We start from the raw sequence: 55,422 nt of genomic DNA, 5'->3' as shown, positions 1-55,422 counted from the left end.
GCTGCGACTTCAGGTAGCCGGACTCCACGGCGGCCATCGCGCCGCCCATGTCCTGGATGTGCTCGATCTCCGCGAGGGCGTCCGCGACCAGCTGGTCCACCTTCGCCTCGATCACCTTCGAGCCCTCGAAGATGTCGTCGTACTCCAGCAGGTCGCTCTCGTAGGCGAGCACCTGCTGGATGCGCAGGCTCCACTGCTGGTCCCACGGGCGGGGCAGGCCGAGGGCCTCGTTCCAGGCCGGCAGCTGCACGGCACGCGCGCGTGCGTCCTTGGACAGCGTCACGGCCAGCATCTCCAGCACGATCCGCTGGACGTTGTTCTCCGGCTGCGCCTCGGTCAGACCGAGCGAGTTGACCTGGACGCCGTAGCGGAAGCGGCGCTGCTTGGGGTTCTCGATGCCGTACCGCTCCCGGGTGATCCGGTCCCAGATGCGGCCGCAGGCCCGCATCTTGCACATCTCCTCGACGAAGCGGACGCCCGCGTTCACGAAGAAGGAGATGCGGGCGACCACGTCGCCCATGCGCTCCTGCGGCACCTGGCCGCTGTCGCGCACGGCGTCGAGGACGGCGATCGCGGTGGACATCGCGTACGCGATCTCCTGCACCGGCGTGGCCCCGGCCTCCTGCAGGTGGTAGCTGCAGATGTTGATCGGGTTCCACTTCGGGATGTGGGAGACCGTGTACGCGATCATGTCCGTCGTCAGGCGGAGCGACGGCCCCGGCGGGAAGACGTGCGTCCCGCGGGACAGGTACTCCTTGACGATGTCGTTCTGGGTCGTGCCCTGGAGCTTGGTGATGTCCGCGCCCTGCTCCTCGGCGACGACCTGGTAGAGCGCCAGCAGCCACATGGCGGTGGCGTTGATCGTCATCGAGGTGTTCATCTGCTCCAGGGGGATGTCCTGGAACAGCCGGCGCATGTCGCCCAGATGGGCCACGGGCACGCCCACCCGGCCGACCTCGCCGCGGGCGAGGATGTGGTCGGGGTCGTACCCGGTCTGCGTCGGCAGGTCGAACGCCACCGACAGACCGGTCTGCCCCTTGGCCAGGTTGCGCCGGTACAGCTCGTTGGACGCCTCCGCCGTCGAGTGACCGGCGTACGTCCGCATGAGCCACGGGCGGTCCTTTTCCCTCCGGCTGCCCGAAGGCTGACGCTCTGTCATCTACGGCTCTCAGACGTTGCGGAAGCGGTTGATGGCGTCGATGTGCTTGGCGCGCATCTCGTGGTCGCGCACGCCCAGGCCCTCCTCGGGGGCGAGGCACAGCACGCCGACCTTGCCCTGGTGCAGGTTGCGGTGGACGTCGTACGCCGCCTGGCCGGTGTCCTCCAGGGAGTACGTCTTCGACAGGGTCGGGTGGATCTTGCCCTTGGCGATCAGGCGGTTGGCCTCGTACGCCTCGCGGTAGTTGGCGAAGTGGGAGCCGATGATCCGCTTCAGCGACATCCACAGGTAGCGGTTGTCGTACTCGTGCATGTAGCCCGAGGTGGAGGCGCAGGTGGTGATGGTGCCGCCCTTGCGGGTGACGTAGACGGAGGCGCCGAAGGTCTCGCGGCCGGGGTGCTCGAAGACGATGTCGATGTCCTCGCCGCCGGTGAGCTCGCGGATGCGCTTGCCGAAGCGCTTCCACTCCTTGGGGTCCTGGGTGTGCTCGTCCTTCCAGAACCTGTAGCCCTCGGCGTTGCGGTCGATGATCGCCTCGGCGCCCATCGAGCGGCAGATCTCGGCCTTCTGGGGCGAGGAGACGACACAGATCGGGTTGGCGCCGCCCGCGAGCGCGAACTGCGTGGCGTAGCTGCCCAGGCCACCGCTCGCGCCCCAGATCAGGACGTTGTCGCCCTGCTTCATGGCGGCGCCGTTGCGGGAGACCAGCTGGCGGTAGGCGGTGGAGTTCACCAGGCCCGGGGCCGCCGCCTCCTCCCAGCTGAGGTGGTTGGGCTTCGGCATCAGCTGGTTCGTCTTGACCAGCGCGATCTCCGCCAGGCCGCCGAAGTTGGTCTCGAAGCCCCAGATGCGCTGCTCGGGGTCGAGCATCGTGTCGTCGTGGCCGTCGGGGGACTCGAGTTCGACGCTCAGGCAGTGCGCGACGACCTCGTCGCCGGGCTTCCAGGCGTTGACGCCCGGGCCGGTGCGCAGGACGACGCCGGCCAGGTCGGAGCCGATGATGTGGTACGGCAGGTCGTGCCGCTTGGTGAGCGGCGAGAGCCTGCCGTAGCGCTCCAGGAAGGCGAAGGTCGACACCGGCTCGAAGATCGAGGTCCACACCGAGTTGTAGTTCACCGAGGAGGCCATGACGGCCACCAGGGCCTCGCCGGGGCCCAGCTCGGGCACGGGGACCTCGTCGAGGTGGATCGACTTGCGCGGGTCCTTGTCACGGGTCTCCAGGCCCGCGAACATCTCCGTCTCGTCCTTGTGCACGGTGATCGCGCGGTACGACTCGGGGATCGGCAGGGCGGCGAAGTCGGCGGACGTGGCGTCCTGCGACTGGATCGCGTCCAGGATGTCCTTCACGGTCACGGTGTTGCCTCCGGCGGTGCGCGCCCTGAGGGAAGGGCGCTCGAGGGATCGTCGGTGCTGCGGTGAGTGCTGCTGAGGGTTTTCGCGGGTGTGCCGTCGGTTCGGCTCGGTGGTGCTTCGGCAGCGCTTTGTGGCGCGGGAGGGTGCCTGTGACGCAGGCGTCCGGGCGCGCGGGCCGTGGGCCTTTGGGGACAGCTGGCGAGCGAATGGTGGTCTCTGCTCGCCGGCCGCCCGGACCCCTTCAACGTATGACACCGCGTGTCAGTCGGCAAGGCACTGAGTGCCAGATATTGCTCTCAGATGAAATCTTTACTTGACAGATGAGCGATGATCGATCGAACGCGCCTCGAGGGACGGGCGAAAAGGGGCGCTGACATGCAAAAACGGCCACCCGTGGGGTGGCCGTTGTCACAGCGGGGAAGCGGGGTCAGCGCTCCTTGAGCGCCTGCTCGATGGTGCGCATGACCTCGTGCAGCGGCGCGTCGGTGCGGGCGACCGTCACCAGCACCTCGCCCTGCGCGGACGCCGTGGAGGCGGCCGGCCGCGGCGCCGTGCCGCGTCCCGCGCCGATCCCGTTGCCGAACGTCTTGCGCACGATGGCGAAGGCGTGGTCCAGCTGCGCCTCCACGTCCCCCTGGCCGCCGGCGCGCAGCCAGCGGCGCAGCACGTGGTTGTGGGCGGTGACGACGGCGGAGGCGGCCACCTCGGCCAGGAGCGGGTCGTCGTTGGCGTCGTCGGCGTGCGCGCGCTCGTCGAAGTGGCCCAGGAGGTAGCGGGTGAACAGCCGCTCGTAGCGGGCCACCGAGGCGATCTCGGCCTCCCGCAGGGTGGGCACCTCGCGGGTGAGCTTGTAGCGGGCGACCGAGACCTCCGGGGCGGCCGCGTACATCTTCATGACTTCCTTGATGCCGCGGCACACGGCGTCGAGCGGATGCTCGTGCGCGGGAGCGGCGTTCAGGACCGCCTCGACGCGGATCAGCGTGTCGTCGTGGTCCGGGAAGATCGCCTCTTCCTTGGAACGGAAGTGGCGGAAGAAGGTACGGCGGGCGACGCCGGCCGCGGCCGCGATCTCGTCGACGGTGGTCGCCTCGTACCCCTTGGTCGCGAAGAGCTCCATCGCTGCCGCCGCCAGTTCTCGGCGCATCTTGAGCCGCTGGGCGGCGGCGCGACTGCCTGCGGCACTTTCCGGCGCGTCGGGCGTAGCTGGTGTACGTGAGGACTTGGCGGGCTGGGACATGCCCCGAACGTACTGCATGTGCGCAGTTCGGTGCGCGGGCGAGGGGGTTCTGCCGGCCCGGGGGCCCGCCCCGCCCCAGGAGGGCGGGGAGGCGTCCACCGGGCCGAGCAGTCCGCCCCAGTCCGTCTCCGCGTGCGACCAGTCGCCGGCGCCGTCAACGCCGGGCATACTCGCGGAAGCCGCGGCCGGTCTTGCGGCCGAGGCAGCCCGCGGCCACCAGGTGCTCCAGCAGCGGCGCCGGGGCCAGGCCCGGATCGCGGAACTCGCGGTGCAGCACCTGCTCGATGGCCAGCGAGACGTCCAGGCCGACCACGTCCAGCAGCTCGAAGGGGCCCATCGGGTAGCCGCCGCCGAGCTTCATCGCCGCGTCGATGTCGTCCAGGGACGCGTAGTGCTCCTCGACCATCTTGATCGCGTTGTTGAGGTACGGGAACAGCAGCGCGTTCACGATGAAGCCGGCCCGGTCGCCGCAGTCCACCGCGTGCTTCCTGATCTTCGCGCAGACCTCGCGGACGGTGGCGTGGACGTCGTCGCCGGTCAGCACGGTCCGCACGACCTCGACCAGCTTCATCGCGGGCGCCGGGTTGAAGAAGTGCATGCCGATCACGTCCTGCGGGCGCGAGGTGGCGCGGGCGCAGGCGACGACGGGCAGCGAGGAGGTGGTGGTGGCGAGGACCGCGCCGGGCTTGCAGACCTTGTCCAGCGCGGCGAACAGCTGCCGCTTGACCTCCAGGTCCTCGGCGATCGCCTCGACGGCCAGGTCGACGCCGGCGAAGGCGTCGTAGGAGCCGGCCGGGGCGATCCGGTCCAGGATCTGCGCGGCGGCCTCGGCGGTCAGCCGCCCCTTGTCGACAGAGCGCGAAAGCGACTTGCCGATACGGGCCTTGGCGGCCTGCGCCTTCTCCTCGCTGCGGGCGGCCAGCACCACGCTGTAGCCCGCCTTGGCGAACACCTCGGCGATGCCGGAGGCCATGGTGCCGGAGCCGGCGACGCCCACCGAGCGGACCTCGCGTCCCCGGACCGCCGAGCCGCCCTCGGCCGGGGTCAGCGCGTCCGGCACGACGGTGGCGCTCCCCGGGGCCGCGTAGGTGTAGAAGCCGCGTCCCGCCTTGCGGCCGGTCAGGCCCGCCTCGCTGAGCTGCTTCAGGATCGGGGCCGGGGCGTGCAGCCGGTCGCGGGACTCGGCGTACATGGCCTCCAGGACCGTACGCGCGGTGTCGATGCCGATCAGGTCCAGCAGCGCCAGCGGGCCCATCGGCAGGCCGCAGCCGAGCCGCATCGCCGCGTCGATGTCCTCTCGGGAGGCGTACCGCGACTCGTACATCGCGGCGGCCTGGTTGAGGTAGCCGAACAGCAGGCCGTCCGCGACGAAACCGGGGCGGTCGCCGACCGCGACCGGCTCCTTGCCCAGCTCGATCGCGAGGTCGGTGACGGCGGCGACGGCGCCCGGCGCGGTCAGCACCGACGAGACGACCTCGACCAGCTTCATCGCCGGCGCGGGGTTGAAGAAGTGCAGGCCGAGCACGCGCTCGGGGCGGGCCGAGTCCGCGGCCAGGCGGGTCACGGACAGCGCGTTGGTGCCGGTCGCGAGGATCGTCTCGGGACGGACGATGCCGTCCAGCTCGCGGAAGATCTGGTGCTTGATCTCGTACGACTCCGGGACCACCTCGATGACGAGGTCGGCGTCGGCCGCCGCCGCGAGGTCGGTGCCGGTGCGCACCCGGGCCAGGGCGTCGGCGCGCTCCTGCCCGGTGAGCCGGCCGCGCTCCACGCAGTGGGCGGTGCGGGCCTCGAGGGTGGCGACGCAGCTCGCGGCCTGGGCCTCGCTGATGTCGATGCCGATCACCTCGCGGCCCGCCTTGGCGAGGACCTCGGTGATACCGGTGCCCATGGTGCCGAGGCCGACGACGGCGATCGTCTTCAGGGGCTGCGGGGTGCCGGACTGGGGGGACAGGGGAGTGGCCATCGCGGGACTCCAGGAAAGAGGGTGACGACGAGGAGCGCGCCGGGTGCGCCGAGAGGCGCACCACGGGGCGGAAAGGGTGCGGGTGTTGCCGGGCTGCGAGCGCACACGCCCGGTGCTCTGCCGGATGCCACGGGCGATGCACGTCGCCCGCGGGCGGCACACGGCAGGAACTCGACCGGCCCTGTCCCGGAGCCGGGTCGTACTGCGGTACACGTCCGTACCGAACCGACCTGCTCGCGACGGCCGCGTCACCAGACCGTCGCCAGCGGAAGCGAGTGGGTAACTCGCTCGTCTGAGCTTAACTTGCCAGTAACGAGCGCGCCAGCCCCGAGTCCGGCCGGAGTTTGTGATGTAGCTCCCCCGGACCCCGCCACCCGCCTACGCTGGACTTCGTGGACGAAGAGTTGCGATCGCTCACGGAGCGCTTACGGCAGGAGTCGGGCGGCTCGGCGGCGTTCGAGCGGCTGTCGGAGACCGAGGACCACGACGAACTCGCGGAGGTGCTCACCGCGCCCGGACAGCCGCTGTGGGCCAGGGAGCTGGCCGCGTTCCGGCTCGGCCTCGCGGGCGACCGGCGCGCCTTCGAGTCCCTGGTGCTGCTGCTCAACCACCGCGACCCCCCGCGCTGCGCCTCCGCCGCCCACGCGCTGGCCCGCCTCGGCGATCCCCGCACGGCCCGCGCGGCGGCGGCCCTGGCCACCAACGAACTCCGCGTGGCCTACGCCCTGCACCCGGTGCGGCTGCTGACCGAGCTGCGTGCCCCGGAGTCCGTGCCCGCACTGATCACCACCCTGGAGCGCCGCCTGCGCCCGCACGACCCCTACCGCCGCGTCGCCCTCGCCTGCGTGGAGGGCCTCGGCGCCCTCGGCGACCCCCGGGCCCGGCGCGTCCTCAGCGAGGCCCTGGCCCAGCCGGCCCTCGCCGAGGCGGCGGCACGGGCACTGGCGCGGATCCCCCCGCAGCGTACGGAGGTGACCTGACGGCCGGTCAGCCGACCGGTTCCTTCGCGTAGCGCACCTCGGGCACGGGCACGCCGTCCACCTCGAAGGGCTCCTCGGCGCCGTCCGCACGGAAACCGGCGCGTTCGTAGAACCGGCGGGCCGCGGTGTTCTCCTTCAGGACCCACAGGAACATGCGGGGAAAGGCGGCGCACCGCTCGAGCGACGCCGACAGCAGCGCCCGCCCGACCCCGCGGCCGAGGTGCGCCGGATCGGCGTAGATCGCGTACAACTCCGCGTCCGCCGTGCGCACGTCGCCGTCCCGGTAGGGCCCGTACGCCGCCCAGCCCACGATCTCGCCCGCCTGCTCGGCGACCAGGTTCACCACGGACCCGTCCCCCTGCGCGAACCAGCTGCGCCGCCGCTCGGCGTCCGCGGCGACGCTGAGCGCGTCGAGGTACGACTGCGGCATCAGCCCCCGGTAGGCGTGCTGCCAGCCCCGGACGCGGATCTCGGAGACCCGCTCGCAGTCGCCGAGGCCCATCTCCCGCACGGCCAGGCGGCTCATGCGCCCACCACCGCGAGCGCCTCGATCTCCATCAGGAACTCGGGGGCCACCAGCGCGGCCACCTGGACGGCCGAGGACGCCGGAAGCCGGTCGTCGGGTATGTGGGCGGCGCGGGCCGCGCGGATGGCCGGGAGGTGGGCGGTGTCGGTGACGAAGTACGTCAGCTTCACCACGTCCTCGAAGCCGGCACCGGCCGCGGCGAGGCAGCGCCGGAGGTTCTCGAACACCTGCCGGGCCTGGGCCGCGGGGTCGCCCTCGCCGACCAGCGCGCCCCGCTCGTCCAGGGGGAGCTGGCCGGAGACCGCGACGAAGCGGCCGGCAGCCGAGACGACGTGGCTGTACTGGGCCGCGGGGGCGACGCCGTCGGGGGCGGGGATGCGGACCGGGCCCGGGCCGGTCCCCTCGTGATCGGTCATGGGGCCATGATGGACCAGCGCACCGACAACGCCCCCGGGTCGCCCGGGGTGCTAGCGGCGGAAGCCCAGCAGGCGGTGCAGGGCCGCGCCGGGGGACGAGGCGGGCGCCGCCTTCGCCGTCAGCGGCCTGGGATCCGGTGACTTGGGGCAGACCGCGTCGGCGACGCCCGTGCCCGAGCCGCGCGGGATGCTGCCGTCCCTGAGGTACGCGGACAGGTACGCGTCCAGGCAGGCGTTGCCGCTCAGCGTGATGCCGTGGTTGCCGCCGCCTTCCTCGACCACCAGGCTGGAGCCGGCGAGCAGCCGGTGTGCCGTGACCCCGCCCGGATACGGTGTGGCCGCGTCCTCGGTGGCCTGGAACAGCAGCACCGGCGGCAGCCCGGCGTTGGCGATGTTCACCGGCCTGCGGCGCGCCGTGGGCCAGAACGCGCACGGCGCGTTGTACCAGGCGTTGTTCCAGGCCATGAAGGGCGCCTTGCCGTACACCTCCCAGGTGTCCGCCCGCCAGCGGTTCCAGCTGTCGGGCCAGGAGGTGTCACGGCACTGCACCGCCGTGTAGACGCTGTAGCCGTTGTCCCCCGAGCCGTCCACGGCGCCGAACTTCCGGTACGCCTCCACCAGCGGCGCGGTGTTCTTCTCGCGCGCGTACGCCGCGAACGCCTGTGCGAGAAGAGGCCAGTAGCCGTCGTAGTAGCCGCCGGGGATGAAGGTGTCCTCCAGTTCGGAGGCGCCCACCGTGCCGCCGGCCGGCTTCCTCGCCAGGGCCGCCCGCATCGCGTACCACTCGGCCTCGACCCGCTCGGGGTCCTTGCCGAGGTGGTAGACGGAGTCGTACCGGGCGATCCAGGCCATCAGCGCGCGGTGCCGCTCGTTGAAGGCGTAGTCCTGGCCGAGGTTGTCCCGGTACCAGACGCCGGTCGGGTCGACGACCGAGTCCAGCACCAGACGGCGGACCCGCCCGGGGTACAGCTTGGCGTAGACCGCGCCGAGGTAGGTGCCGTAGGAGTAGCCGAAGTAGCTGATGCGCGGCGCCCCGAGGGCCGCGCGGACGGAGTCCAGGTCGCGCGCGGCGCTGACCGTGTCCATGTACGGCAGCACGTCGGCGTGACGGCGGCCGCAGGCGGCGGCGAAGGACCGGGCGCGCTCGACGTTGGTCCGCTCCACCGCGGCCGTGGCGGGCACGGTGTCCGGGCGCACCGTCCTGAAGTGGCCCGGCGCGCAGTCCAGGGCCGGGCGGCTGCGGCCGACCCCGCGCGGGTCGAAGCCGATGACGTCGTACTGCGCGGCCACGCTCCTGGGCAGCGCCGAGGCGACGAACCCGGCCAGTTCCAGCCCGCTGCCGCCGGGGCCGCCGGGATTGACCAGCAGCGGTCCCTGCGAGGCCGGCGCGGTGTGCGGGACACGGGACAGGGCGAGGGTGATCTGCCGGCCCGACGGGCGCGCGTGGTCCAGCGGCACCTTCAGGGACGCGCACTGGAGCGTCGGGTAGTCGTCGGTGCCGCACGACCTCCAGGTGAGGCGCGCGGCCGGGGCGGCCTGCGCGGGAAGGGCGGTGACCGAGGCCGCCAGTACGGCGGCGGCTGCGCACAGCGCGGCTGCGCGTGTTCTCATGCGTCCTCCCGGGACGGCGGTGTCGGCGGACCGCGAGGGCCACGTCTGTCGCCGCATCGTCCCGGAACAGGCGCCCCGGACCACGCACGCCGGGCGCAGTTGACCCGTTCGGCGTGCGGGAAGCGCTCGAACGCCCTCACCCGAGAGGCTGACGTACCGTCACATGAGGGTGAGCTGGGTCGCCTCGGCGGGCAGCGGGGGCTCGGCGGGTTCCACCGGGCGGATCCGGCGGGCCAGGCCCGGACGCGTGGGCCCGATGCCGTACTCCTGTGCCAGCTCGTGCACCTGACGGGTGATCCGGCGCTGGTACCACCGGGGTGCGTAGGCGCCCTCCGCGTACAGCCGCTCGTAGCGCGGCACCAGGTGCGGGTGGTGCTGTCCGAGCCAGGCCGTGAACCACTCCCGCGCGCCGGGCCGCAGATGCAGCACCAGGGGCGTGACGGAGGTGGCCCCGGCCGCCGCGATCGCCCGTACCGTGGCGCGCAGCTGCGCCGGGTGGTCGCTCAGGAACGGGATCACCGGCGCCATCAGCACTCCGCAGCCGATGCCGCGCTCGCCGAGGGCGCGTACGACGTCCAGGCGGCGCTCGGGCGCGGGCGTGCCCGGTTCCACCGTGCGCCACAGCTCGGTGTCGAGGAAGCCGACGGAGACCGAGATGCCGATGTCGGTCACCTCGGCGGCCCGGACCAGCAGGTCCAGGTCGCGCAGGATCAGGGTGCCCTTGGTGAGGATCGAGAAGGGGTTGGCGTGCTCGGTGAGGGCCGAGATGATGCCCGGCATCAGCCGGTAGCGGCCCTCCGCGCGCTGGTAGCAGTCGACGTTCGTGCCCATCGCCACGTGGTCGCCCTGCCAGCGGCGGGAGGCGAGCTGGCGGCGCAGCACCTCGGGCGCGTTCACCTTCACCACGATCTGGCTGTCGAAGCCGATGCCGGTGTCGAGGTCCAGATAGCTGTGCGTCTTGCGGGCGAAGCAGTACACGCACGCGTGCGTGCAGCCGCGGTAGGGGTTGACCGTCCACTCGAACGGCATGCGGGAGGCGCCCGGCACCCGGTTCAGCACCGAGCGCGCCCGGACCTCGTGGAAGGTGATCCCGGCGAATTCCGGCGTGTCGAAGGTGCGGGTGGTGACGGCGTCCGCGCCGAACAGCGCGGTGTCGGCCCGGCCGTGTTCGCCGTCCTCGGTGAGGTTCTCCCAGCGCATGACGCCTCCTCGGTAGCACTGCGCCCACAATAGAACATGTGTTCCCATGATCGTGCGGCCCTGGTGGGAGCCCCGGACGGCACCCCCCGATTTGGGCGGCCGGGCGCCGGGGTGGTTGGCTTGCCCCAACCCCGAGAAACCAGGTCCTGGAGGAACGCAATGGCGCAGGTCGAGGCCACTACGGAGCGGGTCGTCGCGGCGGACGCGGAGAAGGTGTTCGACGCCCTCGCCGACTACCGCGGCACCCGGCAGAAGCTGCTGCCCGAGCACTTCAGCGAGTACGAGGTCCGCGAGGGCGGCGACGGCGAGGGCACCCTCGTGCACTGGAAGCTCCAGGCCACCAGCAAGCGGGTGCGCGACTGCCTGATGGAGGTCGGCGAGCCCACCGACGGCGAGCTGGTCGAGAAGGACCGCAACTCCTCCATGGTCACCACCTGGCGCGTCACCCCGGCCGGCGAGGGCAGGTCCCGGGTCCAGGTCACCACCACCTGGAAGGGCGCCGGCGGCATCGGCGGGTTCTTCGAGAAGACCTTCGCCCCCAAGGGCCTCGCCCGGATCTACGACGCCATGCTGGCCAAGCTCGCCGCCGAGGTGGAGAAGTAGTCCCAAGGCTCCACCGCTGAAGGGGTGTTGCCCTCGTGGCGCGCCCCTTCACTGGTTCGAGTGGATCTCCCCCTCGTCCGGAACGATGCCGTGACTCACCGCAGTTGTTCACAGTTGACGCTCAATGCGGGAAATGTGACAGGTGTGACGAGGGGAGCGGTACGTGGGCGGCACGACACTCGTGGAGCAAGAGCCGGTGGACGCACCGGCCGCGGAGCACACCGCCGCCGCGCCCGAGACCTCCGCGTCCCCGGGCGTGCCCGGCCCGCGCCGGGTGGGGCTGGTGTTCTTCGGGCTGATGCTCGCCCTGCTGCTGGCGGCGCTCGACCAGATGATCGTCGCGACCGCGCTGCCGAAGGTCGTCGGCGAACTGCACGGCCTGGACCGGATGTCCTGGGCGATCACCGCCTATCTGCTCACCTCCACCATCGGCCTGCCGCTCTACGGCAAGCTCGGCGACCTCTTCGGCCGCAAGGGCGTCTTCCAGTTCGCCATCGCCGTCTTCGTGCTGGGCTCGGCGCTGGCCGGGCGGGCCCAGTCCATGGACCAGCTGATCGCCTTCCGCGCGGTGCAGGGCGTCGGCGCCGGCGGGCTCATGATCGGGGTGCAGGCGATCATCGCCGACATCGTGCCGCCCCGGCAGCGCGGCCGCTACATGGGCCTGATCGGCGCCGCCTTCGGCCTCGCCTCGGTCGCGGGCCCCCTGCTCGGCGGCTACTTCACCGACCACCTCTCCTGGCGCTGGTGCTTCTACATCAACGTCCCGTTCGGACTCGTCACCCTCGCCGTCGTCACCCTCGTCCTCAGACTTCCCAGGCCCGCGAGCCGCGGCAGGCTCGACGTCCTCGGCGCACTGCTGCTGGCCGCCGCCTCCACCTGCCTGGTGCTGCTGACCAGCTGGGGCGGCACCGAGTACGCCTGGGGCTCCCGGCAGATCATCGGCCTCGGCGCCGGGGCGCTCGCCTCGGCCGTGCTGTTCCTCGTCGCCGAGCGCTTCGCCGCCGAACCGGTCATCCCGCTGCGGCTGTTCCGCGACTCCGTCTTCAACGTCTCCGGCCTGGTGGGCCTCGTGATCGGCGTCGCCCTGTTCGGCGCCGCCAGCTATCTGCCGACCTTCCTGCAGATGGTCGACGGGGCCAGCGCCACCGAGTCCGGGCTGCTGATGCTGCCCATGATGGCCGGGATCGTCGGCGCCTCCGTCATCGGCGGCCAGCTCATCAGCCATACCGGCCGCTACCGCGTCTATCCAGTGCTCGGCAGCGCCGTCTCCGCCGTCGGCATGTGGCTGCTGTCGCGGCTCGCGGTGGACACGCCCCGGCTGCACTACAGCATCTGGATGGCCGTCCTCGGCGCCGGCATCGGCATGGTGATGCCCGTCCTCGTCCTCGCCGTGCAGAACTCCGTACGGCCCGCCGACCTCGGCACCGCCACCAGCGCCAACAACTACTTCCGGCAGATCGGCGGCAGCGTCGGCGCCGCGGTCTTCGGCACCCTGTTCGCCAACCGGCTCACCCACTCCCTGCGCAGGGAACTGCCCGAGACCGGGGGCGTCCGGCTGCCCGACCCCGAGTCCATCACCCCGCAGCTCGTCCACGCGCTGCCCCCGGCCCTGCGCGACGCCTACATCCGCGCGTACGCCGACGCGATGCCCCGGATCTTCCTCTACCTGGTCCCGGTGCTCGTCCTCGGCCTCCTCATCGCCTTCTTCCTCAAGGAGAAACCCCTGGTGTCCCACCCCACCGCCGAAACAGAGCCCGAGACCACCGGCACCGCGATCCCGCAGGCCCGTGTCTCCCACACCGCCGGAATCCCCGTCTGCGGCACCGTCCAGCACCCCGACGGCACCGTGGTGCCCCGCGCCGCGCTCACCCTCATCGACGTCGCCGGGCAGCAGATCGGGCGCGGCGCCAGCGGCGACGACGGACGGTACGCGCTCAGCACGCCCGGCTCCGGGTCGTACGTGCTGATCGCCGCCGCCGGCGGCCACCAGCCGCAGGCCGTCTCCGTCACCGTCGGCGAGCGGCCCGTCGAACTCGACGTCGTCCTCGGCGGCGCGGGCCGCCTCGCGGGCAGCGTCCTCACCGCCGACGGCAGCCCCGTGCGCGACGCCACCGTCACCCTCACCAATGTCCACGGCGAGGTCGTCGCCACCACCCGCAGCGGGCGCGAGGGCGGCTACGTCATCACCGAACTGGTCGCCGGCGAGTACACCCTCGCCGCCAGCGCCCCCGCCTTCCGCCCGGCCGCCCTCCCGGTCACCGTACAGGCCTCCCGGGAGACCCGGCAGGACGTCGAACTCGCCGGCGGCGCCGTGCTGCGCGGCACCGTCCGGGCGAGCGGTGGACGGCCCGTGGAGGACGCGCGCGTGACGCTCCTCGACGCCGCCGGGAACGTCGTGGACACCCTCACCACCTCGGCGGACGGAACGTTCCGGTTCGTCGACCTGTCCTCCGGCGAGTACACCGTCATCGCCGCCGGCTACCCGCCGGTCGCCACCGTGCTCCAGGTCGCGGGCGGCGGCCGTACCGAACGGGACCTGCAGCTGGGACACGAGGACTGAGCGGAACCGCGCGGAGGCGCCCGGCGGGGCGCCCGTCCGCGCGCCGGTGGGATCCGGTGCGGGGCAATTCCAGGATTGCCACACATCGCGACCGGCCGCCGCCTTACCGTAGTGGCGGGCGGCACAGATCGTTTGCGTACAGCCGTGGGGAGAGAGGGCCTGGGCCATGGACCGTGGCAGCGAGCGGGACACACCTCCCGGGAGCGGCGCCGGCGACGCGGCGGCGGGCCGGATTCCGCTGGCCGTGGTCGTCGTCGACCGCGACGGTCTGGTGTCCCACTGGAGCAGCGGCGCGCGGCGTCTGTTCGGCGCCGCCCGGGAGGAGGCCGTCGGGTGCCCGGCGGCCGACCTGCTGCCGGTCTCCGGCGCCCTCCCCGAGGAGCTGCACGGCGCGATGCCGGACGCCTACGAGGAGTACGACGGGCTCGGCCCCGACCTGGAGGCCTCGCTCGGCGGCCGCACCGCCTACCCCACCGCCGGGCGCGCCCGCGTCGTACCGCACGGCCGCCGGCCCGACGACGACCGGCTCGACGTGCTGTGGTGGGCCTACCCACTGGTCGGCCCCGGCCCGTCCCGGCTGCTGGTGCTCGCCGCCGACGCCGGCCGGCTGCGCGACGAGCGCGGGTACGACGACGAGACCGCCGAACGCATCTCGCCCGGCTTCGCCCGCCACACCGAACTGCCCGCCTCCGACGAGCTGGCACGCCGGCTGCCCGAGATCCTGCCCAACATGGGTCCGGGACTGAGCGGCCGCATCGTCTCCCAGGTGCTCGAACTGGGCTATCCGGTGCTGGAGTTCAGCCAGTTCGACCGGGTGCCCGTCACCCCGTACTGGGGCGTGCCCCGCCGGCCGGGGCGCAGGCGCGCCGAGGCCGTCGTGCCCCCGCAGCGCAGCGCGCCGGTCGCCGTCGTCCCCGAGGGCGCCGAGCAGGACCTGGAGTACGCCGCCGCGCGCGAGCGGCTGGAGTTCCTCAACGAGGTCAGCTCCGCCATCGGCTCCTCCCTCGACCTGGGCGAGACCATCCGCGAGGTCACCAGCGCCGCCGTGCCCCGGTTCGCGGACTTCGCCGGCACCCATCTGCGCGCCGCCGTCCTCGCCGGCGAGGGCTTCCCGGACGGCCCGCCGGACGCCAGCACCGTGATGTTCCGGGTGTGGGTCGAGCACAACGACGAACCGGGCCGCTGGGACGACACGGTGCCCGTCGGCGAGGCCTTCGCCTTCCCGGAGCACACGCCGTTCTACAAGTGCATGAGCACCGGCGAGCCCGTGCTGATCCCGCGGGTCACCGAGGAGCTGTCCGAGCGCATCGCCGGCGAGTTCGAGAAGCGCGACCTCAGGCCGCTCATCGGCGGGCGCTCCCTGCTGATCGTGCCGCTCAAGGCCCGCAACGTCGTCCTCGGCTTCATGGTGCTGATGCGCCGCCCGGACCGCCCGGCCTTCGACGACATGGACCGCACCACGGGCGCCGAACTCGCCGCCCGCGCGGGCCTGGTGCTCGACAACGCCCGTATGTACACCTACCAGGAGAACGTCGCCGAGACCCTGCAGGACAGCATGCTCCCGCAGGTCACCCCGCGGATGGCCGGCTGCGACGTCGCCACCCGCTATCTGCCGGGCACCCGGCTCGGCCGGATCGGCGGCGACTGGTTCGACACCGTCAAACTGCCCGGCTCGCGCACCGCGTTCGTGGTCGGCGACGTCATGGGCCACGGCCTGAACTCGGCCGCGATGATGGGCCAGTTGCGCACCGCCGTGCAGACCATGGCCGCCATGGAGACCCCGCCCGCCCAGCTGCTGCGCAACCTCGACGACCTGGCCCGCCGGCTCGGCGACACCTACCTCGCCACCTGTCTGTACGCCGTCTACGACCCGATCCGCGGTGAACTGCACCTCGCCAACGCGGGCCACATCCCGCCGGTGCTGGTGCGGGCCGAGGACGGCAGCAGCGAACTGCTCGACCTGCCCACCGGCGCGCCCATCGGCGTCGGCGGCGTCCCCTTCGAGGCCACCCGGGTGAAGGTCTCGCCCGGCGACCGGCTGGTGCTGTGCACCGACGGCCTGGTCGAGGTCCGCGGGTCCGACATAGGCGAGGGCCTCGCCGCCCTCTGCGAGTCGGCCGCCCATCCCGCCGCCTCGATGGACGACGCCTGCGACACCATCATCCGCGCCCTGAACACGCGCGGCGGCCGCAAGGACGACGTCGCCCTGCTCATGGCCCGCCTCAACGGCATCCCGGACGACCACGTCGCCGAGTGGCGGCTGGACGCGGACCCGCGCGACGTCGCCCGGGCCCGCCGCCTGGTCCGCGGCCGGCTGCTGGAGTGGGGGCTGCCGCAGGCCGTGGAGACCGCCGAGCTGCTGGTCAGCGAGGTCGTCACCAACGCCGTACGGCATGCCGTGAGCGAGTCCGTCGGACTGCGCGTGGTCCGCACCGAGGCGCTGCTGTTCGAGGTCACCGACGACGAGCCCGCGCTGCCCGAGATGCTCGCCGCCGGACCGTACGACGAGTCGGGGCGCGGCCTGCGCGTGGTCAGCCGGCTGGCCCGGGAGTGGGGCGCCAGCGCCACCGGGCACCGCAAGACCGTCTGGTTCGAACAGGCCCTCGCCGAACGGAGATGACCAGCGGGGGCGCGCAGTGTGCTGACGAGCGCCCCCGTCAGGTTGTCCGGGGTCCGTACATCCGGTGAAGGTGGCTCCCGACCCTTGCCTCGCTCCGGGCGCCCGCGATATCCCGATCACGGAACCGAACCGTGGGGAGATCGCATGAACGTCTCGGACAAGTACCGCAGCAACTGGGAGAGTTACTGGAGCGAGACCTCCGACGACACCGGCGAGGCGATCTGGGACAGCGATCCCGCCCTCTCCGCCGAACCGCACAGCGCCCTGCTGCTGGCCCACGCGGACCCGGCACGCACCATCGTCGACCTCGGCTGCGGCAACGGCACCCAGACCCGCCACCTCGCCACCCGGTTCGCCCGCGCCGTCGGCGTCGACCTCTCGCACGCCGCCGTCGAGCACGCCCGCCGCGCCACGCCCGACGGCGCGGCGCAGTTCGAGCAGCTCGACCTCACCGACTCCGCGGCGGTGCGCGCCCTGCACGAGCGGCTCGGCGACGTCAACGTCTACATGCGGGCCGTCATCCACCAGAGCGAGCCCGAGGCGCGGCCGGCCGTCGCCGCCGCCGTCGCCGAACTCATCGGCGCCGAGGGCCGCGCGTTCGTCGTGGAACTCACCTCCGGCTCCCGGGACGTGCTCAAGCGCGCCGCGTCCCAGGAGGGCGGACCGGGACCCAAGCTGCAGCGTGTCTTCCAGCACGGGCTCAAGCCGGCCGACGCCGACGACTCGGAGATCCCGCGGCTGCTCGGCGAGGCCGGTCTGAAGGTCCTCGCCGAGGGTGAGACGGTCGTGCCGCAGACCGAGCACCTGACCGACGGCACCCGCATCGACCTGCCGGCCCACTGGTTCGTCCTCGCCGGAGCGTAGACCCGAGGGGTGCGCGGGACCGCCGTCCCGCGCACCCCTCGGCCGGCCCGCAACGGGGTGCTTTGAACCCGGCGATGCCGTCCCGCTCCGAGTCGTAGCCTTGCCGCCGTCCGGCGCGTAACGTGACGCAGCATGAAGATCCTGATCAGTGCCGACATGGAGGGGGCCACCGGCGTCACCTGGCCGGCCGACGTGCTGCCGGGCACGCCGCAGTGGGAGCGGTGCAGGTCGATGTTCACCTCGGACGTGAACGCCGCCGTACAGGGCTTCTTCGACGGCGGGGCGGAGCACGTCCTCGTCAACGAGGCCCACTGGACCATGCGCAACCTGCTGCTGGAGCAGCTCGACGAGCGGGTGGAGATGCTCACGGGGCGGCACAAGGCGCTGTCCATGGTGGAGGGCGTGCAGCACGGCGACGTGGACGGCATCGCGTTCGTCGGCTACCACGCGGGCGCCGGCATGGAGGGCGTCCTCGCCCACACCTACCTCGCCAACCAGATCACCGCCGTCTGGCTGAACGACGTCCGGGCCAGCGAGGGACTGCTCAACGCGCGCGTCGTCGCCGAGTACGGCGTCCCCGTCGTCCTCGTCACCGGCGACGACGTGGCCTGCGAGGACGCGCTCGGCTACGCGCCCGAGGCGCTGAAGGTCGCGGTGAAGGACCATGTGTCCCGGTACGCGGCGGTGTGCCGGACACCGGCGCGTACGGCCGCCGACATCCGCGCCGCCGCCAAGGAGGCCGCCCGCCTGGCGGTGCGCCATGAACCCGTCGACGCCGGGCCGTTCACCGTGGCCGTCGAGTTCGACGCCGAGCACCTGGCGATGGCCGCGACCGTCGTGCCCGGGGTCGCGCGGACCGGCGAGCGGAAGGTGGCGTACACCAGCGCCACGATGTACGAGGGGATCAGGACGTTCAAGGCGGTCACCACCGTGGTCTCCGCCGCCGTGGAGGAGCAGTATGGCTGACCGGCACCCCGACCAGCAGGCCCTGGACGAGGTCGTGGAGTTCACCTCGGGCCTGATCCGCATCGACACCACCAACCGGGGCGGCGGGGACTGCCGGGAGCGGCCCGCCGCCGAGTACGCCGCCGAGCGGCTGGCCGGGGCCGGCCTGGAACCGGTGCTGCTGGAGCGCACACCGGGCCGCACCAATGTCGTCGCCCGGATCGAGGGCACCGACCCGTCCGCCGACGCCCTGCTGGTCCACGGCCACCTCGACGTGGTGCCCGCCGAGCCCGCCGACTGGAGCGTGCACCCCTTCTCCGGGGAGATCCGCGACGGGGTGGTGTGGGGGCGCGGCGCCGTCGACATGAAGAACATGGACGCGATGATCCTCGCGGTCGTCCGCTCCTGGGCCCGGCAGGGCGTCCGGCCCCGCCGGGACCTCGTCATCGCCTTCACCGCCGACGAGGAGGCCAGCGCCGAGGACGGCTCCGGTTTCCTCGCCGACGAGCACCCCGGTCTGTTCGAGGGCTGCACCGAGGGCATCAGCGAGTCCGGCGCCTTCACCTTCCACGACGGCGCCGGCCGGCAGCTCTACCCGATCGCGGCGGGGGAGCGGGGCACCGGCTGGCTCAAGCTCACCGCGCGCGGCCGGGCCGGACACGGCTCCAAGGTGAACAAGGAGAACGCGGTGACCCGGCTCGCCGCCGCCGTCACCCGGATCGGCGCGCACGAGTGGCCGCTGAGGCTCACCCCCACCGTCCGCTCCGCGCTCGCCGAACTCGCCGCGCTGTACGGCATCGAACCCGACTTCCGGGACGTGGACCGGCTGCTGGAGAAGCTCGGCCCGGCCGCCAGGCTGGTCGAGGCGACCATCCGCAACAGCGCCAACCCCACGATGCTGAACGCCGGGTACAAGCTGAACGTCATCCCCGGCGAGGCCGTCGCCTACGTCGACGGACGGTATCTGCCCGGCGGCGAGGAGGAGTTCACCGCCACCCTCGACCGGCTGACCGGCCCGGACGTCACATGGGAGTTCGCGCACCGGGAGGTGGCCCTCCAGGCGCCCCTGGACTCGCCGACGTACGCGAGGATGCGGGCCGCCGTCGAGGAGTTCGCGCCCGAGGGACACGTGGTGCCGTACTGCATGTCGGGCGGCACGGACGCCAAGCAGTTCTCCCGGCTCGGCATCACCGGATATGGTTTCGCCCCGCTGAAGCTGCCCGAAGACCTCGACTACCAGGCGCTGTTCCACGGCGTGGACGAGCGCGTGCCCGTCGAGGCACTGCACTTCGGCGTGCGGGTGCTCGACCGGTTCCTGCGCACGGCCTAGGGGATGGGGGACGAGATGATCACCACACCGTACGGTTCCTGGCCGTCGCCCGTCGACGCGGCCCTGGCCGCCGCGCACGACGGCCGGCCGGAGTGGACCGGATTCGTCGGGGACGAGACCTGGTGGACCGAGCCCCGGCCCACCGAGGGCGGCCGGCGCGCCCTGGTACGGCGCCGCGCCGACGGCACCGAGGAGTCCGTGCTGCCCGCGCCCTGGAACGTGCGCAGCCGGGTCATCGAGTACGGCGGCCGGCCCTGGGCCGGGGCCGTACAGGACGGGCAACCGCTCGTCGTCTTCGTCCACTTCGCCGACCAGCGGCTCTACCGGTACGCACCCGGTGGCGAGCCGCGCCCGCTCACCCCGGTGTCGGCCGTGGGCGGCGGGCTGCGCTGGGCCGACCCGCGCGTGGACCTGGAGCGCGGCGAGGTCTGGTGCGTGCTGGAGGAGTTCACCGGCGACGGCCCCGGCGACCTGCGGCGCGTCCTGGCCGCCGTACCGCTGGACGGCTCGGCCGCCGAGGACCGGGGCGCCGTCCGCGAACTCACCGACGACCGGCACCGGTTCGTCACCGGGGCACGCCTCGCCCCCGGCGGCCGGCGCGCGGCCTGGCTCGCCTGGGACCATCCGCGGATGCCGTGGGAGGGCACCGAACTGCTCGTGGCCGACATCGGCGACGACGGCACCCTGCACGACGTGCGGACCGTCGCCGGCGGTCCGGACGAGGCCGTCGCACAGGTCGAGTGGGATGCGGACGGCAGGCTCCTCTACAGCAGCGACCGCGGCGGCTGGTGGAACCTCTACCGCGACGGCACCCCGCTGTGCCCGCGCGAGGAGGAGTTCGGCGGGCCCCTGTGGCAGCTCGGGCTGCGCTGGTTCGCGCCGCTCGGCAACGGGCTGATCGCGGTCGTCCACGGCAGGGGACCGGCCGTGCTCGGCGTCCTGGACCCCGAGTCCGGCGAGATCGTCGACGCCGCCGGCCCGTGGACCGAGTTCCCGGCCCATCTCGCGGCCCACGGCACCCGGGTGATCGCGGTCGGCGCCAGCCCGCGCACCGCCTACGAGGTGGTCGAGCTGGACACCGCCACCGGCCGGGCCCGCGCGATCGGCGCCCGGCACCGGGACGCCGTCGACCCCGCCTACTACCCGGAGCCGCAGATCCGCGTCTTCACCGGCCCGGACGGCCGCGAGGTGCACGCCCACGTCTACCCCCCGCACCACCCCGGACGCACCGCCCCCGACGGCGAGCTGCCGCCCTACGTCATCTGGGCGCACGGCGGCCCCACCAGCCGGGTGCCGCTCGTGCTCGACCTGGAGGTCGCCTACTTCACCTCCCGCGGCATCGGCGTCGCCGAGGTGAACTACGGCGGCTCCACCGGATACGGCCGCGCCTACCGGGAGCGGCTGCGCGAGCAGTGGGGCGTCGTCGACGTGGAGGACTGCGCGGCCGTCGCCCGGGCCCTGGCCGGCGAGGGCACCGCCGACCCCGCCCGGCTCGCCATCCGGGGCGGCAGCGCGGGCGGCTGGACCACCGCCGCCTCCCTGGCCACGACCGACGTCTACGCCTGCGGCACCATCCTCTACCCGGTCCTGGACCTGACCAGCTGGGGCCCGGGGGACACCCACGACTTCGAGTCCCGCTACCTGGAGTCGCTGATCGGCCCGTACGACGAGGTGCCCGCCCGGTACGCCGAGCGCTCCCCGGCCGCCCACGCCGACCGGCTCACCGCGCCGTTCCTGCTGCTCCAGGGCCTGGACGACGTGATCTGCCCGCCCGCCCAGTGCGAACGCCTCCTCGACCGGATCGCCGGCCGGGACGTGCCGCACGCCTACCTCACCTTCGAGGGGGAGGGGCACGGCTTCCGGCGGGCGGAGACCATGGTGCGCGCCCTGGAGGCCGAACTCTCCCTGTACGCCCAGGTGTTCAAGCTGGACGTGCCCGGCGTCCCGAGACTGGAGCTGCACACGTGAGGGAACTGACCCGGCCGGCGCGGCTGGCCCCGGGCGCCCGGGTGGCCGTCGTCGCCCCCAGCGGGCCGGTGCCCGAGGAGCGCCTCCAGGCGGGGCTCGACGTGCTGCGCGGCTGGGACCTCGACCCGGTCGTGGCTCCCCATGTGCTCGACCGGCACCCGGAGTTCGGCTACCTCGCCGGCCGCGACGCCGACCGCGCGGCGGACCTCCAGAACGCCTGGTGCGACCCGTCGGTGGACGCGGTGCTGTGCGCCCGCGGCGGGTACGGCGCGCAGCGCATGGCCGGCCTGCTGGACTGGGACGCGATGCGGGCGGCCGGGCCGAAGGTCTTCGTCGGCTTCAGCGACATCACCGTGCTGCACGAGGCCTTCGCCGCCCGGCTGGGCCTCGCCACACTGCACGGGCCGATGGCGGCCGGCATCGACTTCCTCAAGAACGCCGCGGCCCAGGAGCACCTGCGGGCCACGCTGTTCGCCCCGGAGACGGTGCGCACCATCGCCTCCCGCGGCACCGCCCTGGTGCCCGGCCGGGCCCGGGGCGTCACCCTCGGCGGCTGCCTGTCCCTGCTCGCCGCGGAGCTGGGCACCCCGCACGCGCGCCCCTCGGCGGCCGGCGGGCTGCTGTGCCTGGAGGACGTGGGCGAGGAGACGTACCGGCTGGACCGGTATCTCACCCAGCTGCTGCGCGCGGGCTGGCTTCAGGGGGTGCGCGGGGTGCTGCTCGGCTCCTGGGCGGAGTGCTCCGCCTACGCCGAGGTGCGCCCGCTGCTCGCCGACCGGCTCGGCGCGCTCGGTGTGCCGGTGGCGGAGGAGTTCGGCTTCGGGCACTGCGCGGGCGCCCTGACCATCCCCTTCGGCGTGGCGGCCGAACTCGACGCCGGCGCGGGCACGCTGACCCTGGAGGAGCCCGCACTGCGCTGAACCGCGGCCCATCCGCGGTGACCCGCCGCGCTGAGGGCGCGCGGGACGCCGTACTACCCTGGCCCGATGCCGCACACCGCGCCCCACTACCTCGCCGAGGGCCCCCGCGTGGCCATCCGCCACTTCACCCTCGAGGACGGCCCCGAGTTCAGCGCGCGGGTCCGTGAGAGCAAGGACCTGCACCGGCCCTGGCTGTTCCCGCCGGACAACGAGGAGGCCTACGCCGCCTACGCGCGCCCGCTGATCGAGGACCCGGCGAAGGCCGGCTTCCTGGTGTGCGAGAAGGACAGCGGGGACATCGCCGGATACATCAACATCAACAACATCGTGCGCGGCGCCTTCCAGTGCGGCGCCCTCGGCTACGGGGCCTTCGCGCACGCCGCCGGGCGCGGTCTGATGCGCGAGGGCCTCGGCCTGGTCGTCGACCACGCCTTCGGGCCGCTCGGGCTGCACCGGCTGGAGATCAACGTCCAGCCCGGAAACACCGCCTCCATCGCGCTGGCGCGCGGCGCCGGCTTCCGGCTGGAGGGGTTCTCCCCGGCCATGCTCTTCATCGACGGCGCCTGGCGCGACCACGAACGCTGGGCGCTCACCGCCGAGATGCGCGCCGGAACGCACGGGCCCACCGCCTGAGCACACCCTTTGCGCAATCCTGACCGGCACGTCCCCTGGCCGAGACGACCCGCGCCGGGTTCCATGGTGATCGTGACGAGGATCCGACGTGAGGTACTGACGCTGCCCGCCGCGCAGTTGGGCCCGGACAACCCCCTGCCCCCGCTGCGCCCCCTCGACGAGGTCCACCGCATCGACGACCGGGACCGGGACGGCATGCCCAGGGACATGGCCCGCCAGCTGGGCCACGAGCCGCTGCGCAGCCTGCTCCCGGTCCGCGTCCGCGACGGCTACGGCAGAACCCGCGAGCCCCGCGCCCTCGACGCCCTGGTGATCGAGAACGACCGGCTGCGCGCCACCGTCCTGCCCGGCCTCGGCGGCCGCGTCGCCTCCCTGGTCCACCTGCCCACCGGACGCGAACTCCTCTACGCCAACCCGGTGTTCCAGCCCGCCAACTTCGCCCTCAACGGCGCCTGGTACTCCGGCGGCATCGAGTGGAACATCGGCGCCACCGGCCACACCACCCTGTCCTGCGCACCCCTGCACGCCGCCCGCGTCCCCGCCCCGGACGGCGGGGAGATGCTGCGCCTGTGGGAGTGGGAGCGGCTGCGCGACCTGCCCTTCCAGGTCGACCTGTGGCTGCCCGACGGCTCCGACTTCCTCTACGTCGGCGTCCGCGTCCGCAACCCGCACGAGCGGCCGGCGCCGACGTACTGGTGGTCCAACATCGCGGTGCCCGAGGAGTGCCGGGTGCTCGCCCCCGCCGAGGACGCCTGGCTCCCCCACTGCCTTGAGGGCGTGGGAGGTACCCCCATCGGTTACGAGCGCCGGCTGCGCCGGGTGCCCGTCCCGTCGTACGACGGCATCGACCGCACGTATCCCCTCAACAGCCCTTACGCCGCCGACTACTTCTACGAGGTGCCCGACGGCCGCCGCCGCTGGATCGCCGCGCTGGACGCCGACGGCCACGGACTGGTGCAGACGTCCACCGACACCCTGCGCGGCCGCAAGCTGTTCGTGTGGGGCCATCTGCCCGGCGGCCGGCGCTGGCAGGAGTGGCTCACCGAACCCGGCACCGGCGGCTACTGCGAGATCCAGGCCGGGCTCGCCCGCACCCAGCTGGAACACGTCCGGCTGGAGGCGGAGAGCGAGGTGTCCTGGCTGGAGGCCTACGGCCCGCTCGACGCCCCGCCCGAGGGGGAGTGGCACCGGGCGGTGCGGGGCGCCGAGGAACGCCTCGAGTCCGTGCTGCCCCGCGCCCGCGTCGAGGAGGCGTACGCGGCGTGGCAGCGGTGCGCCGACACCGAGCCCGGCGAGATCCTGGCCGCCGGCTCCGGCTGGGGCGCCCTCGAAGTGCTGCGCGCCGACTGGAAGCTGCCCGGCACCCCGTTCCCCGAGTCCACCCTCGGCGAGGCCCAGGCGCCCTGGCGGGAACTGCTGCGCACCGGCTCACTGCCGGAGCCGCGCCGGGTACGGCCGCCCGGCGAGACCCTCGTCGCCCCGCACTGGCGGGACATGCTGGAGACCGCGCCCGCCACCCCGCACACCGAGTACCACCTCGGTGTCGCCCAGTGGCACGCCGGCGACCGCGCGCAGGCGGTCCGCAGCTGGGAGCGTGCCCTCTCACTCGCCCCGTCCCTGTGGCCGCTGCTGCGCTGCCTGGCCGTCGCCGACCAGGAGGCAGGGCACCACGAGCGGGCCGCCGACCGCTACGCGGACGCCTTCGACGACCTGTGCCGCGAACGGCGCGACGACGGCGAGGCGTGGACGGCCGCCGTGACCGCGCTCGGCCGGGAGACCCTTCAGGCGCTGCTGAGGGTGCGGCGCACGGCCGAGGCGCGCGCGGTGTGGGACCGGCTGCTGCCCGCCGTCCGCAGGCGCGGCCGCTTCCGGCTGCTGGAGGCGGAGCTGCTGCTCGCCGAGGGCCGACCCGCCGAGGCCCGGGCGGTGTTCGACGCCGGGTTCGAGGTGGCCGACCTGCGGGAGGGCGAGGAGGTGCTGGGCCGGCTGTGGTCCCGGCTCACGGACGAGCCCCTTCCCGCCCGGTACGACTTCCGGATGCGGCCCGACGCGCTCTGACGGGGTGCTGGGGCCGGCTCAGCCGCGCTGGTCGACGTACTCGAACACCGAACCGTCCGGGTGCATGGCGAGGAGATTGCGGCCCACCGGCGTCGGCACCGGGCCCGCGAGGACGCGGGCGCCGAGTTCCGTCAGCAGCCGGTGGGCCTCCTCGACGTCCTTCACCGCGATGGTCGCCGTCACCTTGCGCAGGATCTCCAGCTCCTCCTCCGGTCCGCTCATCAGCAGAAAGGAGCCGATCGCGGCCACCTGCACCCCGCCGCGCTCGAACCGCAGGGCTCTGCCGGCGGCGAGCCGCTCGTAGAACGGGATCGCGGTTTCGAGGTCGTCGACGCAGATGCGCAGCGAGGCGCCCAGAATCTCCATGCGCCAGAGCCTAGTTGGACCCGGCCGGCGTGTGCAGGGCACCGTGGATCAAGCCAGCTGCGGCAGCACCTTCGTCCGGTAGAAGTCGAAGAACCCCTGCTGGTCGGGTCCGATCTGGTTCACGTACACCCGGTCGAACCCGGCGTCGGCGAACGACTTCAGCACGGCCACGTGCTGGTCGGCGTCGTCCCCGCACACCACCTTCTCCCGCACCATGTCCTCGGTGACCAGCTCCTGGAGTTGCTCGAAGTGCCGCGGCGACGGCAGCACCTGGCCCATCTCGCCGGGCAGCAGCTCGTTGTACCAGAGCCGGTGCACCGTACGGACGCACTCCTCGCGGTCGGTGCCGTAACACACCTTCGTCCCGCCGCTGACCGGCTTCGCGCCGCCGCCGCCCTTGCGGAACTGGGTGACCATCTCGTCGTCCGGCATCATGCTGATGTACCCGTCGCCCACCCGGGCGGCCAGCGAGATCGCCTTCGGCCCGAAGCCGGAGACGTCGATGGGGACCGGCTCGTCGGGGACGGTGTAGAGGCGGGCGTTCTCCACGGTGTAGTGGGTGCCGCGGTGGTTGACCTCCTCGCCGGTGAACAGCCGGCGCATCACCTGGACGGCCTCCTCCAGCATCTCCAGGCGCACATGCGTCGGCGGCCAGCGGTCGCCCAGGATGTGCTCGTTCAGCGCCTCGCCGGTGCCCACGCCCAGCCGGAAACGGCCCCCGGTCATCACCGCGCTGGTCGCCGCGGCCTGCGCCGTCACCGCCGGGTGCATCCGCACGGTCGGACAGGTCACCGCCGTCTCGATCGGCAGGGACACCGCCTCCGACAGGGCGCCGATCACGGACCACACGAACGGGCTCTGTCCCTGTGCGTCGTTCCACGGGTGGAAGTGGTCGGAGATCCACAGCGCCCGGAATCCGGCCTGCTCGGCCATCCGGGCCTGCTCGACGAGCGCGGCCGGGCTGTGCTCCTCGCTCGCCAGGAAGTAGCCGTACTCGGGCATGCAAGCACCTCCGCGTCGGCGGGACGGTCCGGCGTGTGATGTCCCGGTGTGATCCGGTCCGGGCCCGGGTAACCGGGGCGCACGGCGCAAAACGCGGCGCGGCGTTCGGGTGCTGCGGGGGGCGTACGGGTGACCCGCCCGGCGTTTGGGTGCCCCGGCCCCGGTTACGCGGAAAGCCTCGGACGAGCCGCACCGCCGGAGGCGCACCGTGAGCCGACCTCATGTCGTGATCGTCGGCGCCGGGTTCGCCGGGTACCGGGCCGCCCGCACCCTGGCCCGGCTGACCCGGAACCGGGCCGACGTCACCTTGCTGAACCCGACCGACTACTTCCTGTACCTGCCGCTGCTGCCACAGGTCGCCGCCGGCAGCCTGGAGGCCCGCAGGGTCACCGTGTCGCTGCCGGGCACCCTGCGCGGGGTGCGCATGGTGCTCGGGCAGGCGGACCACGTCGACCTGGACGCCCGCACCGTGCACTACTCCGACCCCGAGGGCGGTGTCGGCACCCTCGGCTACGACCGGCTGGTGCTCTGCGTCGGCAGCGTCCACAAGCTGCTGCCCGTTCCAGGGATCGCCGAGCACGCGCACGGCTTCCGCGGGCTGCCCGAGGCGCTGTACCTGCGCGACCACGTGACCCGCCAGGTGGAGCTGGCCGCCACCGAGGACGATCCGAAGGTGTGCGCGGCCCGCTGCACCTTCGTCGTCGTGGGCGCCGGCTACACCGGCACCGAGGTGGCCGCGCAGATGCAGCTGCTCACCGACCGGCTGGCGCGCCGGCAGGGGCTGCCCGTCCGGCCGCGCTGGATCCTGCTGGACGTGGCGCCGCGGGTGCTGCCGGAGCTGGCCGAGCGGCTGTCCCGCACCGCCGACCGGGTGCTGCGGGGGCGGGGCGTCGACGTGCGGATGGGCACCTCGGTGAAGGAGGCCACCCATGACGGGGTGCTGCTCACCGACGGGGAGTTCGTGCCGTCCCGGACGCTGGTGTGGTGTGTCGGGGTACGGCCCGACCCGCTGGTGGAGGCGGTCGGACAGCCGCTGGAGCGCGGCCGGCTGATCGTCGACCCGTATCTGCGGCTGCCGGGCCGGCCCGAGGTGTTCGCCTGCGGGGACGCGGCCGCCGTACCGGACCTGGAGCAGCCGGGGTCGTTCACGCCGATGACGGCCCAGCACGCCTGGCGGCAAGGCCGGGTGGCCGGGGAGAACGTGGCCGCCTCGCTCGGCCTCGGCAGGCGCCGGCGGCCGTACCGCCATCGCGACCTGGGCTTCGCGGTCGACCTGGGCGGGGCGCGGGCCGCCGCCAACCCGCTCGGCGTCCCGCTGTCCGGCCCGGCGGCCGGCGCGGTCACCCGCGGCTACCACCTGGCCGCACTGCCCGGGAACCGGGTACGGGTGGCCGCGGACTGGCTGCTGGACGCCGTACTGCCGCGCCAGGGCGTCCAGTTGGGCCTCGTGCGGTCCTGGTCGGTGCCCCTGGACACGGCGTCCCCCGAGCTGCCGCGCGTCCCCGGCGGACCGGAGACGAATCAGGGACGCGAGCGGGCGGCGCAGCCGCCCGCCGCCGGTCACGAGCCCGGCGACCACCCCGCCCCCGGCCCGGTCAGGCGCACCGATCCCCCGGCGCCCGGCGAGCCGGCCGGCGGGTGACCCCGCGCACCGCGCCCGGCCGCCCGGCTCCTGCGGCGCCCTACCCCCTCTCGACTCATCACAAGGAGATCCATGAACACCGACGAACTCGTCGAACTCGGCCAGCAGTTGCGCGTGGACAGCGTGCGGGCGTCCGCCGCGGCGGGGTCCGGGCATCCCACGTCCTCGATGTCCGCCGCCGATCTGATGGCCGTGCTGCTCGCCCACCATCTGCGCTACGACTTCGAACGCCCCGAGCACCCCGCCAACGACCGGTTCGTGCTGTCCAAGGGGCACGCCTCACCGCTGCTGTACGCCGCGTACAAGGCGGCCGGGGCCATCGAGGACGGCGAGCTGCTCACCTTCCGAAAGCTCGGCAGCCGGCTGGAGGGGCACCCGACGCCCCGGCGGCTGCCCTGGGTGGAGACGGCCACCGGCTCCCTCGGCCAGGGTCTGCCGGTCGGCGTCGGCATCGCGCTGGCCGGCAAGCGCCTGGACCGCACCGGGTACCGGGTGTGGGTGCTGTGCGGCGACAGCGAGCTGGCGGAGGGCTCGGTGTGGGAGGCCGCCGAACACGCCGGGCACGAGCACCTGGACAACCTGACCGTCATCGTCGACGTCAACCGGCTCGGCCAGCGCGGGCCCACCCGGCACGGGCACGACCTGGACGCCTACGCCCGCCGCTTCCAGGCCTTCGGCTGGCACACCGTGGAGATCGACGGCCACGACGTCGACAAGATCGACCGGGCCTACGGCGAGGCGCTGTCCACGGCCGGGCAGCCGGTGGCGATCCTCGCCCGCACCCTCAAGGGCAAGGGCGTCGCCGCCGTCGAGGACCTCGAGGGCCACCACGGCAAGCCGCTGCCCGACGCCGACGAGGCCGTCGCCGAACTCGGCGGGCCGCGCTCCCTGCACGTGCGGGTGCACGAGCCGCCGGCCGCCGCCGCGCTGCGCGACCTGACCACCGAGGCGCTCCAGCTGCCGCGCTACGACCAGGGCGACCAGGTGGCCACGCGGGACGCCTTCGGCGCGGCCCTCGCCGCGCTCGGCAGCGCCCGCGGCGACGTCGTCGCCCTGGACGGCGAGGTCGGCGACTCCACCCGCACCGAGGAGTTCGCCAAGGCCCACCCGGACCGGTTCTTCGAGTGCTACATCGCCGAACAGCAGCTGATCGCCGCGGCCGTCGGGATGGCCGCCCGGGGCTGGCTGCCGTACGCCTCGACGTTCGCCGCGTTCCTCAGCCGCGCCTACGACTTCGTGCGGATGGCGTCCATCAGCGGCTCCGGCATCAACCTGGTCGGCTCGCACGCCGGGGTCGCCATCGGCCAGGACGGGCCCTCGCAGATGGGCCTGGAGGACCTGGCGATGTTCCGCGCCGTGTACGGCTCGACCGTGCTGTACCCGTGCGACGCCAACCAGACCGCCCGGCTGGTCGCGGCCATGGCGGGCCTCGACGGCATCCGCTATCTGCGCACCTCGCGCGGCAAGACCCCGGTGCTCTACGGCCCCGACGAGGAGTTCCCGGTCGGAGGCAGCAAGACGCTGCGGGAGAGCGAGGAGGACCGGCTGACGGTCGTCGCGGCCGGGGTCACCGTGCCCGAGGCGCTGACCGCGGCCGACCGGCTCGCCGAGGACGGCATCCGGGTCCGGGTGATCGACCTGTACTCGGTCAAGCCCGTCGACGCGGACACGCTGCGCCGGGCCGCCGAGGAGACCGGCTGCCTGCTCACCGTGGAGGACCACCACGCCGAGGGCGGCCTCGGCGACGCCGTCGCGGAGGTCTTCGCCGACGGCCGCCCGGTGCCCCGGCTGGTCCGGCTCGCGGTGCGCACCATGCCGGGCTCGGCCGCGCCCGACGAGCAGCTGCACGCGGCCGGCATCGACGCGGCGGGCATCACGGCGGCGGCGAAACTCCTGGTCGAGGAGGCGGTCGTGCGATGAGCGACGACGCGCGGTCCATACGGGCGGGCCGCCGCACGGTGCGGATCCAGCGGCCGGGGAAGGTCCTCTTCCCCGGCGGCTCCGGCGCCAAGGAGTACACCAAGGGCGATCTCGCCGACTACTACCGGACCGTCGCCCCGGCCATGCTGCCGCATCTGCGGGGCCGCCCGCTGATGCTGGAGCGGTATCCCGACGGCATCGACGCCCAGCGGTTCATGCAGAAGAACACCCCGCGGCACTACCCGGACTGGATCACCCGCGCCGAGGTCGCCAAGGAGGGCGGCACGGTCACGCACACCGTGTGCGACGACACCGCCACCCTCCTCTACCTGGCCGACCAGGCCTGCGTCACCCTGCACCGCTGGCTGTCGCGCACCGACCGGGCCGACGGCACGGACCACCCCGACCAGCTCGTCTTCGACCTCGACCCTGCCGGCGACGGCTTCGCCCCGGTGCGCGAGGCGGCCGGCCGGCTCAAGGAGCTGCTGGACGACCTGGAGCTGCCCGCCGCCCCCATGACCACCGGCTCGCGCGGACTCCATGTCGTGGTCCGCCTCGACGGCCGCGCCGGCTTCGACGAGGTCCGCGAATTCGCCCGCGCCGCCGCCGAGTTGCTGGTGTCCCGGCACCCGGACCGGTTCACCACCGCAGCCCGCAAGGACGACCGCGGCGACCGTCTCTACCTCGACGTGCAGCGCAACGCCTACGCGCAGACCGCCGTCGCCCCCTACACCGTCCGCGCCCGCCCCGGCGCCCCCGTCGCCGTGCCGCTGTCCTGGGACCAGCTGGACGATTCCGGGCTGGACGCCCGCCGCTGGACCATCGCGGACGCCGCCGAGCAGGCCCGCACCGACCCCTGGGCCGGCCTGCCGGGCCGGGGCCGCTCGCTGGGCCCGGCGCGGCGGCGTCTGGAGGACCTCCGCTCCTGAAGGTTTGGCCAGGGAATGAGGGGCCACCCGCAGAGGGAGGTGGCCATGACGAACACAAAGAACACATCCCAGTCACCAAACTCACAAAAAGACCAAGAATCACAGGAGTCACACGGCACGGACGAGCACGGCACGGCGGACGAGCGACGGCCCGCACCCATGGAAGTACTGCGCGCGGCGCGCGCCCAGCTCGCCGAACTCACCGGACTCGCCCCCGAATCGGTGACCTCCTTCGAGCAGACCGAGGACGGATGGACGCTCGAGGTGGAGGTCCTCGAACTCGCGCGGGTCCCGGACACCATGAGCCTGATGGCGAGCTACCAGGTCGAACTCGACCGGGACGGCCTCGTCACCGGCTACCGGCGCGTCCAGCGCTACGAGCGCGGGCGGTCCGACGCACGTCGCGGCGGTCGCTAGGCCGCACGGCCTGCCCGCGCCCACGAGCGCCGCGTGACCCCGAGCTACCACGAGGAGGAACGGCCGGCATGACCGTTGTCCCGGCACAGCAGACCGGAGGCGGAGGCGGCACCAGCGGCCTCTACGACGTACTGGAACTGGTTCTGGACAGGGGACTGGTGATCGACGCGTTCGTGCGTGTCTCCCTGGTCGGTATCGAGATCCTGAAGATCGACGTGCGGGTCGTCGTGGCCAGCGTCGACACCTACCTGCGCTTCGCCGAGGCGTGCAACCGCCTCGACCTGGAGGCCGGACCCAGCAAGAGCCCCGGGCTGCCCGAGATCGTGGGCGAGGTCACCGAGTCCGGCGCCCAGGGCAAGTCGAAGGGAGCCCTGTCCGGCGCCGCCGAGACCATATCCGACGCCTTCAAGCAGGCCCGCGGCGAACGCGAGCCGGAGGAGGCCGAGCGGGAGCGGCCGCGTCCGCGCAAGGCCGTGCGCCGTAAGGAGGAGCAGGAGTGAGCACGTACGTGTACGGAATCACCGCCCGGTCCCACCCCGCCCTCCCCGAGGGCATGACCGGGATCGGGGAGCCGCCCCGCCCGGTGCGCGTGATCAGCGCCGGCGACCTGGCGGCCGTGGTCAGCGACGCCCCCGAGGACCTGCGCCCCAAGCGCCGTGACCTGCTCGCCCACCAGAACGTGCTCGCCGAGACCGGCGCGGGCGGCTGTGTGCTCCCGATGCGCTTCGGCAGCGTCTCCCCGGACGACGACACCGTCGCCCAGGTGCTGACGGAGCGGGCCGAGCACTATCTGGAGCGGCTGCGCGAACTGGACGGCAGGGTCGAGTACAACGTCAAGGCCAGCCACGTCGAGGACGCCGTCCTGCACCGGGTGATGGCCGAGAACACCGAACTGCGCGCGCTCGCCGAGGCCAACCGGAAGGCCGGCGGCGGCACGTACGAGGACAAGGTACGGCTCGGCGAGATGGTCGCCACCGCCGTGAAGGCCAAGGAGACCGAGGACGCCGACGAGGTGCAGAACCTTCTGGAGCCGTCCGCCGCCGCGGTGGCCGTGGGGCCGGAGTCCACCGGCTGGCTGATGAACGTGTCGTTCCTGGTCCCCCGCACCGCGGCCGAGGACTTCCTCGCCGCCGTGGAGGCGGTCCGCAAGAGCCACCCCCATCTGGAGCTGCGCGTCAACGGGCCGCTGCCGCCGTACAGCTTTGTCGAGCCCGGCCCCGCCGAGCCCGCCGGCAGCACGGCCGGCGCCGGACACGGCGCACCGTGACGGGCCTCGGCCCGTACGGACCCGGAAGGAAGGGAGGAACACCGTGGGACTGATCAGCGAGGTCCTGCTGCTGCCGTTCGCACCCGTGCGGGGCGGCGCGTGGGCGATCAGACAGGTGCTCCACGAGGCGGAACGGATCTACTACGACCCCGCCACCGTACGGGCCGAGCTGGCCCGCCTCGAAGAACAGCTGGAGGCGGGCGAGATCACCGAGGAGGAGTTCGACCGGCGCGAGGACGAACTGCTCGACCGGCTGGAGATCGCCATGCACTCCGCCGACACCACTGGCGACGGGACGACACGATGAACCGTACGGCACTGGGTCTCGCTCTGGGAGCGGGATACCTCCTGGGGCGCACCAGGAAACTGAAGATGGCCATGGCGGTGGGCTCCGTCGTGGCCGGCAAGAAGCTGAACCTGACCCCGCGGGGCGTGGCTCAGCTGGTCAGCCAGCAGCTGCGCGACAACCCGCAGTTCAAGGAGATCGGCGACCAGCTGCGCCAGGACCTGCAGGGCGTCGGCAAGGCCGCGTCCGGGGCCCTGGTCGAGCGGCAGATGAGCGCGCTCGCCGACCGGCTGCACAGCCGCACCGAGCAGGTGCGGGGCCAAGCCTCCGGGGCGGTGCCCGGCACCGGCTCGCAGGACGAGGAGCAGGAGAGCGGCGAGGACGAGGAGCGCGAGCAGTCCGCCGACCGGGAGTCCGGCACGGACGACCGGGCGGACGACGCGGACGAGGGCCGCGAGGACGAGCAGCGCGCCGAGCGCCCGGCCAAGAAGGCCGCGCAGAAGAAGGCGCCCGGCCGCAAGGACGGGGAGCGCGGCGCCGCGGCCCGGAAGACGGCGGCCAGGAAGACGGCGAAGAAGACCGGCGCGGCCCGCAAGCCGGCCGCGAAGCAGACGGCGGGGGCCGGCAGCGCCGGCGGCGGCCGTTCCCGGTCGGAGAAGGGCGGTGACGACCGATGACCGAGGCCCTCCGATCGGCCACCGGCGCGGCCGGCAAGGCCACCGGCTCCGTGACGGACAAGGCAGGCCCGCTCAAGGACCTCGCGCACAGCGAGGCCGCCGACCGCCTGAAGGCGGAGGCGCAGGAATACCTGGGCGCACAGGCCCAGCGCATGCTGGTCGGTCTCGGCCGCAAGCTCGGCGAGACGACCGGCAAGCTCAACGACATCGCCGAGGGCAGAAGCCCCGGCCTCGCCAAGCTGGCGCTCGACGGCGGGCGCAAGCTCGCCGAGGGCAAGGGCCCGCTGCGCACGGCACTGGAACTCGGGGCATCGCGCGCCAAGGACAACGTGATGGATGCGGTCAAGAGCCTCGGGGGCGGCGGCAAGGGGAAGAAGAAGGGCGGCGGCAACAAGCCGACCGTCATCATGGAGTCCATCGACGTGGGCGTCCCGGTGCGCACGGCCTACGACCAGTGGACGCAGTTCCAGGACTTCAGCAACTTCGCCAAGGGCGTCAAGAACGCGTCCCGCGCCGACGACACCCACTCCGACTGGCAGGCGAAGATCTTCTGGTCCAGCCGCAGCTGGAAGGCCACCACCACCGAGCAGGTCCCGGACCAGCGCATCGAGTGGACCTCGGAGGGCGCGAAGGGCAGCACCAAGGGCGTGGTCACCTTCCACCCGCTGGGCGAGAACCTGACCCGCGTCCTGCTGGTCATCGAGTACTACCCGAGCGGCCTCTTCGAGAAGACCGGCAACATCTGGCGCGCCCAGGGCCGCCGGGTCCGGCTGGACCTGAAGCACTTCGCCCGCTTCGTCACCATGAAGGGCGAGGTGGACGAGGGCTGGCGCGGCGAGATCCGCGACGGCGAGGTCGTCCGCAGCCACGAGGACGCCGTGGCCGAGGAGGAGGAAGAGCAGCGCAAGGAGTCCGAGGAGCCCGCCGGCGAGGAAGAGGGCGAAGAGGGCGAAGAGGCCGAGGAAGAAGAGGGCGAAGAGGGCGAGGAGTCCGAGGACACCGGCTACGAGGCCGAGGACGAGGACCAGTACGAGGACGAGGACGAGGAGGAAGGCGGCGAGGAGGGCGCCGAGGAGGAGTCCGACGAGTACGCGGACGAGGCCGGGGAGCCTGACGAGGGCGAGGAGGAAGAGGACTACGAGGAGGAAGAGCCCGAGTACGCCGAGCGCGGGAGCCGTCGATGACGACACCGAGCAGGGCGGCGCCGGGACGGTTCCCCGAGCCCTATGGTCAGGGCTCGGGGGCCAACCTCGCCGACATTCTCGAACGGGTGCTCGACAAGGGCATCGTCATCGCGGGCGACATCAGGATCAACCTCCTCGACATCGAACTCCTCACCATCAAGCTGCGGCTGATCGTCGCTTCGGTGGACAAGGCCAAGGAGATGGGTATCGACTGGTGGGAGAGTGACCCCGCGCTCTCCTCCCGGGCCCGCCGCGACGAGCTGACCCGGGAGAACGCCGAGCTGCGAGAGCGGCTGGCGCGGCTGGAGGAGCTGGAGCGGGGCCGCACGCCGAAGGAGGCACCATGACCGGGCTGCGCTACGTGTACGCCGTCTGCCGCCCCTTCGAGACCCCCCTGCAGTCACAGCTCACCGGCGTCGGCGGCGCGCCTCCGGCGCTGCTGCACCACCACGGGCTGGTCGCGGTCGTCAGCCAGGTCCCGGAGGCCGATTTCGGCGAGGAGGCCCTCAAGGCCCACCTGGAGGATCTGGACTGGCTCTCCGCCACCGCCCGCGCGCACCAGGGGGTGATCGACGCGCTCACCACGGTCACCACACCGCTGCCGCTGCGGCTCGGAACCGTGTTCCGGGACTGCAGCGGGGTGCGCACCATGATGGAGACCCGTGAGGACGACTTCCGGCGCACCCTGGACCGGCTGGAGGGCCGGGTGGAGTGGGGCGTCAAGCTGTATCTGGAGCCCGAAGCCGCCGAGCCGGCCGAGCCCGCCCCCGAGGCCGCCGCCCGGCCCGCGAGCGGCCGGGACTATCTGCGCCGGCGCCGCGAGAGCACCCGGGTGCAGGAGGACCGGTGGCAGCGGGCCGAGGCCTTCGCCCACACGCTGCACGACCGTCTCTCCCGGCACGCCGAGGACTCCCGGCTGCACGCACCGCAGAATTCCGCGCTGGCCACGCAGCCCGGCCGGAACATCCTCAACGCCGCCTATCTGGTGCCCCGTAAGGAGTGCGAGGAATTCGTGGAACTGGTGGACCGCACCAAGGACGAGGAACCCGGAATCCGGGTCGAACTCACCGGTCCCTGGGCCGCTTATTCGTTCGTGGGGGAGGCGGCGCCGTGACCGTCGTCGAACGGCGCGAGATCGCACTCGTCGACCTTCTGGACCGGCTGCTCGCGGGGGGCGTCGTCATCACCGGCGACATCACCCTGCGGATCGCGGACGTCGACCTGGTCCGGATCGATCTGAACGCGCTGATCAGCTCGGTGAACGCATCTGTCCCCTCACCTTTCGAGCTCCCCGCCGTCCGCCGTGAGGAGGGCCTGTGACCCCGCGCAACCGGCTCGACCTGGACCCCGAATCCGTCGAGCGAGAACTGGTGAAGCTGGTGCTCACGGTGGTGGAACTGCTGCGGCAGCTGATGGAGCGCCAGGCTTTGCGCCGCGTCGACACCGGTGAGCTGACCGAGGAGCAGGAGGAGCGGATCGGGCTCACCCTGATGCTCCTGGCCGAGCGCATGGCGGAACTGCGGGAGCGCTACGGACTGCGGCCCGAGGACCTGAACCTGGACCTCGGGCCGCTCGGACCGCTGCTGCCCCGCGACTAGGCCGCGGCGCTCGGCTCACTCACCACCGATACCAGCGGCCCCTGCCGCCCGCCGCCGTGGTGCTGCGCACCAGGAAGCCCAGCAGCCATATCACCAGCACTGCGAGAGCGACCCACCAAAGGACCTTTACAGCGAATCCGACGCCGAAAAGAATGAGCGCCAGAAGCAGTACCAGAAGGATGGGAACCATAGTGTGAACCTCCTGCTATCCGTGTTCCCGAATTTCACGGATCAGGCTTCCTTCCGGCACACTATTTCCAAGGACCAGCCAGCTTTACGGCGCTTTACGGCACAGAATCTCCCCGTGCAGCACCGCGAACCAGGCGTCCTCCCGCCGGCCCCACTCCCGCCAGGCCTCGGACACGGCCGCCAGCTGTTCCGGGGTGGCGTGACCGCCGCCCACGGCCCGCTCGGCGTACGCGGAGGCCAGGGTGCGGTCCGCCCACAGGCCGCTCCACCAGGCCCGCTCCTCGGGGGTGGCGAAGGTCCAGGTGCTGGAGGTGGCGGTGATGTCCGTCAGCCCGGCGGCCAGCGCCCACGCCTTCAGGCGGCGCCCGGCGTCCGGCTCGCCGCCGTTGCCGCGGGCCACCCGCTCGTACAGGTCCAGCCAGTCGTCCAGGCCCGGCAGCGCGGGGTACCAGGTCATCGCCGCGTAGTCGCCGTCGCGTACCGCGACGAACCCGCCGGGCTTCGTCACCCTGTGCATCTCGCGCAGCGCCTGCACCGGGTCGCCGACGTGCTGCAGCACCTGGTGGGCGTGGACCACGCAGAAGGTGTCGTCCGGGTAGTCCAGGGCGTGCACGTCGGCGACCGCGAAGTCCACGTTCGTCAGACCCCGCCCGGCGGCGGTGGCCCGGGCCCGCTCCAGGACGTCCGGCGCGTGGTCGACCCCGGTGACATGGCCGTCCGGGACCCGTTCCGCCAGGTCGGCCGTGATGGTGCCGGGCCCGCACCCGATGTCCAGGATCCTCATGTGGGGCTTGAGGACGCCCAGCAGATAGGCCGCGGAGTTCTCCGCGGTCCGCCACACGTGCGACCGCAGCACCGACTCGTGGTGCCCGTGCGTGTATACGGCGGTCTCCTGCGCTTTCGGCATGGCTGTTCCCCTTCGCCCTCGTCACCGCTGGTACGCCCCACCGTACGCGCGCATGCCGAATGATGAGACCGACGTTTTGCATAATGGACTGACGGTGCGTCAGTTATTGGACTGACGGGTCGTTAGGAGATGCTGTTGAGCGGGCGGTAGACGGTCAGCGCCTCCGGCAGCTTCTCCACGGTGACCTCGCCCGACACGGCCGTCACCTCGCCGTCGTACGCCAGCGGGGTGCCCGGTGCGACACCGGTCAGCCGGAGCCGTTTGACCTGCACCGCCGCATGCCCGGCGGAACCGGTCAGCGGGCCCGCCGCGGCCGCCGCCAGCAGCCGCAGCGCGGGCCGCCTGCCGCCGTGCACCATCCGCACGTCCAGCAGCCCGTCCGCGAGATCGGTACGGCGGCCGGGCGCGAGCCCCATCCGGTGGTAGACGCCGTTGCCCACGAACAGCAGCCACAGCGGCCGCCGTTCGCCGTCCAGCTCCACCTCCAGCGGATGCCGGTCCGCGCTCAGCACCCGCAGCGCGGCCAGCAGCCCGGCCGACCAGCCGCCGATCCGGCGCGACCAGCGGGTGCGCACCCGCACCAGTTCCGGATAGACGCCCAGGCTCAGCGTGTTCAGGAACACGCCCTCGTCGTCGCCGCTGGCGTACCGGACCGCGTCCACCCGCACCGCCTCGCCGTGCCGGACCGCACGGGCGAGGTCACGCTCGTCCTCCACGCCCAGGTCGAGGGCGAAGTGGTTGAGCGTCCCGCCGGGCAGCACCGCGAGCGGCAGGCCGTGCCGCAGCGCGATCCGCGCGGCCGTGTTCACCGTGCCGTCGCCCCCGCACACGCCCAGCACCCGCGCTCGCTCCGCCGCCTTCGCCAGCGCGTCGCCGACGTCGTCCGGCGCGCACTCCACGATCTCCGCCCGCGGCAGCGCGGCGCCGAGCGCGCGCACCCGGTCCGCCGTCCCCGACGCCCGGTTGACGACCATCACCAGACCCTCGCCCTCCGGCAGCGCGGGCACCTCGGCCCGCGTCCGGACCCCGTGCCGCACCGGCGCCCGGGTCGGCACCAGCCGCCGTACCAGGAAGGCCGCGCCCGCGCCGAGGGCCGCCCCCGCCAGCACGTCGCTCGGGAAGTGCACCCCCGTGTACACCCGGGAGGCCGCCACCGAGAACGCCACCGGCGCCACCACGGCGCCCCACGCCGGGGACTCCAGTGCCACCCCGGTCGCGAACGCGGCCGCAGACGCCGCGTGCCCCGACGGGAAGGACGTGGTGATCGGCTGCCGCTTCAGCCGGCGCACCAGCGGTACCGGGTCCAGCACCGGCCGCGCCCGGCGCACCGAGCGTTTGCCGGCCGTGTTGATCGCCAGCGAGGCCACGCCGAGCGAGGCCAGGCCGCGGACGGCGGCACGGCGGGCCCTCGGGGTGCGGATCGCGGCCATCGCCGCCGCCGTCGCGAACCACAGCACCCCGTGGTTCGCCCCCCGGCTCAGGCGGGGCAGCACCCGTTCGGCGCCGGGCCAGTGCCAGTCGGCCGCCGCCTGAAACAGCCGGCCGTCCAGGTCCAGCAGCCGGCACAGCGGGCTGGGCTTCGTCATGCGCGCGGTCAGGTCCACATCTGGGCTCATGGGGTGCGGTTACCCTGAAGTGCCCGTTCCTTGTGCCCGCCCGCGCCGGGGCCGTGCGCGTCCGTGCCGGGCGCCCGGCCGGCGCCGTAAGGAGTTCCGCGCATGCGCCTGCTCCTCGTCCGCCACGGCGAGACCCCGTCCAACATCGGCCACCTGCTGGACACCGCCGTGCCGGGCCCGGCGCTCACACCGCTCGGCGAGGCGCAGGCCGCCGCACTGCCGAAGGCGCTCGCCGGCGAGGACATCGAGGCGCTGTACGCCTCCACCCTGCTGCGCGCCCGGCTGACCGCCGCCCCGCTGGCCGTCGAGCGGGGCCTCGAGGTGCGCGTCCGGGCCGGCATCCGCGAGGTGTCCGCCGGCGACCTGGAGATGCTGCCCGGCGAGTCGGCCGAGGGCCGCGTGTACATGCGCACGATCTTCGCCTGGGCGGCCGGCGACACCGCGGCGCGCATCCCCGGCGGGGAGAGCGGCGAGGAGGCCCTGGCCCGGTACGACGCCGTGACGGCCGAGGCCGCCGCGAGCGGCGCCCGCACCGTCGCGATGGTCAGCCACGGCGCCGCGATCCGCATGTGGACCGCCGCCCGCGCCGCCAACGTCGACGTCGCCTTCGCCGCCGCCCACCCGCTGGGCAACACCGGCGTCGTCGTCCTGGAAGGCTCCCCGGCCGACGGCTGGAAGGCCCTGTCCTGGGAGGGCGCCGCCGTCCAGCCCGCCGGAGAGACGGGGCCGACGGGGGAGCCGGTCGACACGGCGCGATAGGGCGGGGGAGCCCGTGGACACGGCGGGGCAGGGCGGGGGAGGGCTCGCGCCGGGCCGGCCGATAAGAGTTTGCCCGGAACCGGCGGCGCCCCGGAGAATCCCTGCCCATGGGACATCTGGAAGCCGCGCACCTCGAGTACCGCCTCCCCGACGGGAGGACCCTGCTCGGGGACGTGTCCTTCCGGGTGGGGGAAGGCTCCACCGTCGCGCTGGTGGGCCCCAACGGCGCCGGCAAGACGACCCTGCTGCGGCTGCTCTCCGGCGAGCTGAAACCGCACGCCGGCACCGTGGCCGTCAGCGGCGGCCTCGGCGTCATGCGCCAGTTCGTGGGCTCCGTACGGGACGAGACGACCGTGCGGGACCTGCTCGTGTCCGTCGCCCCGCCCCGCATCCGCGAGGCGGCGAAGGCCGTCGACGACGCCGAGCACGCCATCATGACCGTCGACGACGAGGCCGCCCAGCTGGCGTACGCGCAGGCCCTCGCCGACTGGGCGGAGGCGCGCGGCTACGAGGCCGAGACGCTGTGGGACATGTGCACCACGGCCGCGCTCGGCGTGCCGTACGAGAAGGCGCAGTGGCGCCAGGTGCGCACCCTCTCCGGCGGCGAGCAGAAACGCCTCGTGCTGGAGGCGCTGCTGCGCGGCACCGACGAGGTGCTGCTGCTCGACGAGCCGGACAACTACCTCGACGTCCCCGGCAAACGGTGGCTGGAGGAGCAGCTCAGGCAGACCCGCAAGACCGTCCTGTTCGTCTCCCACGACCGCGAACTCCTCGCCCGCGCCGCCGAGAGGATCGTCTCCGTGGAGCCCGGCCCGGCCGGCGCCGACGCCTGGGTGCACGGCGGCGGCTTCGCCACCTACCACGAGGCCCGCCGTGAACGCTTCGCCCGATTCGAGGAGTTGCGCCGCCGCTGGGACGAGAAGCACGCCCAGCTGAAGAAGCTGGTCCTCAACCTGCGGCAGGCTGCCGCCGTCAGCCACGAGATGGCCTCCCGGTACGCCGCCGCCCAGACCCGGCTGCGCAAGTTCGAGGAGGCCGGGCCGCCGCCGGAGCCGCCCCGGGAGCAGGACATCACCATGCGCCTGAAGGGCGGCCGCACCGGCGTCCGGGCCGTCACCTGCCAGGGCCTCGAACTGACCGGCCTGATGCGGCCCTTCGACCTGGAGGTCTTCTACGGCGAACGGGTCGCGGTCCTCGGCTCCAACGGCTCCGGCAAGTCCCACTTCCTGCGGCTGCTGGCAGGCGAGGACGTCGCCCACACCGGGCAGTGGAAACTGGGCGCCCGGGTCGTGCCGGGGCACTTCGCGCAGACCCACGCGCACCCCGAGCTCCACGGCCGCGCCCTGCTCGACATCCTGTGGAAGGAGCACGCCCAGGACCGCGGCGCGGCCATGTCCCGGCTGCGCCGCTACGAGCTGACCGGGCAGGCCGAGCAGACCTTCGACCGGCTCTCCGGCGGCCAGCAGGCCCGGTTCCAGATCCTGCTGCTGGAACTGGCCGGCGCGACGGCGCTGCTGCTGGACGAACCGACCGACAACCTCGACCTGGAGTCCGCCGAGGCCCTCCAGGAGGGCCTGGAGGCGTTCGACGGCACGGTCCTCGCGGTCACCCACGACCGCTGGTTCGCCCGCTCCTTCGACCGCTACCTCGTTTTCGGCGCCGACGGACGCGTGCGGGAGACGGCGGAACCGGTGTGGGACGAGCGCCGGGTCGAGCGCGCCCGCTAGGAGCACGCGGACAGGAGCACACGGACCGGCGCCCCCTGTGCGGTCACCCGGCGCTCGGGCAGTGACCGCAGGTCACTTCCAGCGCAGCAGTGCCGCCAGGCCGCCCGCGAGTTCGTCGCCGGCGTCCTCCAGCACCGGGGTCACCGACAGCACCGGCGCGTCCGTCACCACGGCGGCGCGGACCAGGGCGTCGTCCGCGCGGGCCTGCCACGCCTGGCGCTCGCCGATGCTCTTCAGCTCCTCGCGGCGGGCCGCCAGCTGGTCGGGGTCCTCGCCGATCCACACCTCGCGGCCGGTGTCCGGGGCGTCCGGGCGGATCAGCAGCTCCGCCAGCCGGTGCTCGCGCGCCGCCTCGATCAGCCGCGGCAGCCCGTCGACGGCCGCGGCCCGCCGCTCCTCGTCCGGCGTGCGCGCCGCCCGGAACCGTTCCACCTCGGCCAGCACCCGCTGCCGTACGTGCTCGGCGCGGATCTCCTCCACCTCCTGCGGCAGCAGGTTGCTGTCCTTGCCGCGCGAGGTCTCCATGACGCGGTCCTGCAGCGCCTTCGGCAGCTGCTCGTGCACCGACCTGCGCCCACGGTCGTCCCCGCACAGGACCAGCAGGTCGGCACCGGTCTCCTCCTGGCACGCGGCCAGCGCCTCGGCCACCTCGCGCGCGTTGTGCTCCCAGGTGTCCTCCACCTTCAGCTGGAAGTGCCGCTCGGACCAGTCGGAGGCCTTCGACCGGTGCATCGGCCACTGCCTGCCCGTCACCTGCCCGGCCTCCTCGTGCAGCAGCGCGCTGCGCAGCTCGATGCGGGCCCCGGTCCGGTCGATGTGGGCCACCAGCGACAGCGGGTCCTCGCCGGCCAGGTCCAGCAGGGGCGTCACCCGCGGCAGCGGACCCCAGTACGCCTCGGCGTCCTGCGGACCCCGCGTCAGCGGCACCTGAAGGACCACCTCGCCGTCCCGGGCGAACACCGCCCGGCCGTACGGCTCCGGTGAGCGCTGCAGCGCGTCCAGGGCGTCGTGCACCGCCCGGCACGTGGGCTCGTCCGCACCCTGCCGGGCCAGCTCCCGGGTGACCGCTTCCGCGTTCAGATGACGGCGTTGCTGCTGGTCCTCCGTGTGCAGGGAGGTGTCGACGTATGCGGAGGCCCAGGACCCCGGATGTTCGTACAGTGGATTCAGGAACGCCAGCTCCATGGATTCCTCCCGGAAACCGCTCGGGGGCAGTGCCCTGCCTGCCGGGCGGGTACCCGGACCGGGACCCACGGACACGGACACGACGAGCGGGGTACCAATGACCGGAGTCGACCCCAGCCGGCTGGACGACCAGCAGCTCATGAAGGAGCTGGAGACGATCCACCGCACGCGCCACGACACCCTCCTGTACGGCTCGAACGACGCGCTGCGGACCCACAACGAGCGCATGGCGCAGCTGGAGGGCGAGTATCTGCGCCGCAACCCGCGCCGCCTGGTGAGCGCGGCCCGCACCCGGGAGGGCGCCCGGGAACGGCGGTGCGGCGAGGAGGCGGCTCCGGAGGCCTCCGGCACCTGAGGCGCGGCCACGACCCGGGCATGCAGGAGGGGGGCCGGCCCGCACGGGCCGGCCCCCCTCTCTATCGGATACGGTTGTTCAGCCGGGCTCCCCGGCGAACACGTGCACGAACGCGTCGCAGAACGCCTTCAGATCGTCCGGCTTGCGGCTCGTGACCAGCACGTTGGGGCCGTGGTCGCAGATCTTCACCTGCTCGTCCACCCAGGTGCCGCCCGCGTTGCGGATGTCCGTCTCAAGGCTCGGCCACGAGGTCAGCACCCGGCCCCGTACGACGTCCGCCTCCACCAGCGTCCACGGCGCGTGACAGATCGCCGCGACCGGACGGCCCCGGTCGAAGAACTCCTTCACGAACGCCACGGCCTTGTCGTCCATCCGCAGGAAGTCCGGATTGGCCACCCCGCCGGGCAGCACCAGGGCGCCGAACGACTCGGCCGAGGCCTCGCCGACCACCTCGTCCACCGGGAACGTGTCCCCCTTGTCGAGATGGTCGAAGGCCTGGATCTCCCCGGGTTTGGTGGACACCAGCACCGGCTCGTGCCCGGCGTCCGAGGCCGCCTTCCACGGCTCGGTCAGCTCGACCTGCTCGACACCCTCCGGTGCCGCCAAAAACGCGATACGCATGTCTTCCGATCTCCCTTCCGTTCCCGTGCGGCCCGCCGGCACCGCAGCAGCTCCTCGCCGTACGGCAGCACCACGCACAGCCCGACCACCAGGGCGATGCCCGCCAGATAGCCCGGCGACAGCGGGCGCCGGCGCGGCAGCAGCCGCCAGGCGTCCGGGTCCCCGCCGCCTCCCCGCAGCAGCGACCGCACCTGGTCGGCGTGCAGGCACATCAGCGAGGCGAGCGCGCCGAACGGCAGCGACTCCAGGAAGCTGTGGATGTGCTGCTCGGCCGGCCGGACCTCCCGGTCGCTGTCGACGGCCGTCCTGACGTCCCACAACGCCGTCGCCTCGTGCACCAGCGCGCCCGCCAGCAGCAGGCTCAGCAGCCGGGGATTGACCCGGTAGCGCAGGGTCAGCAGGATCGGCACCCCGACCTCGGCCATCATCAGCGCGTGGATGACGGACTCCTTCGTGCCCGCCGTCTCCTCGATGCGGGTGCGCCGGTGCATCGCCCAGTCGGCGAGCCCCGGCGCGAACCAGCCGGGCAGCAGCCCGTACAGCAGGAACCTGGTGGTCGCCACGTCGGCGTCGACAGCGGCGCCCTCGGCGATCTCGGCCGCCTGGCCCCGCCTCATGCGCCCCCCACCAGCGCCTCGGCGAGCTGCTGGACGTTCTCGTACCGTGCCGACTGCGGCAGCCGGGCCACCGCGTCGACCAGCGTGCCGGGCGCGTTCTGCCGGCGGAGCATCCGGGCCAGGTCCCGCGCGGTCGCCGGGAACGATCCCCGGCTCAGGGTGCGGGCCAGCTCCGAGCGCACCCGTTCCAGCGACGCCGGCGCGCCCAGGCCGCCCACGGGTCCGCTCCACACCTCGGGGTCGTCGTCCGCGGCCGGTTCCGGGTCGTGCCACTCCTCGACCCGGGTGGGATGCCCGGACCTCAGCAGTCCCTTCAGCTCGTGCTTCATCTCGTCGTCCCGGTGGACGTTGAGCCGGTCACTGCCTCGCTGCATGTCTTCCTCCAGGGCGTTAGCTCTTGTCCTTGCCGGGCAGGAACTCCTGCACCTTCGCCTTCAGCCCCTGCTTGATCATCGACTTGCGTTCGGCGTCGCCCTTCAGGATCGACGAGGCCGTCGCCTCCATCTGCTCCCAGGTGGCGTGCGGCGGGATCGGCGGCACGGACGGGTCGGTGAGGAACTCGATCACGCAGGGCCCGTCGGCCTCCAGCGCCGCGCGCCAGCCCGCCTCCACGTCCTCCGGCTTCTCCACCCGGATGCCGGTGAGACCGAGCGACCGGGCGAACGCCGCGTACTGCACGTCCGGGATCTCCTGCGACGGCAGGAACGACGGCGAGCCCTCCATCGCCCGCATCTCCCAGGTCACCTGGTTCAGGTCGTGGTTGTTCCAGACCGCCACCACCAGCCGCGGGTCCGACCAGCGGTCCTTGTACTTCGCCGCCGTGATCATCTCCGCCAGGCCGTTCATCTGCATCGCCCCGTCGCCGACCAGCGCGAACACCGGCCGGTCCGGATGCGCGAACTTCGCACCGATCGCGTACGGCACACCGGGCCCCATCGTCGCCAGCGTGCCCGACAGCGAACCGCGCATGCCCGGCCGCATCGTGATGTGCCGTGCGTACCAGTTGGCGACCGACCCGGAGTCGGACGTCAGGATCGCGTCGTCCGGCAGCAACGGATCCAGCGCCCGCGCCACGTACTCGGGGTTGATGGGGTCGGCGGACAGACGGGCCCGCCGGTCCATCGTCTCGTGCCAGCGCCTGACGTTCGCGCACACGGTGTCGTGCCACTCGCGCCCGCCCCGGTCGGTCTTCAGCAGCGGGATCAGCCGCCGCAGCGTCGCCTTCGCGTCGCCGACCAGGTTCACCTCGTACGGGAACCGCATGCCGATCATGTGCGGGTCGATGTCGATCTGCACTCCGCGCGCCTTGCCGAAGTCCGGCATGAACTGGGTGTACGGGAACGACGACCCGATCGTCAGCAGCGTGTCGCAGTCCCGCATCAGCTCGTACGACGGCCGGCTGCCCAGCAGCCCGATCGGCCCGGTGACGTACGGCAGTTCGTCGCTCAGCACGTCCTTGCCGAGCAGCGCCTTCGCGACGCCCGCGCCGAGCAGCTCGGCGATCTCCTGCACCTCCGCGACCGCGCCGGACGCGCCCTGGCCGACCAGGATCGCCACCTTGTCGCCCTCGTTGAGCACGTCCGCCGCCCGGCGCAGCGCCTCGTCCGTCGGGGTCATGGTGTACTCGCTCATGCCCATGCTGGACGGCACCATCTTGAACTCGTGCGTGGGCGGCGAGTAGTCCAGCTCCTGCACGTCGGCGGGGATGATGAGCGCGGTGGGGCAGCGCCGGGCGTAGGCGGTGCGGATGGCCCGGTCCAGCACGTTCGGCAGCTGCTCGGGCACCGTCACGGTCTCCACGAAGTCCGAGGCGACGTCCTTGTAGAGGGTGTGCAGGTCGACTTCCTGCTGGTAGGAACCGCCCATCGCGGTCCGGTTGGTCTGGCCGACGATCGCCAGCACCGGCACATGGTCGAGCTTGGCGTCGTACAGGCCGTTGAGCAGATGGATGGCGCCCGGACCCGAGGTCGCCGCGCACACCCCGATCCGGCCGCTGAACTTCGCGTACCCGACGGCCTCGAAGGCGGACATCTCCTCGTGCCGCGACTGGATGAACCGCGGCCGGTCCTCGGCACGTCCCCATGCGGCGAGCAGCCCGTTGATGCCGTCGCCTGGATACCCGAAGACCTGTTCCACGCCCCAGGCGCGCAGGCGCTCCAGGATGTGGTCGGAGACCTTGGTGCTCATGAAAGGACCTCCCCGATGGGGTGCGAGCGGACGATCCGGTCAGCACACACCGAGTCACCTGCACTGGAGACGGAAAACCTCCCCGAAGGAGTGCAGACGGGGGCCCGCGGGCCGGTGGGGCGGGGCCCAGGGCCGAAACCGCCGGGCCGTGTGCGTCACCCGGCTGGGGGTCCCCGTCCCGCGAATGGGGCCCGGCCGCGCGCGCCGCGCCGCCGCGCGGGCTGTGATGGCAGCGAGGGCACGCCCGTGCCCCGTACCCGCGACGCCTGCCGGGCAGTGCCCGGGCACCGCCGTCCCCGTCCCACCGGCGAGCGGTGCCCGACGTGCCGCCGTACCGGCGTCCGGTGTACCGCCCGACTACGTCCGCCGACCGCCGTGCCTGCCGAGGAGCCCTCCCCATGCGCCGCCGCACCGCCCGTGCCCTGTCCGTCGCCTTCGCCGCCGGTGCCGTGCTCGCCGTGGCGGGGCCCGCCGCAGCCGCCGACCCCGATCCCGGCTCCCCGCCCGCGGCACAGCTCCCCGTCCCGGAAGGCGCCCCCGGCCCGTGCGCCGCCCCGCAGCAGTGCACGTACCCCGGCGGCCCGGCCGCGTTCCCCGACGGCGCCGCCGCACCGAGCTACGACCCCGCCCTCGCGGGCCGGGGTGAAGGCGCCCCGAGCCTCCAAGGGGTCACGCCGACCCGCGAGGGCTGGGCGCCGGGCGCCGCCCCGAGCGCGGGTTACGGCGTGGCACAGCCCCCGCAGCCCGCTCAGCCCTCTCCGATCGCTCCGTCCGCTCCGGGCCTCGCAACCGGCCGCGACCCCTACCTCCCGTCCCCGCAGGGCGTCACCCCCAGCCACGACGGCGCCGCACCGACGCGCGACGGCTTCGTCCCGGGCCACGACGGCGTCGGACCCGGCCACGACGGTGTCGGCCCGGGCCGTGGCGACGGCCGTGACTGCGCCGGCCCCAGGCCCTGCCCCGACGCGGAGCCGCCCACCGTGCAGCACGGGGTCGAGGCCGGTGCCGGCGGCAGCTTCACCGCCTCGGTCCCTGCCCTCGCCGCCGGCGCCACCCTCATCGCCGCGGCCTGCGGCGGGGCCGGCTACCGCCTGTACGGCCGCCTGCGCGCCCCCGTGCGCCGGTCAGCGGACGTGTGACCCGGACAACGCCCGTCACACCCTTGGAGTGCCGCCCGGCGGGTACACCCCCTCCCGAGAGCACCACCCGGCCCTCGAACCGACCGACTGCCAGCCCGCCACCGAGCCACCCCCGACGCCGAAGAACCCCCCAGCACACCAGGACACAGCCCACACAGCCCGGCCCGGCCACCCGGCCCGGACCGGCGGCACGAGCACCAGGACCGCGCGGAGGCGGACATGCGGCGCACGGACCCCGAAGGCCACGGCCCCGTCCGCTACGGCCCGCCCCTGCCCGGCGACGGCCTCCCGGTCCTGCCCGAACTCACCGCCGTACTCGCCGCGGCCGCGAGCCGTACCGACGCCCAGCCGGTCGGCGGCGCCCCCGCGCTCCTCGAAGCGGCCTGCGGCTACTGGACCCGGCGCGGACTGCCCACCGTCCCCGACCAGGTGGCCGCGGGACCCGGCGCCCCCGCGCTGCTGCTCGCCCTCACCGCCGCGCTCGCCTCCGACGGCGGCGACGTCCTCGTACCGCGCCCCTGCGCCGCCTGGTGGGCGCCGTACGCCCGGGTCCTCGGCCGGCCCGCCTACCACGTGCCCACCCCCGCCGAGAGCGGCGGCGCCCCCGACCCCTACGCCCTGCTGGAGACCGTCCGCCGGGTCCGCGCGGAGGGCGGCGACCCCAGGCTGCTCGTGCTGTCCGTCGCCGACGACCCCACCGCCACCGTGGCCCCGCCCGAGCTGCTCCACGAGACCGTCGAGGCCGCCACGGCCGAGGGCCTGCACCTGGTCAGCGACGAGACCTGGCGCGACACCCTGCACCGCCCCCAGGACACCGTCCTGCTCAGCCCCGCCGAGATGGCGCCAGACCGGGTCACCGTCGTCACCGACCTCGCCGGTTCCCTGCTGCCGCCGGGCTGGCCCGCCGCCGTGGCCCGCTTCCCGGCCACCGGGCCCGGACGGCACCTCCACGCGCGCGTGCTCGACATCCTCACCGCCCTCGGCGCCCGCGTCGCCGCACCCGTCGCCGCCGCGGCCGGGTACGCCCTCGACGAACCCCCGCCCGTCACCGAGCGCCGCGAGGCGGCCGTACGCCTGCACGCGCGCGTGGCCGCCGCCGCGCACGCCGCCGTCGTGGCCGCCGGGGCGCTCGCACGCCCGCCGCAGGCCGGCCGCCATCTGTACGCCGACCTCGGGCCGTGGCGCGAACCCCTCGCCGGGCACGGCATCGGCGACGCCCAGGAACTGGAGGACCTCCTCACCGCCCGCCTCGGCATGCCCGCGCCCGGCGGCCACCGCTTCGGCGACGACCTCGGGGCGCTGCGCGTACGCCTTGCCACCGGCCCCCTGCTGGGCGGCACGGACGACGAACGCATGGAATGCCTCACCTCATCCGCGCCGTTGGAACTGCCACACGTGCAACGCGCGTTGACCTCCTTGACGTCGGTCCTCGACGATCTCCGCGACGACGCTCAGCGATGGGAGCCTCCCCGATGACGCAGCAGACGCATGAGCCCGAGACGCACGAGCCCGCACCGGCCCCGACGAACGCCACGAGCACCACGACTCCTGCGACCACCACGACTCCCGCGCCACCCGCCGGTCCGGCGAGCAAGACCATTCCGGTGAGCGCCACGACCACCGCCACCGCCACCGCCGCACCCACCGCGACGGCCGCATCCGCCGTGGCGATCGTGACCGCCGCGGCCGGTCGCGGCGCCGGCGCCCAGAACGCCCCGGCGCCCCCTTTCCCTCCGCTGGCCGAGCCCCGCCCGCTCGGCGAACACCGGGTCTGGCCGCGCACCTTCCACGACCGGCTCACCGCCCCCCTGCCCGGCCTGAAGGCCCTGGCCCGCTTCGCCCGCGAGGGCGCCGTACGCCCCGGCGCGGCGGGCCTGGCCGACATCCCCCGGCTCCCGTGCGCACCCGCCCCGCTGCCCCGCGTCGACGCCCGCACCCTCGCCGTCACCTGGGCCGGGCACGCCAGCTGGGTCGTGCGGATCGGCGGCCTCACCGTCCTCACCGACCCGGTCTGGTCCCGCCGCATCCTCGGCACCCCGGCCCGCATCACCCCCGTGGGCGTGCCCTGGTCCTCCCTGCCGCGCGTCGACGCCGTCGTCATCAGCCACAACCACTACGACCACCTGGACGCGCCCACCCTGCGCCAACTCCCGCGCGACACGCCGGTGTTCGTGCCGGCCGGCCTCGGCCGCTGGTTCCGCCGCCGCCGGTTCACCCGCGTCACCGAGCTGGACTGGTGGGAGGGCGCCGAACTGTCCGGCGTCCGCTTCGACTTCGTGCCCGCCCACCACTGGTCCAAGCGCACCCTCACCGACACCTGCCACAGCCTGTGGGGCGGCTGGGTCCTCACCGACGCCGACGGACAGCGCCTCTACTTCGCGGGCGACACCGGCTACGGCCACTGGTTCTCCCGGATCGGCCGCCGCTACCCCGGCATCGACCTCGCCCTCATGCCCATCGGCGCCTACGACCCCCGCTGGTGGCTCAGCGACGTCCACTGCGACCCGGAGGAGGCGGTCCAGGCCACCCTCGACCTCGGCGCCCGCCGCATGGCCCCCATGCACTGGGGCACCTTCATCCTCTCGGCGGAACCCGTCCTGGAACCGCTGACCCGGGTGCGGGCCGCCTGGGAGAAGGCGGGGCTGGAGCGGGAGGACCTGTGGGACCTGCCCGTCGGGGCGTCACGGGTGCTGGAGCCGTCCGGCTGAGCCGCCCGCTACCGCAACCGCCGCGCCACACCCGGCACCGCGCTGACCAGAACGGTCAGCGCCACCGCCACCACGACGCCCTCCCACGGCTCCCTGAACAAGGACCCGCCCAGCACCCCGATGACCTGGTACGTGGCCGCCCAGGCCAGGCACGCGGGCAGGTTCCCCCGCGAGAACCGCCTGAGCGGCCAGTCCGCCATGAGACAGGCCAGCATGACGGGTATCCGGCCGGCCGGCACCAGCCGGGACAGCACGAGCACCGCGATCCCGTGCTCGGCCAGCTTCTCCCGCGCCTGCGCGAGCCGTTCCTCCGGCGCCCGGGACCGTATCGCCTCCAGCCAGCGCGAGCCGTTCCGGGACCGCATGCCACGCCGCCCCAGCCAGTACAGCGCCGCGTCCCCCAGGAACGCGGCCGACGCCGCCGTCGCGAACACCAGGACCAGTGACAGCGGCGCCGTCTGATGGAACGCCACCACCGCCGCCGAACTCACCAGCGCGCCGGTCGGCACCACCGGCACCAGCGCGCCGATCAGCACCAGCAGGAACAGCGACGGATAGCCCACCGCCTGCTGCGTGGACCCGGCCGTCGCCGCTCTCGACGCCTCGGCGAGCCAGGTCACCGCGCGACCTCCAGCCGCACGCTCTCCCCGTGCCCCAGCTTGTGCACCGCCACCCCGGGCGCCGCCACCGCCGCCAGCCGCACGAACTCGTCGCCCGGCGCGTGGAACTCGTGCGGCCGCACCGCGTCCATCCCGATCGGCCAGTACGTCCCGTAGTGCACCGGCACCGCCGCCCGCGGCGCCAGCCGCGCCAGCGCCCGCGCCGCCCGTCCCGCGTCCAGATGCCCTGTGCCGAGATACGGTCCCCAGCCGCCCACCGGCAGCAACGCCACGTCCACCGGCCCGACCCGCTCCGCCATCGCGTCGAACAGCCCGGTGTCCCCGGCGAAGTACGTCCGCGCCTCGCCCTCCACCACGAAGCCGAGCGCGGGGGAGCGGTGCGGGCCCACCGGCAGCCGCCGCCCGTCGTGCAGCGCCGGCACCACCCGCACCAGCAGCTCGCCGATCCGCACCTCGTCCCCGGGCGCCACCTCCGTCACCCGCAGGTGCCGCAGCCGGCGCAAGCCGGGCACGGCCCGTGGTGCGCCCCGGGGCACGAGCAGGCGCGTGCCCGGGGCCAGCTCCGCGAGCGACGGCAGATGCAGATGGTCGGCGTGCAGATGCGAGACGAGCACCACGTCCGCCGCACGGGCCCCGTCCGGCGGCAGGGCGCCCCGGCGCCGCCGCAGATGCGCCAGCCGGCGCGCGAACAGGGGATCGGTCAGCACGCGTATGTTCCCGTCCCGCACCGTGCAGGTGGCGTGACCCCACCAGGTGATCTCCACCGGCACCCTCTTCGCCTCCTTCACGCGACTCCCCGAAGCCTACGGGCAGGAGTAGGGTCGGCGACGAAACCCGGAGGTGAGGGGGACGCCATGGGACAGACGAGGGGTACCTCCGACACGCCCGCGCCCGCATGCGCGAGGGTGCGGGTCATCGCCATCGCCAGCCTGGCCCCGCTGGAGGAACTGGAGGCCGACCCCTTCCTCGTCGACTCCCGCAGCCAGCACGCCATGTGCGCCCGCTGGGCCGCCGAGCGCGGTTACGTCATCGCCCGGGAACTCCTTGTCGGGGGGCTGCGCTTCGACCACGGCGCCCTGTGGGACGGCGTCCGGCCCGGCGTGGACGTCTTCGTCGCGCCCAGCATGCGCGTCCTGCGGCGCGCCCTGTCCTCGGTGGAGGCGTTCACCGCCGAGTGCGCGCGCCGCGGGGTGCGCGTGGAGACCGTCGGGCGGGCAGAGCCGTCGTACGACGCGCAGATGAAGGCCCGGGTGCACCGCCGGCTGTCCATGCCGACGGCCGGCTACGACGGCCGCTGACGCCCCGGCCGGACCGTCCGCCGGACGCTCACCCGGGTACGGCCCCGGGTGTGCCGTGTCCGGTATGACAAGGTGGACCCGGCCCGGTGGGCCGCGAAGCCCGAGAGGGCCCGTTCGCCGCAGGGGCGGGGACGGCCGGGACGTGAGGTGGACGAGGCGTGCGAGGGGTGCGGTGGCGCAGGGTCGCCGGTCAGCTGGGGCGGATCGTCGCCGTATGGGCGGTGTCCACCCTCACCATGCTGGCACTGGCCGCCGTCCTGCCCGACTTCCGGCTCCAGTCCGCCGACGGCGACAGCGCCACCCGGATCGCCGTCACCGCCGCGTGCGGCGCGGGCGCGTTCGGCGTGCTGTCGGCCGTGGTGTGGCCGCTGCTGGTCAGGCTCCTGCTGCTGGTCCCCGCCCTCGTGCTCGGCCTGCTGGTCTTCTTCCTCAACGGCTCCCTGCTGCTGCTCGCCCTGCGCATCAGTCCCTCCGGCCACGGCCAGGCCGCCCCGGAGACCGCCGTCATCGTGGCCGCGGTGATGTCCGCCGTGGCGTCGGCCACCGGCGCCGCCCTGGCCGTACGCGACGACGAGGCCTACCGGCGCCGGCTGCACCGCCTCGCCGCCCGCCGCCGCAGATCCGACCCGCCCTGCCCCACCACGCCCGGCCTGGTCCTCGTCCAACTCGACGGCGTCGGCCACGACGTGCTCCGGGACGCGGTCGGCAAGGGGCTGATGCCGACGGTCGCCCGCTGGCTGCCGGCCGACGACGGCATACGGTCCGCCGTCGACGGCATACGGCCGGCCGGCGACAGCCCGCCGCCGACCCACCGCCTCACCCCGTGGCGCACCGACTGGTCGAGCCAGACCGGTGCCAGCCAGCTCGGCATCCTGCACGGCAGCACCTTCGACGTGCCGGCGTTCCGCTGGTACGAGAAGGACCGCGGGGAGGTGATGGTGTGCAACCGGCCGACGAGCGCGGCCGAGTTGCAGCGCCGCGCCGTGCTGCGCACGGGCGGCGGCGGGCTGCTCACCGTGGACGGCGCCAGCCGCGGCAACCTCTTCAGCGGCGGCGCCGGCGAACAGGCCCTCGTGCTGTCCATCGCCACCCGCAGGCGGGGCCGGGAGAACCGGTCCCGCGCAGGCTACTTCGCCTACTTCTCCGACCCCGCCAACGCCGTACGGACCGCGCTGTCGTTCGTCGCCGAGGTGGCCCGCGAGATCGGCCAGTCCGTGCGCGCCCGGATCCGCGGACAGCGCCCCCGGGTGAGCCGCGGCGGCCTCTATCCGCTGGTCCGCGCCTTCGCCACCGTCGTCGAACGGGACGTCGTCGTCGCGGCGGTGATGGGCGACATGCTCGCCGGCCGCACCGCCGTCTACGCGGACCTCGTCGCCTACGACGAGGTCGCCCACCACTCGGGCCCCTACAGCCGGGACGCCGGGAAGGTGCTGCAGCGCCTCGACCGCTGCCTCGCCCTCCTGGAGCGGGTCGCCGAACACGCCCCCCGGCCGTACCGCATCGTCGTCCTGTCCGACCACGGGCAGAGCCCCGGCGAGACCTTCCGCTCCCGCTACGGCCTCACCCTCGCCGACCTGGTGCGGGCCGGCTGCGGCCTGCATGTCCCGCGCCGCGCCGAACGCACCCGCAGCGGCGCCGAGGCACGGGCCGCCGTCCGGGCCGCGCTGCGCCGGCCCGTGGAGGAGAAGGGCGAGCAGCAGCGCCCCGCCCGCGGCTCCGAGCCGATCGTGCTGGCCTCCGGCAACCTGGGCCTGGTCTCCTTCCCCGATGTGCCGCACCGCATGACCAAGGAGGAGATCGACGCCCGTCACCCCGCCCTGCTCACCACCCTCGCCAACCACCCCGGTATCGGCTTCGTGCTGGTGGCGAGCGAGGAGCACGACGGGGTGGTGCTGGGCCCCCACGGCACCGAGATCCCGCTCGCCGAACTCGACGACCGGCCCGGACCGCTGGCCCGCTTCGGGCCCGGCGCCGCCGCCGCCGTTCGCCGCACCCACTCCTTCCCGCACACCGCCGACATCATGGTGAACTCCGCCTTCGACCCCGCCGACGGCGAGGTCCTCGCCTTCGAGGAGCAGATCGGCTCGCACGGCGGTCTCGGCGGCGCCCAGTCGCGGCCGTTCCTGCTCTCGCCGCTGGAGCTGTCCGCACCGGCTGCCGGCGAGGAGGAACTCACCGGCGCCGAGCAGGTGCACCGGGTACTGCGCCGCTGGCTGGACGAACTGAACGGCCCCCAGGTGCCGCTGACCGACGACACGGAGGACGGCGGCACGGAGACCGACGGCACTGGGGCAGCCGCCCCAGTCTCCGCCTGCCCCGCCCCCGCCGACACCGGCCCCCGCGGCACGGAGGACGAGCGGGCCGCGTGAGAACCGGCCGCGCCCGCCCGGCCGGACGCCCACGACCCGGCGACCTGCCGCACCGGTGCCGGCGTCACCTCCCGTTCACCCCGCGTGGGCCCGTCTTCGAAGTACGACGAGCCCGGATGTGATCGGATAGGGGGCACGGAAAACCCCGTTACGGACCTCACGTCACGGGATCCCACGAGAAAGGAACCACCGTGGCCACCACGCGCACCGCGCACACCGTCTGGGAAGGCAACCTGCTCGAGGGCAACGGCGTCGTCACGTTCGACTCCTCCGGCATCGCGCAGCAGCCGGTCACGTGGGCCTCGCGCTCCCAGGACGCGAACGGCAAGACCAGCCCCGAGGAGCTGATCGCCGGCGCCCACTCCAGCTGCTTCTCCATGGCCCTCTCGCACGCCCTGGCCGGCGCCGGCACGCCGCCCACTCGCCTGGAGACCAAGGCCGACGTCACGTTCCAGCCGGGCGAGGGCATCACCGGCATCCACCTCACCGTGCGCGGCGAGGTGCCGGGCCTGGACGCGGACGGCTTCGCCGCCGCCGCCGAGGACGCCAAGAAGAACTGCCCGGTCAGCCAGGCCCTGTCCGGCACGGCCATCACGCTGACGGCCGAGCTGGCCTGACCCCCGCACGCCCCGGGATGCCGCGCCCCACACCGGGGCGCGGCATCACTGCTCCAGGGATGGAGCAACCCTTTGACCGGCGGCCCGGGGACTCCCGCCTCGGGCACTCTCGTCCTCGGGCACTCGTTGCATCGGCCGGTGAAGAAGGCACCGCCCCGGGACACTCTTTGCACAGCGGCCCGCGGCCTCCCCGCCTCGGGCCGCTCGCTGCACCCGCCGGTGCCCAGAAACACCGCCCCAGTAAGCGCGCCCCGAGCGGCGGCCGGGGAGT

53 protein-coding genes (1 of these 53 cut by a window edge) are annotated in these 55,422 nt (G+C 73.6%); 33 read left to right on the top strand and 20 right to left on the bottom strand.

Features of this window, described 5'->3' with window-relative positions:
- From ACGFZN_RS30655 to ACGFZN_RS30640, 4 genes are all read right to left on the bottom strand, one after another.
- A protein-coding gene (locus tag ACGFZN_RS30655; protein WP_393861705.1) for a protein meaA crosses the window boundary here: on the bottom strand, positions 1–1,159 show its 5' portion. The gene continues 890 nt to the left of window position 1, outside the view; the window shows 1,159 of its 2,049 coding nt (coding positions 1–1,159); it begins with the start codon at positions 1,157–1,159; its stop codon lies beyond the left edge, outside the window.
- A gap of 9 nt (positions 1,160–1,168) precedes the next feature.
- Positions 1,169–2,506, bottom strand: coding sequence for a crotonyl-CoA carboxylase/reductase (gene ccrA / locus ACGFZN_RS30650; RefSeq protein ID WP_393861777.1), 1,338 nt, complete (start codon positions 2,504–2,506; stop codon positions 1,169–1,171).
- A gap of 433 nt (positions 2,507–2,939) precedes the next feature.
- On the bottom strand, positions 2,940–3,749 hold the full coding sequence (locus ACGFZN_RS30645; protein WP_330336961.1) for a TetR family transcriptional regulator: 810 nt from the start codon (positions 3,747–3,749) through the stop codon (positions 2,940–2,942).
- Positions 3,750–3,903: 154 nt separating this feature from the next.
- Positions 3,904–5,715, bottom strand: coding sequence for a 3-hydroxyacyl-CoA dehydrogenase family protein (locus ACGFZN_RS30640; RefSeq protein ID WP_393861704.1), 1,812 nt, complete (start codon positions 5,713–5,715; stop codon positions 3,904–3,906).
- Positions 5,716–6,107: 392 nt separating this feature from the next.
- Between ACGFZN_RS30640 and ACGFZN_RS30635 the strand changes: the two genes are divergently transcribed.
- Positions 6,108–6,695 carry an adenylosuccinate lyase gene (locus ACGFZN_RS30635; protein WP_393861703.1) on the top strand — a complete coding sequence of 196 codons (588 nt, stop codon included), beginning with the start codon at positions 6,108–6,110 and terminating at the stop codon, positions 6,693–6,695.
- A 7-nt stretch (positions 6,696–6,702) separates the two neighbouring features.
- Here ACGFZN_RS30635 and ACGFZN_RS30630 read toward each other — a convergent pair whose 3' ends face one another.
- The 4 genes from ACGFZN_RS30630 to ACGFZN_RS30615 form a co-directional block, all read right to left on the bottom strand.
- On the bottom strand, positions 6,703–7,221 hold the full coding sequence (locus ACGFZN_RS30630; protein ID WP_393861702.1) for a GNAT family N-acetyltransferase: 519 nt from the start codon (positions 7,219–7,221) through the stop codon (positions 6,703–6,705).
- The gene (locus tag ACGFZN_RS30625; RefSeq protein ID WP_393861701.1) at positions 7,218–7,637 is read right to left on the bottom strand and encodes a RidA family protein; all 420 of its coding nucleotides are present in this window, start codon (positions 7,635–7,637) and stop codon (positions 7,218–7,220) included. The genes ACGFZN_RS30630 and ACGFZN_RS30625 overlap by 4 nt, the downstream gene beginning before the upstream one ends.
- 51 nt (positions 7,638–7,688) lie before the next feature.
- The gene (locus ACGFZN_RS30620; RefSeq protein ID WP_393861700.1) at positions 7,689–9,248 is read right to left on the bottom strand and encodes an alpha/beta hydrolase; all 1,560 of its coding nucleotides are present in this window, start codon (positions 9,246–9,248) and stop codon (positions 7,689–7,691) included.
- 159 nt (positions 9,249–9,407) lie between these two features.
- Positions 9,408–10,448 (bottom strand): Rv2578c family radical SAM protein, encoded by a 1,041-nt coding sequence (locus ACGFZN_RS30615; RefSeq protein WP_393861699.1) that lies wholly within the window; start codon positions 10,446–10,448, stop codon positions 9,408–9,410.
- 159 nt (positions 10,449–10,607) lie between these two features.
- Here ACGFZN_RS30615 and ACGFZN_RS30610 point away from each other — a divergent pair, with 159 nt between their 5' ends.
- From ACGFZN_RS30610 to ACGFZN_RS30565, 10 genes are all read left to right on the top strand, one after another.
- On the top strand, positions 10,608–11,051 hold the full coding sequence (locus ACGFZN_RS30610) for an SRPBCC family protein (RefSeq protein ID WP_393861698.1): 444 nt from the start codon (positions 10,608–10,610) through the stop codon (positions 11,049–11,051).
- Between the two features lie 163 nt (positions 11,052–11,214).
- On the top strand, positions 11,215–13,611 hold the full coding sequence (locus ACGFZN_RS30605; protein WP_393861697.1) for an MFS transporter: 2,397 nt from the start codon (positions 11,215–11,217) through the stop codon (positions 13,609–13,611).
- A 166-nt stretch (positions 13,612–13,777) separates the two neighbouring features.
- Positions 13,778–16,231 (top strand): SpoIIE family protein phosphatase, encoded by a 2,454-nt coding sequence (locus ACGFZN_RS30600; protein ID WP_393861696.1) that lies wholly within the window; start codon positions 13,778–13,780, stop codon positions 16,229–16,231.
- A gap of 144 nt (positions 16,232–16,375) precedes the next feature.
- Positions 16,376–17,095 carry a class I SAM-dependent methyltransferase gene (locus ACGFZN_RS30595; RefSeq protein ID WP_393861695.1) on the top strand — a complete coding sequence of 240 codons (720 nt, stop codon included), beginning with the start codon at positions 16,376–16,378 and terminating at the stop codon, positions 17,093–17,095.
- Positions 17,096–17,227: 132 nt separating this feature from the next.
- Positions 17,228–18,061 carry a M55 family metallopeptidase gene (locus tag ACGFZN_RS30590; protein WP_393861694.1) on the top strand — a complete coding sequence of 278 codons (834 nt, stop codon included), beginning with the start codon at positions 17,228–17,230 and terminating at the stop codon, positions 18,059–18,061.
- Positions 18,054–19,370: a M20/M25/M40 family metallo-hydrolase gene (locus tag ACGFZN_RS30585; protein WP_393861693.1), complete on the top strand. Its 1,317-nt coding sequence runs from the start codon at positions 18,054–18,056 to the stop codon at positions 19,368–19,370. The genes ACGFZN_RS30590 and ACGFZN_RS30585 overlap by 8 nt, the downstream gene beginning before the upstream one ends.
- Before the next feature lie 15 nt (positions 19,371–19,385).
- Positions 19,386–21,338, top strand: a complete 1,953-nt coding sequence (locus ACGFZN_RS30580) for a prolyl oligopeptidase family serine peptidase (protein WP_393861692.1) — start codon at positions 19,386–19,388, stop codon at positions 21,336–21,338.
- The gene (locus tag ACGFZN_RS30575; RefSeq protein WP_393861691.1) at positions 21,335–22,258 is read left to right on the top strand and encodes an LD-carboxypeptidase; all 924 of its coding nucleotides are present in this window, start codon (positions 21,335–21,337) and stop codon (positions 22,256–22,258) included. Before ACGFZN_RS30580 ends, ACGFZN_RS30575 begins: the two co-directional genes overlap by 4 nt.
- Before the next feature lie 66 nt (positions 22,259–22,324).
- The gene (locus ACGFZN_RS30570; protein WP_393861690.1) at positions 22,325–22,891 is read left to right on the top strand and encodes a GNAT family N-acetyltransferase; all 567 of its coding nucleotides are present in this window, start codon (positions 22,325–22,327) and stop codon (positions 22,889–22,891) included.
- Between the two features lie 63 nt (positions 22,892–22,954).
- Positions 22,955–24,949, top strand: coding sequence for a DUF5107 domain-containing protein (locus ACGFZN_RS30565; protein WP_393861689.1), 1,995 nt, complete (start codon positions 22,955–22,957; stop codon positions 24,947–24,949).
- Positions 24,950–24,967: 18 nt separating this feature from the next.
- On the opposite strand, the gene ACGFZN_RS30560 is transcribed toward ACGFZN_RS30565, so the two are convergent.
- Together ACGFZN_RS30560 and ACGFZN_RS30555 are read right to left on the bottom strand one after the other, a co-directional pair.
- Positions 24,968–25,315, bottom strand: a complete 348-nt coding sequence (locus ACGFZN_RS30560) for a VOC family protein (RefSeq protein ID WP_393861688.1) — start codon at positions 25,313–25,315, stop codon at positions 24,968–24,970.
- 48 nt (positions 25,316–25,363) lie between these two features.
- Positions 25,364–26,317 (bottom strand): LLM class F420-dependent oxidoreductase, encoded by a 954-nt coding sequence (locus tag ACGFZN_RS30555; RefSeq protein WP_393861687.1) that lies wholly within the window; start codon positions 26,315–26,317, stop codon positions 25,364–25,366.
- Positions 26,318–26,525: 208 nt separating this feature from the next.
- Between ACGFZN_RS30555 and ACGFZN_RS30550 the strand changes: the two genes are divergently transcribed.
- From ACGFZN_RS30550 to ACGFZN_RS30490, 13 genes are all read left to right on the top strand, one after another.
- Entirely contained in the window at positions 26,526–27,959 is a 1,434-nt protein-coding gene (locus tag ACGFZN_RS30550) for an NAD(P)/FAD-dependent oxidoreductase (RefSeq protein WP_393861686.1), read from the top strand.
- Between the two features lie 72 nt (positions 27,960–28,031).
- Entirely contained in the window at positions 28,032–29,879 is a 1,848-nt protein-coding gene (locus ACGFZN_RS30545) for a transketolase (RefSeq protein WP_393861685.1), read from the top strand.
- A complete protein-coding gene (ligD, locus tag ACGFZN_RS30540; RefSeq protein ID WP_393861684.1) occupies positions 29,876–30,808 on the top strand; it encodes a non-homologous end-joining DNA ligase in 933 nt (310 codons plus the stop codon). The genes ACGFZN_RS30545 and ligD overlap by 4 nt, the downstream gene beginning before the upstream one ends.
- Positions 30,809–30,853: 45 nt before the next feature.
- On the top strand, positions 30,854–31,225 hold the full coding sequence (locus ACGFZN_RS30535) for a gas vesicle protein (RefSeq protein ID WP_393861683.1): 372 nt from the start codon (positions 30,854–30,856) through the stop codon (positions 31,223–31,225).
- 68 nt (positions 31,226–31,293) lie between these two features.
- Positions 31,294–31,725 (top strand): gas vesicle structural protein GvpA, encoded by a 432-nt coding sequence (locus ACGFZN_RS30530; RefSeq protein WP_393861682.1) that lies wholly within the window; start codon positions 31,294–31,296, stop codon positions 31,723–31,725.
- Positions 31,722–32,492 (top strand): GvpL/GvpF family gas vesicle protein, encoded by a 771-nt coding sequence (locus tag ACGFZN_RS30525; protein ID WP_393861681.1) that lies wholly within the window; start codon positions 31,722–31,724, stop codon positions 32,490–32,492. Before ACGFZN_RS30530 ends, ACGFZN_RS30525 begins: the two co-directional genes overlap by 4 nt.
- Positions 32,493–32,535: 43 nt before the next feature.
- Positions 32,536–32,799, top strand: coding sequence for a gas vesicle protein GvpG (locus ACGFZN_RS30520; RefSeq protein WP_393861680.1), 264 nt, complete (start codon positions 32,536–32,538; stop codon positions 32,797–32,799).
- Positions 32,796–33,455, top strand: a complete 660-nt coding sequence (locus ACGFZN_RS30515) for a DNA primase (RefSeq protein WP_393861679.1) — start codon at positions 32,796–32,798, stop codon at positions 33,453–33,455. The genes ACGFZN_RS30520 and ACGFZN_RS30515 overlap by 4 nt, the downstream gene beginning before the upstream one ends.
- Complete coding sequence (locus tag ACGFZN_RS30510; RefSeq protein ID WP_393861678.1) at positions 33,452–34,639, top strand: SRPBCC family protein; 1,188 nt, start codon at positions 33,452–33,454, stop codon at positions 34,637–34,639. Before ACGFZN_RS30515 ends, ACGFZN_RS30510 begins: the two co-directional genes overlap by 4 nt.
- Positions 34,636–34,986 (top strand): gas vesicle protein, encoded by a 351-nt coding sequence (locus ACGFZN_RS30505; RefSeq protein WP_393861677.1) that lies wholly within the window; start codon positions 34,636–34,638, stop codon positions 34,984–34,986. The genes ACGFZN_RS30510 and ACGFZN_RS30505 overlap by 4 nt, the downstream gene beginning before the upstream one ends.
- Entirely contained in the window at positions 34,983–35,753 is a 771-nt protein-coding gene (locus ACGFZN_RS30500; RefSeq protein ID WP_393861676.1) for a GvpL/GvpF family gas vesicle protein, read from the top strand. The genes ACGFZN_RS30505 and ACGFZN_RS30500 overlap by 4 nt, the downstream gene beginning before the upstream one ends.
- Positions 35,750–35,959, top strand: coding sequence for a gas vesicle protein (locus tag ACGFZN_RS30495; protein ID WP_393861675.1), 210 nt, complete (start codon positions 35,750–35,752; stop codon positions 35,957–35,959). Before ACGFZN_RS30500 ends, ACGFZN_RS30495 begins: the two co-directional genes overlap by 4 nt.
- The gene (locus tag ACGFZN_RS30490; protein WP_393861674.1) at positions 35,956–36,237 is read left to right on the top strand and encodes a gas vesicle protein K; all 282 of its coding nucleotides are present in this window, start codon (positions 35,956–35,958) and stop codon (positions 36,235–36,237) included. The genes ACGFZN_RS30495 and ACGFZN_RS30490 overlap by 4 nt, the downstream gene beginning before the upstream one ends.
- 19 nt (positions 36,238–36,256) lie before the next feature.
- Here ACGFZN_RS30490 and ACGFZN_RS30485 read toward each other — a convergent pair whose 3' ends face one another.
- The 3 genes from ACGFZN_RS30485 to ACGFZN_RS30475 all read right to left on the bottom strand — a co-directional run bounded on the left by ACGFZN_RS30485 (position 36,257) and on the right by ACGFZN_RS30475 (position 38,949).
- Complete coding sequence (locus ACGFZN_RS30485) at positions 36,257–36,427, bottom strand: hydrophobic protein (RefSeq protein WP_360155687.1); 171 nt, start codon at positions 36,425–36,427, stop codon at positions 36,257–36,259.
- An 84-nt stretch (positions 36,428–36,511) separates the two neighbouring features.
- Entirely contained in the window at positions 36,512–37,333 is an 822-nt protein-coding gene (locus ACGFZN_RS30480) for a class I SAM-dependent methyltransferase (protein WP_393861673.1), read from the bottom strand.
- 122 nt (positions 37,334–37,455) lie between these two features.
- On the bottom strand, positions 37,456–38,949 hold the full coding sequence (locus ACGFZN_RS30475) for a bifunctional phosphatase PAP2/diacylglycerol kinase family protein (RefSeq protein WP_393861672.1): 1,494 nt from the start codon (positions 38,947–38,949) through the stop codon (positions 37,456–37,458).
- Between the two features lie 102 nt (positions 38,950–39,051).
- Between ACGFZN_RS30475 and ACGFZN_RS30470 the strand changes: the two genes are divergently transcribed.
- Both ACGFZN_RS30470 and ACGFZN_RS30465 read left to right on the top strand, forming a co-directional pair.
- Entirely contained in the window at positions 39,052–39,708 is a 657-nt protein-coding gene (locus ACGFZN_RS30470) for a histidine phosphatase family protein (protein ID WP_393861671.1), read from the top strand.
- A gap of 107 nt (positions 39,709–39,815) precedes the next feature.
- Positions 39,816–41,435 (top strand): ABC-F family ATP-binding cassette domain-containing protein, encoded by a 1,620-nt coding sequence (locus tag ACGFZN_RS30465; protein WP_393861670.1) that lies wholly within the window; start codon positions 39,816–39,818, stop codon positions 41,433–41,435.
- A gap of 72 nt (positions 41,436–41,507) precedes the next feature.
- On the opposite strand, the gene ACGFZN_RS30460 is transcribed toward ACGFZN_RS30465, so the two are convergent.
- Positions 41,508–42,620: a Vms1/Ankzf1 family peptidyl-tRNA hydrolase gene (locus tag ACGFZN_RS30460; RefSeq protein ID WP_393861669.1), complete on the bottom strand. Its 1,113-nt coding sequence runs from the start codon at positions 42,618–42,620 to the stop codon at positions 41,508–41,510.
- Positions 42,621–42,717: 97 nt separating this feature from the next.
- Here ACGFZN_RS30460 and ACGFZN_RS30455 point away from each other — a divergent pair, with 97 nt between their 5' ends.
- Positions 42,718–42,975, top strand: a complete 258-nt coding sequence (locus ACGFZN_RS30455) for a DUF6158 family protein (protein WP_393861668.1) — start codon at positions 42,718–42,720, stop codon at positions 42,973–42,975.
- A gap of 78 nt (positions 42,976–43,053) precedes the next feature.
- Here ACGFZN_RS30455 and ACGFZN_RS30450 read toward each other — a convergent pair whose 3' ends face one another.
- From ACGFZN_RS30450 to ACGFZN_RS30435, 4 genes are read right to left on the bottom strand one after another with little or no spacing between them, the layout of a single operon-like run.
- Positions 43,054–43,596, bottom strand: a complete 543-nt coding sequence (locus ACGFZN_RS30450) for a type 1 glutamine amidotransferase domain-containing protein (protein ID WP_393861667.1) — start codon at positions 43,594–43,596, stop codon at positions 43,054–43,056.
- Positions 43,545–44,213, bottom strand: coding sequence for a diguanylate cyclase (locus tag ACGFZN_RS30445; RefSeq protein WP_393861666.1), 669 nt, complete (start codon positions 44,211–44,213; stop codon positions 43,545–43,547). Before ACGFZN_RS30445 ends, ACGFZN_RS30450 begins: the two co-directional genes overlap by 52 nt.
- Positions 44,210–44,587, bottom strand: a complete 378-nt coding sequence (locus ACGFZN_RS30440; protein WP_330336923.1) for a DUF2795 domain-containing protein — start codon at positions 44,585–44,587, stop codon at positions 44,210–44,212. The genes ACGFZN_RS30445 and ACGFZN_RS30440 overlap by 4 nt, the downstream gene beginning before the upstream one ends.
- Before the next feature lie 16 nt (positions 44,588–44,603).
- Positions 44,604–46,400, bottom strand: a complete 1,797-nt coding sequence (locus ACGFZN_RS30435; RefSeq protein WP_393861665.1) for a thiamine pyrophosphate-requiring protein — start codon at positions 46,398–46,400, stop codon at positions 44,604–44,606.
- A gap of 398 nt (positions 46,401–46,798) precedes the next feature.
- On the opposite strand from ACGFZN_RS30435, the gene ACGFZN_RS30430 reads away from it, so the two are divergent.
- From ACGFZN_RS30430 to ACGFZN_RS30420, 3 genes are all read left to right on the top strand, one after another.
- Positions 46,799–47,539, top strand: coding sequence for a hypothetical protein (locus ACGFZN_RS30430; protein WP_393861664.1), 741 nt, complete (start codon positions 46,799–46,801; stop codon positions 47,537–47,539).
- A gap of 219 nt (positions 47,540–47,758) precedes the next feature.
- Positions 47,759–49,015, top strand: a complete 1,257-nt coding sequence (locus tag ACGFZN_RS30425; RefSeq protein ID WP_393861663.1) for an aminotransferase class I/II-fold pyridoxal phosphate-dependent enzyme — start codon at positions 47,759–47,761, stop codon at positions 49,013–49,015.
- Complete coding sequence (locus ACGFZN_RS30420; RefSeq protein ID WP_393861662.1) at positions 49,012–50,247, top strand: MBL fold metallo-hydrolase; 1,236 nt, start codon at positions 49,012–49,014, stop codon at positions 50,245–50,247. The genes ACGFZN_RS30425 and ACGFZN_RS30420 overlap by 4 nt, the downstream gene beginning before the upstream one ends.
- 8 nt (positions 50,248–50,255) lie before the next feature.
- On the opposite strand, the gene ACGFZN_RS30415 is transcribed toward ACGFZN_RS30420, so the two are convergent.
- Entirely contained in the window at positions 50,256–50,867 is a 612-nt protein-coding gene (locus ACGFZN_RS30415) for a DedA family protein (RefSeq protein ID WP_393861661.1), read from the bottom strand.
- Complete coding sequence (locus ACGFZN_RS30410) at positions 50,864–51,637, bottom strand: MBL fold metallo-hydrolase (RefSeq protein ID WP_393861776.1); 774 nt, start codon at positions 51,635–51,637, stop codon at positions 50,864–50,866. The genes ACGFZN_RS30415 and ACGFZN_RS30410 overlap by 4 nt, the downstream gene beginning before the upstream one ends.
- Positions 51,638–51,721: 84 nt before the next feature.
- Between ACGFZN_RS30410 and ACGFZN_RS30405 the strand changes: the two genes are divergently transcribed.
- The 3 genes from ACGFZN_RS30405 to ACGFZN_RS30395 all read left to right on the top strand — a co-directional run bounded on the left by ACGFZN_RS30405 (position 51,722) and on the right by ACGFZN_RS30395 (position 55,151).
- Positions 51,722–52,165, top strand: a complete 444-nt coding sequence (locus ACGFZN_RS30405) for a hypothetical protein (protein WP_393861660.1) — start codon at positions 51,722–51,724, stop codon at positions 52,163–52,165.
- Between the two features lie 158 nt (positions 52,166–52,323).
- Positions 52,324–54,534 carry a phage holin family protein gene (locus ACGFZN_RS30400; protein WP_393861659.1) on the top strand — a complete coding sequence of 737 codons (2,211 nt, stop codon included), beginning with the start codon at positions 52,324–52,326 and terminating at the stop codon, positions 54,532–54,534.
- A gap of 191 nt (positions 54,535–54,725) precedes the next feature.
- Positions 54,726–55,151 (top strand): OsmC family protein, encoded by a 426-nt coding sequence (locus tag ACGFZN_RS30395; RefSeq protein ID WP_393861658.1) that lies wholly within the window; start codon positions 54,726–54,728, stop codon positions 55,149–55,151.
- Positions 55,152–55,422: the final 271 nt, after the last annotated feature.

It is taken from the genome of Streptomyces sp. NPDC048192, from assembly GCF_043202415.1.
GTDB lineage: Bacteria > Actinomycetota > Actinomycetes > Streptomycetales > Streptomycetaceae > Streptomyces.
This window is presented reverse-complemented; position numbering and strand designations above follow the sequence as displayed.

What these genes read in the sequence shown, in the direction of transcription:
- ACGFZN_RS30450 (WP_393861667.1), bottom strand. Translation starts at nt 43,596, where the DNA reads ATGCGTATCGCGTTTTTGGCGGCACCGGAGGGTGTCGAGCAGGTCGAG.
- ACGFZN_RS30460 (WP_393861669.1), bottom strand. Translation starts at nt 42,620, where the DNA reads ATGGAGCTGGCGTTCCTGAATCCACTGTACGAACATCCGGGGTCCTGG.
- ACGFZN_RS30535 (WP_393861683.1), top strand. Translation starts at nt 30,854, where the DNA reads ATGACGAACACAAAGAACACATCCCAGTCACCAAACTCACAAAAAGAC.
- ACGFZN_RS30590 (WP_393861694.1), top strand. Translation starts at nt 17,228, where the DNA reads ATGAAGATCCTGATCAGTGCCGACATGGAGGGGGCCACCGGCGTCACC.
- ACGFZN_RS30425 (WP_393861663.1), top strand. Translation starts at nt 47,759, where the DNA reads ATGCGGCGCACGGACCCCGAAGGCCACGGCCCCGTCCGCTACGGCCCG.
- ACGFZN_RS30615 (WP_393861699.1), bottom strand. Translation starts at nt 10,448, where the DNA reads ATGCGCTGGGAGAACCTCACCGAGGACGGCGAACACGGCCGGGCCGAC.
- ACGFZN_RS30485 (WP_360155687.1), bottom strand. Translation starts at nt 36,427, where the DNA reads ATGGTTCCCATCCTTCTGGTACTGCTTCTGGCGCTCATTCTTTTCGGC.
- ACGFZN_RS30475 (WP_393861672.1), bottom strand. Translation starts at nt 38,949, where the DNA reads ATGAGCCCAGATGTGGACCTGACCGCGCGCATGACGAAGCCCAGCCCG.
- ACGFZN_RS30465 (WP_393861670.1), top strand. Translation starts at nt 39,816, where the DNA reads ATGGGACATCTGGAAGCCGCGCACCTCGAGTACCGCCTCCCCGACGGG.
- ACGFZN_RS30620 (WP_393861700.1), bottom strand. Translation starts at nt 9,248, where the DNA reads ATGAGAACACGCGCAGCCGCGCTGTGCGCAGCCGCCGCCGTACTGGCG.
- ACGFZN_RS30555 (WP_393861687.1), bottom strand. Translation starts at nt 26,317, where the DNA reads ATGCCCGAGTACGGCTACTTCCTGGCGAGCGAGGAGCACAGCCCGGCC.
- ACGFZN_RS30640 (WP_393861704.1), bottom strand. Translation starts at nt 5,715, where the DNA reads ATGGCCACTCCCCTGTCCCCCCAGTCCGGCACCCCGCAGCCCCTGAAG.
- ligD (WP_393861684.1), top strand. Translation starts at nt 29,876, where the DNA reads ATGAGCGACGACGCGCGGTCCATACGGGCGGGCCGCCGCACGGTGCGG.
- ACGFZN_RS30420 (WP_393861662.1), top strand. Translation starts at nt 49,012, where the DNA reads ATGACGCAGCAGACGCATGAGCCCGAGACGCACGAGCCCGCACCGGCC.
- ACGFZN_RS30435 (WP_393861665.1), bottom strand. Translation starts at nt 46,400, where the DNA reads ATGAGCACCAAGGTCTCCGACCACATCCTGGAGCGCCTGCGCGCCTGG.
- ACGFZN_RS30445 (WP_393861666.1), bottom strand. Translation starts at nt 44,213, where the DNA reads ATGAGGCGGGGCCAGGCGGCCGAGATCGCCGAGGGCGCCGCTGTCGAC.
- ACGFZN_RS30585 (WP_393861693.1), top strand. Translation starts at nt 18,054, where the DNA reads ATGGCTGACCGGCACCCCGACCAGCAGGCCCTGGACGAGGTCGTGGAG.
- ACGFZN_RS30595 (WP_393861695.1), top strand. Translation starts at nt 16,376, where the DNA reads ATGAACGTCTCGGACAAGTACCGCAGCAACTGGGAGAGTTACTGGAGC.
- ACGFZN_RS30565 (WP_393861689.1), top strand. Translation starts at nt 22,955, where the DNA reads ATGGTGATCGTGACGAGGATCCGACGTGAGGTACTGACGCTGCCCGCC.
- ACGFZN_RS30580 (WP_393861692.1), top strand. Translation starts at nt 19,386, where the DNA reads ATGATCACCACACCGTACGGTTCCTGGCCGTCGCCCGTCGACGCGGCC.
- ACGFZN_RS30570 (WP_393861690.1), top strand. Translation starts at nt 22,325, where the DNA reads ATGCCGCACACCGCGCCCCACTACCTCGCCGAGGGCCCCCGCGTGGCC.
- ACGFZN_RS30545 (WP_393861685.1), top strand. Translation starts at nt 28,032, where the DNA reads ATGAACACCGACGAACTCGTCGAACTCGGCCAGCAGTTGCGCGTGGAC.
- ACGFZN_RS30610 (WP_393861698.1), top strand. Translation starts at nt 10,608, where the DNA reads ATGGCGCAGGTCGAGGCCACTACGGAGCGGGTCGTCGCGGCGGACGCG.
- ACGFZN_RS30515 (WP_393861679.1), top strand. Translation starts at nt 32,796, where the DNA reads ATGAACCGTACGGCACTGGGTCTCGCTCTGGGAGCGGGATACCTCCTG.
- ACGFZN_RS30625 (WP_393861701.1), bottom strand. Translation starts at nt 7,637, where the DNA reads ATGACCGATCACGAGGGGACCGGCCCGGGCCCGGTCCGCATCCCCGCC.
- ACGFZN_RS30480 (WP_393861673.1), bottom strand. Translation starts at nt 37,333, where the DNA reads ATGCCGAAAGCGCAGGAGACCGCCGTATACACGCACGGGCACCACGAG.
- ACGFZN_RS30455 (WP_393861668.1), top strand. Translation starts at nt 42,718, where the DNA reads ATGACCGGAGTCGACCCCAGCCGGCTGGACGACCAGCAGCTCATGAAG.
- ACGFZN_RS30505 (WP_393861677.1), top strand. Translation starts at nt 34,636, where the DNA reads ATGACGACACCGAGCAGGGCGGCGCCGGGACGGTTCCCCGAGCCCTAT.
- ACGFZN_RS30530 (WP_393861682.1), top strand. Translation starts at nt 31,294, where the DNA reads ATGACCGTTGTCCCGGCACAGCAGACCGGAGGCGGAGGCGGCACCAGC.
- ACGFZN_RS30440 (WP_330336923.1), bottom strand. Translation starts at nt 44,587, where the DNA reads ATGCAGCGAGGCAGTGACCGGCTCAACGTCCACCGGGACGACGAGATG.
- ACGFZN_RS30500 (WP_393861676.1), top strand. Translation starts at nt 34,983, where the DNA reads ATGACCGGGCTGCGCTACGTGTACGCCGTCTGCCGCCCCTTCGAGACC.
- ACGFZN_RS30430 (WP_393861664.1), top strand. Translation starts at nt 46,799, where the DNA reads ATGCGCCGCCGCACCGCCCGTGCCCTGTCCGTCGCCTTCGCCGCCGGT.
- ACGFZN_RS30600 (WP_393861696.1), top strand. Translation starts at nt 13,778, where the DNA reads ATGGACCGTGGCAGCGAGCGGGACACACCTCCCGGGAGCGGCGCCGGC.
- ACGFZN_RS30560 (WP_393861688.1), bottom strand. Translation starts at nt 25,315, where the DNA reads ATGGAGATTCTGGGCGCCTCGCTGCGCATCTGCGTCGACGACCTCGAA.
- ACGFZN_RS30405 (WP_393861660.1), top strand. Translation starts at nt 51,722, where the DNA reads ATGGGACAGACGAGGGGTACCTCCGACACGCCCGCGCCCGCATGCGCG.
- ACGFZN_RS30645 (WP_330336961.1), bottom strand. Translation starts at nt 3,749, where the DNA reads ATGTCCCAGCCCGCCAAGTCCTCACGTACACCAGCTACGCCCGACGCG.
- ACGFZN_RS30630 (WP_393861702.1), bottom strand. Translation starts at nt 7,221, where the DNA reads ATGAGCCGCCTGGCCGTGCGGGAGATGGGCCTCGGCGACTGCGAGCGG.
- ACGFZN_RS30470 (WP_393861671.1), top strand. Translation starts at nt 39,052, where the DNA reads ATGCGCCTGCTCCTCGTCCGCCACGGCGAGACCCCGTCCAACATCGGC.
- ACGFZN_RS30510 (WP_393861678.1), top strand. Translation starts at nt 33,452, where the DNA reads ATGACCGAGGCCCTCCGATCGGCCACCGGCGCGGCCGGCAAGGCCACC.